Here is a 54,897-nt window from a genome sequence, read left to right as displayed (position 1 = left end):
TGTGGACGTGATGGTTAAGCCCGTCAGGGGTTCCCGGGGAGTGGATGCTGGCTTGGAGAGCGAACTTGTAACGGTCGACCAGGGCCTCGGCAATCGCGAAGGCGAGCTGGGCGCGTTGCTCGTCAGAGAGCTCGTGAGGCAGGGACAGCTCAATCTCACGGGCGACGGTGGCGTCCTTGCGCCGCTCCGCCGCCTCGGCGACGGCCCATAGCTCGCCAGGCAACAGGGCCCAGTCAGGCGCGTCCGGAGGAGCGAGGCAGAAGGTTTCGACAACGCCGCTGCGGCGGCGATAGTCGTGTTGCTGCCCGGTGAGGAAGTCAGCGAGCAGCAGGCCGCCTCGGTATGCGGCGGCGGCCACGGCGGATTGCCCTTTGCCTCGGCTGAAGGTTTTGATTGAGGTGTGGAAGATGGCCATGAAGATTCCTGTGAAGACAGGTTCTTTATGGACCAGCTTTTGCCGTTGGCAAGCCTCGCAGAGGCTTGGGGTTCCAGGGGCGAAGCCCTTGGCGCACGCAATGTGAAACATTGCCTAAGTGCGCTGTTGCTTCGATCGCTTTCCAATCAAGGCTCGAGGAAAGGGAAGTTGCCGCAAGGTTCGCGCCCGCCCAACCACGCCTATGCATCACCCTCGTTCTTCAGGCTCTTGGCTTGCTCCCACATTTCAACCACACGCTCACGGAAGGGCCAAAGCACCAACCTCAGCATTGTCCACCAGAGCGCGACTGTCCCCACGTTTGCCAACTGGTCGTCCGAAATGAGGCCGTGGCCGTAGCGATTCCGGAGGTTGTGCCCAGCCTTGTGCGTCAGCAGCGCCTTAAGTTCCAAAATCAAATCAGGCGAGAGAACGCTACCCACATCGGGGTGGGCCAAGAGCTCGTTGAGGGATTTTTCCTCCTCAGCGCCGTCCGTCACATTGCTTTTGGACAGAGTGTGGATGCCGGCCCGTTTGAATGCCGCGCGCACAAATGGCTCGGCCTGGGGAATGAGAAACACCGCAGCCTCCTCCCAGTCCAGCTCAAGGCCCGCTAAGATTCCCCGTGCCAACGACCATTCATGGCCGCGCGGCGTAACCGGCGAGCCATGCAGTATTCCAACGATGTCGGCCAGGGTAGGCTCAAACTTACCCTGGAGAACATCGAGAGCAGCGGGTATAGCCACCTGCGCCAGGATGGGATGATCGTGCTGCGATACATGATTCACCATGCGCCGCTCCATCTCCGCTTCATCAGAGGCGTCAAATGGTGCGGTTGAGTCCACGGGAACCCCGTTGGCGTCATAGGTAACCTGACGAAACATCCCGGTAAAAACGAACCGCCGAGCGTTGTCTGTTACCTCTTTGCGAACCTGCTCAGCGTCGACCCAGTTGGAAAACGCAAAAGCCACTTGCAAGAGCGCGTCTGCCAGCGCCGGAGCTATGACGCGCTCTCTTATTTGCTTAACGACTGAGGACACGTCGATCTGGTGAGAAAAGGTGCTCATTTCTCCGAGAATGCAAGACCTGATGTCAGCCAGCTCTGCCTGCAGCTCCTTGATGCGGGTCCTGTCGCCTTTGTGACGCCGCAGCACTGCGATTCCCTCATTCATCCAATCGGCCCGGAGCATGGCTTGCCCTGGCGCTTGAGCCAAACCGATCAATGCATCCGCGGTCTTGTGATGGGCTACCTGTTCCTGCGAAGAATTCTTTGCCGCCAGCCACAGCGCAGCAGCCTGACGGAAAAGATCCACTGCCTCTGGGGAGGGACCGTTGGCCATTAACGTGTCGCCCTGATGCTCAAAAGCTGCTGCGGCCTCCGCAGCCATGGAACGATTTCGCTTCCGGATCTCTTCAGCGATCGGGATGCTCACACCCGGCCAAGACTTTTCTAGGCCTTGATGCATAAGCGTCTTTGCGGAAGTCCACAGTGCATCCGAAAACTCGGCATCGTGCCGAAGGTATCGCCATCCCAGCTCCATTGCCCTCTGTAGAGCCTCTCTTCGAGATACCGCATGGTCATTCGAGCGCATCGAATACTCAAGGTGTGCGCGAGCTGCCATTGCCCCCAGTTGCCAACCAGATCTTTCGTAGGCTGGAGCCACCTGTAAGGCCACGTCTGAGAGCCGCGCACGAACCCACGCATCTGAGGCCATTTCAGCCATCATCTCAAGGGCATCCAGATCGTAGATGCCCAGATCTTCCGGCGCAGCAGAACGGCCGTTACTCATCTGAAGCGCCGCCGAGTAGGGCTGTGGGGTCCCCACAACCATGTGCATTGAGATAACCGCTGAGAGCAGATGCAAAATCGCGGCATCCTGGGGGTGCTCCTCCTTCATTTCATCACTGCGTTTACGTAGCTCAGCTACGCTGGTCCAGCGGTTAACCGGGCCAGACAGACTTTCGAGCTCTCGCTGCCAGTCGAACGTGCCCAGATCATCCTTGGACACCGGTTCACTTAAAATACCTACTTTGACGATCTCCTCATGGGGGGTGTCGGCCTGAGCATCTGAAGCTGTCATTTCTTCCTCCTTAAATCCGTTTGGACGCTTATCCAATTCGCCAGAGGCCAGCGCCAGTCCCCATAGGCTCAACGCACAACGCGTCCCATCTAGGGATAGCCAGCACGATGGGGCCTGCCTCCTATGCCGCGCTGATTCATGCCTTTATGGTGGAGCTTGGCTCAGAGCGGAGCCACCGCCACGTTGAAGTTATTGCCGATTCGAACGTCAGGCAACAAGGCGCAGCGATCCTCGCCGCCTTTGCGCTCCTCGGTTCGCTTTTCTACCATTTCAGCTCTGATTATCACGGCCAGGGAAGCTAAGCAGGACCTAAAACGTCGCTATCCGCAATCCACGACATCCATCCCGATTCCGAGTAACCGGCTGTGGCGCTGAGGCCCATGCCCCCCGGGCGGACCGTCAGCGACGACAGTTCATCTCGGGATTGGAGAAAGAAGGGACCATCGACCCCCATCACGTAGTGGTCGCCTTGGAGCGCGTCACAGTGGGAACAATGGTTAGCCCAATATTTGACGCCAGCCGTCTGCGACTGGCCGACACGCAGGAGCGGCGCAGTTCGGAGGATGACCGCCTCAGCGGCAGGATCAAGAACTTCGGCGTATTGAAGGACAGCAGCATCAGCAACCTCCAGTTCGCCCTCCTCATCGAACTCTGTGAGGCGAGGCACCCAGATCGCAGTGACCACGGTCCCAGAGCCACACTTCCAACACGCCATGGGAGCCTGGAGCAAAGCAAAGCTAGGCGCTTGGAGATTGAAGTCAGTCACGGCCAGAATCCACATAGTCCCCACGGTCCCAAGATCGGTAGCGCCAAGGGAGGACCTCCTCCAAGGCTGTTATCCGCGGATCTGGCATCAGTGATAGCGCAGCTGTGCTCAAATGCAAGCGCTCCAAGCGATCGTTAGGCACGAACAGCCACGGCTTAACCGTCCAATCGGCTGGGATGCCGCAATCCCTAGCCAGGGCTGTCCGCAGACGTTCCCAGTGCTCGTCCCAGCTCTTCAACCGCTTCAGCAGAGTCGGTAGGCGGGCCGCATAGGAGATTTCGCACAGGTAGGCAGCCCGGTCCCGGACGTTTACAGCGACTGCATCGCAATACCAGTGGGGTCCGCTGGTGTCCGGATTGCTGCCCGGATTCAACTGGATGCAGCACTGGGGATTGACGAAAAGCCTGCGGTCTGCCCGCAGGAAGTCTAGAACCACCCCTTCGAAATGATCCACCCTTCCCTCACGGTTCGAAGAAAATCGACCCCGTAGGCCGTAAAGCGCTGCCCTGGCCGTCGCTGTCAACGTCGCCTATCGGACTCGTCCGTGGCTACGTCAATCTCAAAATCCGCAACCAGCCACCCATAGGTGTCCGCCAGAGCGTCAGCAATGTCCGCGACGGTCTTGCACTCCACCACTGCTTCAGTTGGCAGAGCGGCTCCCCCCGACCACTCAATGTTACGAACACGAAACACGCCCATGGATGTCCTTTCGGTGGACTAGAACGGTAGCAAAAAAGGTTCTGACGTTTCCCTAGCCCCGGAAGTCACCTACCTCCGCTGCACAACGAAGACAAGCCCAGCTTGCTTCAGACGTCGGGCCAATTCCTCCACCTCAGTCAGCGTAGGCTTGGCAGTAAATTCAAACCGAATGTCGGCGTCTTCGAGACCAGGAATAGTCAAATACTCCTCGAAGGCGATGTAGGGAGTGCTTCCTAACTCGGGGGCCCCATCGCACACCTTGAGGTGGGGAACGGCCTTATGCACTGAAACGGTCACTGCAACCTCCGTTCTTACAATCGTGAGAGTTCCTTTATACCCTGCCGGCGCCTACCAGGGTATGTCGTCATCGGACGGCACTGAGGATGTCGCCTCGACTTCCGAGTCCGCTGCGGGCGCCATCATCTCTAGCAATCGCTCACCCTGGGACAGAAGGTGGTCGTAGGTCATGACCGTGATTCCGTGCATCCGACGATTGAGCCCATGAAGTGCCCGCTGCTTTTCTTCGGTCCAGTCATGCGAGCGTCCTATGACGATTGTCGCGCGTGGGTGATAGGCCACGACCTCCTTATGATCAAGCAATCCTTTGTCCGCGAAATCGTGAAGCATGTCCAAGTATCGGTGGCATTGACCCACCGCCTTGGAAACGTCCGCAGAGAAATAGAAGTTCTTGTGAGCTTTGTCATAAAGCAGCACATCCATGTCAGGCCGCTTCAGCTCGACAATGTCTCTGTAGCCAGCAATGACGTTCGGCAGCATCAGATCTATGCTGTCCCCGGTGGTGATTGCCCGCACCTCGTCCCGAACGACATAGGCGTTACCAAAGGCCCAGCAATGCTTCTCACACCACGATTGGTAGGTGTGTTCGGCTGTGTCGCCCCCTCCTAGACGCGAGCGCAGCTCAGCAACGGCCGATCGCATCTCGTTAAGACGAATGGAACCCCGTAAAGCGGCAGTGAGCTCATGGGTCAGTTCAGTGCTAGCAAGATGTTCGACTAGATCCGAATGCGACAGAACTTTAGTCAGGGCCGCTACCAGAGAATGAGGGTCGTGCCCAGTGAGGTCGACCGAACCATTCGACACCTTGATTAGGATGAACTCGCCCGCCTCGCCTTGGTTGGCCAGAGGTAGGTGACTCTGAAGGTATTTGAATAGCTTGAGCGTCGAGACCTCAGTCAGGTTAATCGTTTTTTCCTTGTCTTCGACCCAAGACGAACCCTTCGTCTTCGTGAAGCCCTCGAGCTTCACTTTGAATTCGGTGCGGTCGCTATGTGGGATCAAGAATCCCAAAATATGCAGCTTGGTCCGCGTGGTCTCATTGAGAACCACGACCGGAACGTAATCCAATTTGCCACTGCTCGCTGTCTTGCGGACCAGCTTCGCTACCTCAGGCGACTCGCTCATGCTTCCGTTCCTGATCCTTGGCGGTCACCGCCGTTCTTGGGCCTGGTCGATTAGATGATGCAGCGCGAGGGCCCTGTCCTGCCACGTGTCCACGTTCCAGGAAGGATGATAGACCCAGGTCATGAGGGCTGAGCCTCCAGCGTAGTCCAGCGACCAGATGTCCCGTCTTTCAATATAGCGCCGACGCCCATTGAGCCGGTTCACTTCCCGCGCCAGGAATGGGGGCAGGCCCTCTTCACGCCTGCCGTGACGGAGGAGTCTCCACGTGGTCCGGCCTAGAGCCAAGACAACGGTGGGTTTGAGGATTGAAAGTATCTCTTCCACCAACACGTCGCCGCCTGCCAGAAGCTCTTTGTTCCGGGGGCGCTGGTTCGCTTGCGACCCAGCGAAGGCCTGAGAGAGGTTCGCGAAGGCCACCCTCCTCCAGGCGTCGGCTGCCTCCTGAGCGTCCGGCTTCCCGTCCGCAGTGAGCACTGAATCCAGAGCCTTGAAGAAGGGTCCATCCTCAGGGTGCCGGATGGGCTCCGCCATCCCACGGAAAACATCCCGGGTGAACGGCCTGGTTACTTCCAGTGAGTCGCTCATCCCCTCTTTTCGGTAGTGCGATTCGCCCAGCAGCAGGATCCGCTGCCCGTCCATCCCATCCCAGTAACGGTCTCCCCAGTAAGGAAGAAAGCGAACGGTGTCAGGCCACTGGTGCTCGTCAAGATTCAAATCTGGACCGCCGACCGATCGTGGCCGACCCGGTGCAACCTTACTCATGTGATTCCCTGGCTCTCACGCCCCAAAAGAGACCGGCACCGACCGATGCCGGTCCGTGGAACTATTTCTTGCCTTTCTTCCCCTTGTCGGGGGCTTGGCTTAGCGCTGAGGCTGCTGCGGCCTTGGACTTGTCGCCGGTTCGACCGTCGCGCAAAACATCACTTGCGGCCTTGGCTGCTTTCGGCCCCGTCTGTTCGTTCTTCGCCATCGCGTCTCTCCTCACCACCACTTGGTGACTATCGAAGGATATGAAATTCGCCCTGAATCCTTGTTAGGATACATTCGTGGTTTATCTGGCGTTCATATTCAAATAGTCAGTTGGTTAGCTTATATCCGTTAAACAGTACACTAATGACTCCGAAAAAGTATGTCCCGCGCCAAGTCAACCCCTTGATTTTCCTGTCGAAATATCCAACTCGGCGTCGGAATAATCTTGAGCATGATTGTCCAAAAGGGGGCGCTTTGGGCAACGCCTAAGGCCAGAAAGAAAACGACCATTTTTGATTGACGATTTTTAAGCCTGTCGTATCCCTACTTCCATCCTTCAGATGGAAGCAACGCAGTGAACTCACCCGCTCAACAACACCTCAACTCTTTCTTGGCCGACCCCATTGGCGCGCTCAAACTCACCAACGTTCGTATCGGACGTGTCCGCATCGGCGAGATGATTGTCAGCGGCCGCGAGGCCGCCATCCACGCGCAGGAAATCATCAACGATGCGTGCGAGCGTGCCCGGCGTGCGCGCCTTGGCAAGCACGGCACCCGCTATCCAGAGCCATTGCCCGTTGCGGCTCCCGCGCGGCTTCTTTCGGTGGAGATCAGCGACTACTTGGCTGACCGCGAGCGCATGGGGCTGGCCCGCAACACCATCGAGGCCACCGCCAGGACCCTCAAGCTGCTTCAAATGGCCTGTGGCGAGATCCCGGTCTCACGCATTGACCACGCGCACATCTATCGCCTTTGGGATCTCATGCGCTGGGCTCCGCCTCTTTTGCTCTCTGATCCTGTCTATCGCAACTGGACGTTCGATGAAGTGGTTGCGCAAGGGAAAAAACTTGGTGTCAGCCCACCAGCGCCGGCGACACTTGAAAAGCACCGTCGCTTCTTGTGCACGTTCTTCACTCGCCTCGAAAACGCAAAGGCAATCGCGGCGTCGCCCATGAGGGTCTTTGCAGAGGTCAAGAAGGACTTGGTGGTCGATCCTAACAAAGCGGAGAGGTTGTTCGATGAGGCGGACCTGCAGCGGATTTTCGCGCCCCAGACCTTCATCCCCTGGGCAATCAAAACACCTCACCGCTGGTGGGTGCCGATGATCGGGCTTTATACGGGGGCTCGCATCAATGAAGTCGCTCAGCTGAAGCTTGCGGACATTGTTCAGGAGAGCGGGGTTTGGTGCATCCGCATCCAAAAGACCGTTGATAGCGACCTTAGCCACAAAGACCGGAATCGAAGCCGTCAAAGCCTAAAAGGCAAAGCCGCGGTCCGCACCCTGCCCATCCCCCAACCATTGCTCGACGCAGGATTCCTGCTCTTCGTGGAAGACATCCGTGCATGCGGGCATCCAAGGCTATTCCCGCACCTCTCTGCCGGCGTGCGACGCGACACTGGGGAAGCAAATACGCGCTACAGCGCAGGCATCCTCAACCAGTTCAGTCGCTACATGAAGGATCTCGGCTTCGCTTCTGGCGTCGGCTTTCACGCGTTTCGCCACACCATCGCAACCGAGCTCCATCACCTAGGCGTCTCGGACGAAGACATTGCCTTGATCACAGGCCACTCCGTCAGCAAGCGGGTGCCGGTGCTGCATGAGGCGTATTTCCACAAGAAGCCAGCGCAGGCACGACTCAAGCAAATCAGGATGTTTGAACAGTATCGGCCTGACGTGAAGCTGCCGGTCTACCAGGCTGGACAGTTCAAAGCGCAGCTGGCTGACCCGAGGAAGTTCTATCCATGAGGAAGGAGCAGTGAGGTGAGTGCGGGTGGCAAGGGCGCTCCTCAGCGCCCGGCATCGAAGACCGAGACTCTCACCTGCCAATCCTCGCCCAGGCGGATCCTGCCGATCACATGCGCGCCTTGGGAAGACGACGACGTGCAAGAAAAGCCTGATGGTAACGCCGGCGTTATGCCTTTAACCGGCACTACGGTCGCCGGCGGAGCTTCTGGGTAACGGAGTGCGGCGACGGAGTATCTCTACAGCCACCCACGCCTGCGGCCGATCAAGATTGAAGCCAAACCGAGTCCAACCATGAAGGCAACAGCAATCCAGAACCCCTCGGTTTTAAGGCTGAAGAAGTTGGCCTCGAAGTTCATGCCGAGCGCGCCGGCGATGACGGCCAGCAGACCCGTCACAACCGTGACAAAGGTCAGCAGCTTCATGCGCTCGTTGGTCTGAAGCTCGGTCTGGGTGCTGAACAGCTGGAAGCTTCCAACCACGAGCTCACGGGCGTTTTCAACCACGTCCAAGGCCCGCTCGTAGCGGTCATCCAAGTCGCGCAAATGGCGGGCCACGTCCTCTGCCCCGTCGGGAACAAAGTCCGGCCGCGACAGCCCGTCGAACACGACCCGGTGGGGCGCAAGCATTCGACGGAGCCGTGAGGCCGCTCCCCTAAGGGCGCAGAGTTGAGGCAACGCCGATCGGCCCGGCGGCTGGTCGGACAGGATGCGGCTCTCCAGGCGCTCGATCTCGACCTCAAACAGGCCCACTGCGGAGAAATACGTGGACAAGTGCCAGCCGAGCAACGCGGCAACAAAGCTCGCCTCGCCCAAGCAACCGATATCACAGACCGTCTCAGGCTCCCGGGCCCGCATCTCCGCCAAGAACTCGATGTCCTCAGCGTGGTGGGTCAGGACGAAGTTGGGTCCGGCCACGATGGTGAGGACGGCGCCTCGAAAGTCGAGGTTCGCCCCGGGCAGAACAGCAACGACGCGCGCCATGAAGTGGTTGGCGAACTTCTCCAGACGGGGATTGGTGGCGATCGGCCTGGTCGGTAACGATCCCTCTCCCAAGTCCAATGCACCCCAAACCCGCGCTACCTCCGCCTCACTCGCGCCGCATAGGTCAACCCAGAGCAACTCGTCGTCCCCGGGCACGTTGTTACGTAGTTCCAATACATCTAACGAGCAGCTGTGTTGCTCTCGATAGAGGGTGATGGTGACACCAGTGGAGGGGGCGACAGACGTGTCCATGGCCAAATTTTGCGCAGGCCAGGCTAGACCCAGCGTGAAGATTGGAAAGGAGGGTCAACGCAGTGGCAATCGGTTACGCAATGAGGCTTGTAACCGGCTCGGTAGGCGCTCTCCGCGAGTCGTCTTGTGCCCGTCGGACGTAACCAGGGTTGCGAGGCATCCGAACAGCGGCTCCTGTGAGCCACTGCTCACACAGCGAGGCATAGCATCAAAGCCCCGCCCCAAGCGCCCTCCCATGAACTCCACCCAAGCTTACCCCGCCGTGCACGGTGATATTCTTCTGCTGGAGGACGACGCCGCGTTTGCTCCATTGCTTCGCGAGGTGCTGTCCATGGCTGGATACGACGTTCGCCTCGCCAGGTCAGCGCCTGAGGCCTTGGCGCACATCGAGGTCGGGTCGCTTGCGGCGGCCGTGCTGGATTGGCGGCTATTGGGTGACAGCGCCGAGGAGGTCGCCGACCGGCTCCAGTCTGCGCGCGTCCCGTATGTCTTTGCCTCCGGGGCCAGCGCGACCGCGGTGCCGGAACGCCATAGATGGGCTCCCTTCTTCGCTAAACCGTTTCGCATTACTGCATTGATCAATGCCCTTGAAGAAGCCCGCGCCGCCGGTGTTCCCGCCAGGGCCTGACATTCCAACTTACTCCAAAGTGGGGCTTCTGTGGCCAGGATTTACGGCGCTGTTGGTCACCTCCACAGCACCGTCACGTCTTGCGGCCAAGGCGACGGCGGCGGGTTCTCGCCAAGTTATGGGGGTGCTTAGAACAGCTCATGCTGGGCTGCGGGATAGATTAGGTCCTGGCCCACCCCACGTGCCATGGGATTCAGCGGATGGGGTTTGGGCTCTGCGCTAGACACGATGTGCAGCACCTCATGGCCCCGGTGGGTCAGCAAGTCTGAAATAAGGCGTCGATGGCAGCGCCACCACGGTGCCTCTGCGCACATAAGCGCTGTCCGGTGCGCGCCCGCAAGGGAGATGACCTTCTCTAGGCCACTGGCGAACTCGGCAGAAGCCATGTGGTCCGCATAGCCCTGGAAAGCGGCGTTATCCCAAGCGTCGTTCGGAGAGTCCGGCTGCACCCTGCGCCGACCACCGAGCTCCGGCACCCACACATACACCACGCCAACAGTCGGCAGTGCGTGGGCCATTTGCTCGGAGGCGAACCAAGGGTGGCGACGAGAGCCTGGGAAGCGGCGCACATCCGCAATGGCCGCGATATCATGCGCGGACAGAAGCCGCAGGAACTCGTCCCAGGGCCGAGTGGAGTGGCCAATGGTCCAGACAGTTGATGGGTTTGTGGTGCCGTATTGCACGGTGTGCAGCCCATGGGAGCGGGTGGGGATTACCTGCCTGGGTGCCGCTGCAGTGCTGCAGCTGTCGGCCCTACCGCTTTGCCGACTTCGCGGAGTTCATCCGCAGAGACTCCCTAAGGCCGTCGTCCAACAGAGACGCTCGTAGTCTACATTCACCTTAGTGCGGCCGCGATCACGGTCGCGGGTATTGCTCTTGTCGCCTGACATCGCTGGGTTCTCAGACGGCGGCCTCAAGTGAGGCACCTTATCAGGCCTCACACCTTCACCGAAGCGTCAAGGTTCTCTGGCTGGGCGTCTTGTTGCACCTGCGCCCCGCACTGGGCCCAAAGGTTCTCTTTTAGCTCGGCCATGGCGATCTTCGTTGGTGGGTGACCGCAACCTACCCATGGATACATGTGCCCAGGGCGAGGTCCCTGTGAAGGGAAAGCGCGTCGCCGCTGAGAGAGCGACGTTTAAAGACTCGAGTTCAGCCTTTCCCATGGCGGGAACCAAAGCCCCGACGCCGATGCGTGGAAAGCGCGGGGCGCACTGACCGTTGTAGGCGCAGGGCCGGCCCATCGCCCGGCGGATACGATCCGCTGTCCATGGCGTGGCAGTCTCTATGCCGCCGCCCCGCCGATGTGAGGCTCCACGTCGCTGTGGAGGTGTTCCATCGCCGTGACTGGATCAATCAGACGTGCGGGGGAGCGAAAAACTCCGGCCCGGTCGTCTTTCACCGTCGTCCGCAATTGGCTGGGGCCGGCCGGCAGCCACCGCATGCTCCAATAGGGGCCAGGCTTCGTCCCACGTCCGGGTTCCATGACATTGGGGTGCAGCGACGAGCGCTGGGTCCTCTGGTATGCGACCGACACGCCATCCTCGGGGTCCTCAAAATGCCCTTCCCGCCCCCCACCCTGAGCTCTTGACTGAATATTTCAGCTTCGGCATATGTCGAAAGCCATCTACCGCTGAGGCGCCCAGTTGCTAGACTCTTGGTAAGCGTTTCCACAGGGGAAGTGGGTGTATATCGAAATCCACCAGAGGCGTGGCATCTGGGCGCACGTCACGGGAGCAGCGGGCTGGCGCTGGCGGCTTAAGACGCGCGACGGCATCGTGCTAATCGACGCGCGGGAAACCTTTGAGGATCGGGATACATGTCTGCGCATGGTCTCATTATTGATTGCTGGCGTGAGGGCGCCTGTGGTGGATGCAGAGACGCTTCGGGTGCTTAGATCATCGGCAGGCCACTGGGTAGTGGGAAAGGACTTTGTGCCTTAGACTTCGCGGCAAACCCAGCGATGTCTTGTCTTTCGCACCTTGGCGATCCCCCTGCGCATTTGTGCAGATGCTCCTACACACTCCTTCCCTGCGCGCCGAATCCCTGCGCTAGGCTAGGGTGCAGCCCCCAGAGAACCCGCATTACGTGGAACGCGGTGCGCGCTCGGGTGCCCGGCAAAGGGCGCTTAAGTTGTTCGTAAGTCGGCAGCTTGGGGTCAGGACGAATCAAATTCGCCGCTCACGCTACATGTTAGGTTACAGGTCATCCGCTTCGAAGGAATGCCACTTGAATGCTTAAGTAGAAATACCGAATATTACCCTCCTTATCTACGGGTGTCTTAGCCCCGGCCGCCCTGTAGGGTGGGTCAACATCCAGCAGTTTTCAGCGACACTTTGATTGATGGACAGCTGCAACCACAATAGACAATGTTGACGGAGGGCAGTAGTGTTGAACCAGCCGCGACCAGAGAGTTGTCAGAAAATCCGAAGGCTGTTGATAGCGGACGACCATTTGATTGTCGCCGAAGGGCTGGCAAGAATCTGTTCCAACTTGGCGGACACGATCGAACTGGTTGTCTCCGGTGAGCAGCTGCTCAGAAGCGTGCGGAGATCGCCTCCAGATCTAGTAATCGCGGAGACGGCGCTGCCGCTCATCTCTGGGCTCGATGCAATGAGGGTTGCAAAATCGGAGGGTTTCGCCTTTCCGTTCTTGTTCCTGACGAGGCATCGCGACGCGGCGGAGGCGGCGTTTGCCATGCGTCGGGGCGCTGGGGGCTATCTCTCAAAGGCTTCGGACGAAGCCGAATTGCTCCAGGCGTTGGCGGTGGTATGGGCGGGCGGCAGGTATGTATCCCCATGGGTCGTGGCTTCGGGAGGGTGCTTGGATCCGGCCCTATCACACGGCCTGAGCGGCACGCAGGTGGGCATCCTTAAGCAACTCGGTCAAGGGCTGAGAGCAAAAGAAATCGGATACGCCAGGGGACTCTCGACCCGAACCATCGAACACCACAAGTTCGTAATGTCTCGGAAGCTCGGCGTCCACGGAACCGTAGAGCTCGTAAGAAAAGCAAGAGAGATAGGAGTCATTTAGGAACACGAGACTCAGGGGCCATAAAAGCAAGTCACTGACGAGGGAAACGCGAAACCTGGGCGTGGTTTGACCGGCTTGCCGTATTCCTACAAGATCATCGCGCAAACCCTCTGCTGCTTACCTTCGGACTCTAACGCCAGCAGTCCAGCCCCCGTCTACCCCGTCTAGCTGCCGCCTTCGGTGGGCGCCACGGCCGGGAGGGCATTTGGCGCCTCGTTCGGCTGGTTGGAGAGTCGCCAAATCAAAAACCCTCCCTGTTCGATAGTGGGTATCAATCGATTACCGTCGCGCGCTTGGGTCTCAAGTTCGTCGAGGAGCGCCGTGCTGGCCGCAAATGCCGTCACGGCGGAGTCCACACGCTTTGCGGCATCGGCGAGCTGTGAGGGGTCGAGGGAGGTTCCCTGGCATACGAGAGAGATCAGGGTGGCCTTTCCCAAAGTAGTCAGTCCATGTTTCGGAGGCTTCGCGATCAAGACCCAGATCAACCCATCCGCGATCAGCTCATCCGCTCGGCGGCGAGAAGGGTGAAAGCCCTGCGCCACCATGCACAGGTCCGCCAACAAGCGGAGCTGCTGATCTTCGGAGCTTGGCTGAAGCAGCTTACTCATGGGGCCAATTTGCCAGCAGCCCCTCCGAAGTTCAAGGCCATTCGACGCTGCGACGCCATCTATTCATTGTAGGAGAGGCCATCGGCGTCGCCCTTCTTATTCGCTCCCAGGCGTTTCACTGGAACATATGACGATCCGGTTCACCGGCCGGGAAGTCACCTTTAGCGACGGCCTGGCTGCGGTCAGTTCGAGCTTCCCTGACGGGCTGCTCCAGGGGCGTTTCATTGCTGCTGCGCACCGGGGATCGGCGAGTCCTCCCGATCTCGTTCCATGGCAAGCTCCTAGGCGTTGGGACGAGCGCCCGGCCCACGGGGTTCATTGGTCGGGGCGGTCAGGGTAGCAGCGCTTGACGCCGCGAGCAGGGTCAATTTCTTGTCGGCTGTTGCAGCACGCCAACGATGCTATGCCATGACGGACCGTTGTAGGTCGGCCGGTATCAACGGCAGCTTCATCGCCCCCCGGTCTCCTTCGAAGCGCTTTCCCGCGACTCTTAACCTTCGAGCGCGATGAGCTCCTTTGCGACGGCTTCAGCGCGCAGAAGCGCTTCCAGCAAGGTGGGAAAGGATGGGGTCGGTTCAGCATGGCTGGCACCCCCGTGCAAGCGCACCTCTAACAGGCGCCAATCCTGGGGCGACTCTTGCCATACCTCCGCGGTGTAGTTCCTTCCCGCAATGGCTAGCGTAACGCTGCTTTGACGACCATCAGCTTCTTTACTGCCCATGAAGAGCTACCTACCCTCAGATCGGCGGGGCGGACAAAGACGGCACTCCTGCCGCGCCCTGTTCGGCTGTCGATCAAAAAATAACATGTCGTTTCCCCAGACCAATGTGTTTCAGTAGTCAGGACCTGACCATTGTGCACGGAAACCCGCGTCCCAACGACAAGCAGCAAGCTTATCCATCTGGCACGGCCTTTTCGCACCACTTGCCCTCGGCGTCTCTCCACCGCACCCCAGACGGGATACCAGTGCGGGCCTGTTCTCGCCGAGCCATCTCAAACGCGCACTTGAACGCATCCCCGAAGTGCTGATAGAAGATCGGGGACTCCTCGGGAATCGCTGGAAGCCACCCTGGCGTCACTGACCATCCCTTGTTGACTGGGGTAACAAGCCAATGTCGCATTGAGTGATCGACCATTTGCTGCCCCCTGGTGGGTATGTCCGCCTTTCAGGCATTGCACTCCAGCTTGCCAGTGCAACTAGCCAGTTCGATAATGGAGGGGCGACCAGATGCTCCGAACGCTCGCTCCCCGGCTACATCATGCTGGCAGCCGGTGCAGATGATGCAGTAGGGAGAGCGGCACCCATCGCAAGCTCTGCCAATGTGTCCAACACACACGCGTGCTCCCCTATGCCGGGACATGCGGGTTGAGGTAGGACAGCAGGTGCTCCATTGCCGACCTCGGCCTCTCCCTGCGTCTCTCGGATCGGATAAAGCCCATCCAGTCGGCGTGGGCGACGTTGCGAACTTGGCCGGGGTCGGCCAGGAGCCAATGCATGCGCCAATAGGGGACCAAGCGGCGGGCCAACGGGCCCTGGCTCAGCACAATCAAATCCGAATGGGAGGTCGAGATGCAAACCCGGTGATAGGCCGCATCTACTCCTTCCTCGGGGCCTTCCAAGTATTGAAGGAAGCGGTGCCCATCAAAGAGAAGGACGCCCGTTACATCGGCTTCCGAATTGAAATCCGCGGCTTTAGCTATCAACCCATCCAGGCTCATCCGATCCCACGGGCCCACGACGTGGCTGACATATGCGAGTGCTCGCAACGACATGCTGTCCTCCTATACGGTCTCCCGCCCCTCTCTTCCCGACCGCCAGTATCAGACGAAGCCCCCAGTCGCAGACGACGTCAAAGCCGCCCCCCTATGCTTTCAGCATGGCCAGATAGCGGCTTAGGCGCCGGGGGATAGGGATTGGAGCGTGCTTCTGAGCTCTTTCAATCGGAACGGCTTTTCCATCAGAGGAGTCCCCTTGAATCGCTCAGGGAGATGGGCTGATCCGAATCCCGTGGTAAAGACGAAGGGAATGCCTAACCGTAACAGCGCATCGGCGACGGGGAAGGAGTCCTCGCCGCGAAGGCTCACGTCGAGCATGGCCATATCAAAATCGCCTCCTTCAACGCAGCCAAGCGCCTCAGGCAGCCCCCCCGCCTTTTGGCTCACGTCGTATCCCAGCGTCCTAACGGACTCCTCAAGGACAGACATCAACGCCGGCTCATCCTCGACCAAGAAGACGTTCAGCCTTTTTTTGTCGGCACTCATTGCCATATCCTTCGGGCTGCGTTGACAGCCTCTTCACACCACGTTTTCATCCTAGTGTGATCCTTATGGCGAAGGCCTGTGTAAACACCGCGTCAAATACTTGATTCACCGCACATTTTAGCGAGCCTTTCGGCCCGTCTGAGCCCAAAAAGGAACCGCAGTGCTCCCAACGCAGAACCCGCAAGACGTTTTGAACGATGAGTCTCGTCAGTTTGCGTTGTTGGTCAATTCCGTCACCGACTACGCTATCTACATGCTCGACAAGAACGGCACCATCCAGACTTGGAACCCTGGCGGCCAGCGCATCAAAGGATACGACGCGGCCGAGGTCATCGGCACCAACTTTTCCCGGTTCTATCTACCCAACGAGGTCGCGGAGGGCATGCCGGCGCGAAACCTGCGCACGGCGGCTGAGGAAGGTCGTTATGTTGCCGAGGGCTGGCGGCTGAGAAAGGACGGCTCGCGCTTTCACGCCAGTGTTGTCATTGACCCCATCTGGGTCGACGGACAGCTGTTAGGGTTCGCGAAGATCACGCGGGACATCACCGAGCGGTTTGAGGCCAACGAAAAACTGCTAAAAACCCAGCAAAGCCTGTTTCAAGCCCAGAAGATGGAGGCGATCGGGAAGCTCACTTTGGGCTTGGCCCACGACTTCAACAACCTGCTGGCCATCATTGTGAACTGCTTGGACCTGGTCGCCGTCCGGGTCAAGGACCCCGTCGTGTCCCGGCTGGTCGACACAGCATTGCGCGCAGCGGAGCGCGGGGCGCTGCTGACCCGCCAGCTTCTGACCTTCGGTCGGGGTCAGCCCTTGGCCCACGAGGCGCTCGACCTGGGCACGGTCTTGGCGGAGATGAAAAGCTTGCTTCAGCGGTCCGCCGGCGAGAGCATCGAAGTGGCGATGGAGGCGGAGCCAGGACTTCCTACCCTCTACCTAGACAAGAGCCAGTTGGAATCGGCAATCCTTAATCTGGTGTGCAACAGCCGGGACGCCATGCCGACAGGCGGGCATGTGCGGATCACGGCGGCTATGCAGCGAATCAGCGACCCTTCGGTGTCAGAGGCTGGCCCGCGAACCTGTGCTTGCTTGCGGGTCACGGACGATGGAGAAGGCATTCCGACGGATCAGCAGGCGCGGGTCTTCGAGCCGTTCTTCACTACCAAGCCCGTCGGACGGGGCAGCGGACTGGGGCTGAGCCAGGTGTTCGGGTTCACCACCCAGTCGGGCGGATTCCCTCTGCTGACCAGTGAGCCAGGGAAGGGCACCGCCATCACCCTTTGCTTCCCCGTTTCAGAGCCCTGATATGCCGATCAACGTCCTATTTGTAGAAGACGAGGCCGACCTTCGCTCGGTTGTGGTTGAAGCCCTCTCCCAACAGGGCTTTTCCGTTACCCCCGCTGCGAACGGCGTCGAAGCCATCACGTTGCTGCGCGGAGCAACTCAATACGCCATCGTCGTGACAGACGTGAACATGCCTGAGGGCGTGTCCGGCTTGGATGTGGCACAAGAGGCCGCCGAGACCCAACCGTCCGCCCGGGTGCTGGTGGTCTCTGGTTTGCAGCGGGCACAGCTGCCCCCCATCCCTGCTCACGCTCGGTTCCTTCCAAAGCCCTATCGCTTCAAACAGCTGATCACTGCGATCCACGACCATCTGGGCTAGCAGGCCCAGCGCACCCTGCCCCTACGGACGCCTATGGCCACACTAACGGTCAGCGTTCCTTCCCTGTCGACCCAGTCGTAGATCTGCCCCGCAGGATTTGGTTCGTGAAACGGGGCGTGGACCGCGCCGACCCGCCCTGGGGTCTATGGACTGGTTTCGAAAGCGGTTAGTGGCTTCTACTGAGGCTTTGAGTAACGGCTCCTTAGAAACTGCTCATCGCTTCCAGGAAGTGGCATCCCTGTCCGCTCCAGTGCGTATTCACGCACGTTCGGGTCCGCCGCCGCGCAAACAAGGTCAAGAGCTGCAGCAAGCAACCGGAGACCTGCTCTTCATACTTTTCTGACCAACCAGGAAGCTGCTTTTGTAGATCGCACAGCAAGCTGTCGATTTCAACTCGGGGGCGCATGGCTGGGCAGCTTTCCAAGGGTTTCTTCCACACTCCGACCTCGCCTTCTATGGGAACGAGGCCCTTCTGGGCATGGCACCAACGCGAGGACGCGGCGCCCCGGGTGGGGCTTGTATCGCTACTCTTGGCCTTGGTCGCCTATCCCTCCATCACCCCTCGACGTCGCCTCCCTCGTTACCGACGCAATGTTGGAGCCGGGGCGGACTGCGAGCGTTTTCGCCTCGCGTGGCAGTCGCTTCGGCGTGCCTGAGAGGCCCTCAACGGACTCCTTTCGTTGCTAAGCCCTTGGCTATCATCACCTGGTAAGTGCTCTGTGAGAAGGACGGCCCATCGCGGCACTAACCGCCGTCAACTACACGGCGGCCGGAGAATCACGAAAGTTTCAACCGCCCTTCACATAACGTCCGCTGGATCCGGTCCAAGGTTGAACTTCTCCCATCCTCAATCCAGGAATTTTACGCATGGCGATTAAGACCGCAGAAGAGCTGTTCGTGCACGAGCTGTCTGACATCTACAGCGCTGAGAAGCAGTTGACGAAATCCCTGCCCCGCTTGGCCCGCGCGGCGGAGAACCCCGAACTAGCGGCGGCCTTCGAGACCCACTTGGAGGAGACCGTTGGTCAGATCGAGCGAATCGACCAGGTCGTGGAAGTCTTGGGAATCCGCCTCAAGCGCATCAAGTGCGCCGCCATGGAAGGGCTGGTGGAAGAAAGCAAGGAAGTGATCGAGTCGATTGAGAAGGGGCCTGTGCGTGACGCCGCGCTGATCGGTGGCGCCCAGAAGGTCGAGCACTACGAGATCGCCTCCTACGGGACCATCGCAGCGCTTGCCAAGCAGCTGGGATACAAAGATGCCCTGCCCTATCTTCTGGAGACCCTTGAGGAAGAAAAGTCCACCGACGAGAAGCTCACCCTGCTCGCCGAACAAGGGGGCAATCAGAAGGCCGCGGCAAGCAAATAACGAAATGACCGGCGGGCCTCGGGCCCGCCCTTGATCTGGATAGAAACCATGTGGCGTCGAAACGGGTTGTCGATTGTCCTCGCCGTGCTTACGGTGCTGTTCTTGATCGCCCAGGCCGTGACAGGTTGGAACGTTCACAACGAGGAGCTGGCGCAACACGGGCAAGCTGCCGTGGGCTTCGGCACCTACTTGACCACGGGGCACTTCAGCAGCGCGACCTTCGAGAACTGGGAGAGCGAGTTCTTGCAAATGGGGATGTATGTCCTACTCACAGTTCGGTTGCGCCAGCGTGGCTCCGCAGAATCGCGCCCTATCGACCCCAGTGAGGAGGAACCAAAAGTTGCCGACGGGCCGGCGCCTTGGCCCGTCCGTCGCGGGGGTCTTTGGAAACAAGTCTACGGCCATTCCTTGGCGATAGCTTTCTTGAGCTTGTTCGCGATTTCCTTTGCGCTCCATGCCTTAGGCAGTTGGCGAGCACGGTCCGACGAAGCACGCTTGCATCACTTGCCTGTTCCCAGCTTCCTTGAGCACCTGTTTAGCAGCGACTTTTGGTTTGAGTCCATGCAGAACTGGCAGAGCGAGTTTCTGGCCGTGTTCGCCTTGGTCGTGCTCACCATTTTCCTCCGCCAGAAGGATTCACCTCAGTCCAAGGCAGTGGAGGCCCCCCACTCGCAGACGGGGGACTGACATGCGCCGCCCCGCCCTGATTATCATCGATCTCTTCTCCCGTTTCGATTTCCCAGACGGCCAAAGACTTGCGCCCCTGGCCCTCAAGGCCGCCAAGAAGGTGCGCCAACTCCGAAACATCTTCGACGAAAAACAATGGCCGGTGATTTACGCCAATGACAACTTCGGTGACTGGAAGTGCGGCTTCCACCAGCTCGCCGAAGTCTGTCGGCACGAGGAAGGACCCGCGGGGGACATCGCCAAGTTACTTTTCCCGGGGCCGGACCACTACACGCTGCTCAAGCCGAAGCACTCGGCCTTCCTCGCCACGCCGCTGACGGTGCTTCTCGCCAAGCTGGGCGTCGACCAGTTGGTGCTTGTCGGCATGGCATTGGACTCTTGCGTGCTCGCCACCGCGATCGAAGCAAACTCTCGCGAATTTTCGACGGTGGTGGTATCAGACGCCACGGCCTGCATTGCGGAACGCAGACAGGCCGCGCTGAAGCTGCTGCGCTCGACAGGGGGCGTCGAGGTTTGCACGTCGGCGGTGCTTATGGGCCTACATGGCGATCATGGATAGTCTGCAGCCCCTCCCACGCCGGTGGATCGCTGAGGCCTCGTATACGACGCGGTTCACGAAAAGCTGGCGGGAATGTGCTTACCCTTTTAGCCATCTCTGCCTGAACCCAAAGGGGGACGCCAGTGATTGAGCAAGACCGCCTGTCTGCTTTGCGCTCATTGAACATTCTGGACTCAGATCCAGAGCCCTTTTTTGATTCGCTCACCCGGGCTGCACGATTCGCGGCAGAGATGCCCATCGCGTTGATCTCGCTGGTAGACGGGGGACGCCAATGGTTCAAATCCCAAACAGGCCTAGAGGGCACGCGTGAGACGCCACGCGACATCTCTTTCTGCACGTGGGCAATTCTTTCTGACGATGTCTTCGAGGTGGAAGACGCGTCAATTGACCCCAAATTTTGCAAGAACCCGTTGGTGCTCGGCCCCCCTATGTCCGACACTACGTGGGAGCACCAATTCAGGTGGCTGGGGGCCATCGCGTGGGCACCTTGTGTCTGCTAAGCCAGACGCCTGGCAGAGTAACAACGTCCCAGAGGGCGGCCCTTCAATCCTCGGCTGAGGCCGCCGCAGTCGGAATGGAAAAACGAGCACAGCTTCTCGACCGTATAGCCGATGCCACTGAGCTTCACCGAGACCTGCAAAGAAGCCAGACGCTGCTCGAGCAGACCAACGCCTTGGCCAAGGTGGGCGGCTGGGAACTCGACGTTGATACCAATGAGCTGGAGTGGACCCAAGAGACGCGCCTTATTCATGGGGCCCCTCATGCGTCCCCCTCCTTGGAAGCCGCTTTATCCTTCTACCCTGAGGCAGCGCAAGAGCCCGTTCAGACCGCCCTCGCCAACTGCACCGAGCACGGCACCCCGATTGATCTAACGGTGCCTTCAACCAGAGCCGACGGAGAGCGAATCTGGGTTCATGTCGTCGGCCAGCGCGTCCAAGATAGTCGGGGCACACGGCTGATCGGGGCGGTCCAGGACGTGTCGCTTGAGAGGGCTGCTAGAGACGCTTTGACGCGCAGCGAATCGAAATACCGCCGCCTATTCCAGCACAGCATGGGGCTGATCTGCACCCACACCCTAGAGGGGATCATCACCTCCATAAACCCGGCCGCCTCATTGTCCCTGGGGCGGGAAGAGCACGAACTCCTCGGCTGCCCGCTGTCATCGGTCCTGCCGCCAGACAGGCATATGTATTTCCAAGCTTATCTGGCCAAGATCAAAGAGGATCTGAGCGACTCAGGGCTGATGGAACTCATCGCCTCGGATGGATCTCGGCGCTTCTGGGCCTACCACAATGTGGTCGATACTGAAGCAGACCCGCCTTATGTGCTGGGGCACGCCCAAGACGTCACCACGCAACACCTGCAGGAACAACAACTCCAGGAGCTGGCGATCCGGGATCCGTTGACCCGATGCTTCAATCGGCGCTATCTCACCGAGCTCGCTCAACGTCAGTTCGACGTTTGGGGATGCCTGGTCTTCGACTTGGATCACTTCAAGGAAATCAACGACACCCAAGGGCACGCAGAAGGGGACGCGGTGCTGGTCAAGTTTGCTGCGTTTCTAGCGTCCAAGCTGCTAGACAACGAGGCCGTCATCCGCCTTGGGGGCGATGAATTCCTCGTCTTCGTTCCGGGCGCAACGCCCGAGCGCATGGAACAGTTGGAAACCTGTTACCGGGCTCACGCGATGAAGCGCAAATTCGGTTTTCGGGGGGCTGCGCCGTCAGCCGACCTCATGCGTCGGTCGGCGACACCATCAATCGCGCAGACCTGAAGCTCTACGTTCGTCGGAAACAAGAGCGTTCGTGAGCCTTTAGCGATCTGTCAGGGAAGCAACCCAGCAAGGAACGGTGAGCAGCCACGCCTGCCAATGCCCCTTCACCCACCGCCAAGGCAATGTTCCCAGCGAACCGGGCCGCATCCCCGCACGCAAACACCCCCGCTACGGTGGTCTGCTTGGCCGAATTGGTGGTGATGCATCCTGCATCCTCTGTCTCGCAGCCCATGCGCGTAGCCAAGTCCGACGCCAAACAGGTCTCAGGGTGAACGAACAAGGCTTCCACGTCACGCACGCTTCCGTCCGCGAGGTTCAAGGTCGCTTTGCCGGTCACACCCGCTAAGGGACTTTCTTCTAACGTCACGTCGATGCCCTTCAGCTCCGCTGAAAGCTCTTCCATCTCGGCCGCTGAGAGCGTTGCGGCGTGGAAGGCCGTGACGGCGCCCCATTGTGAGAGCGCCTTGACCTGGTCCATTGCCTCCGCTTTGGACGCAATAAGCACGCCGATGTTTGTTCCGCAGATTTCATAGCCATGGCAGTAAGGGCAATGGAGGACCGTTTCGCCCCAACGCTCTGCGAGCCCTGGAATGTCGGGCAACCGATCCACCACCCCATGGGCGAGGATTACCCGCCTTGCGTGGTAGTGGTCACCGGACTCGCAGTGGACAGCGAAGGCCGTCTGGATACAGCCGGTGGCCTCAATGACCTGATCGTTCGCCCATTGCACTCGGTCGTAGGCGAGGAGCTGCCGACGTCCCACCTCAAGGATTTGGCCAGGAGGCACCCCGTCCCAGCCCAAGCATCCATGGGCCCTTGCAGCACGCTCGTTGCGCGGCCGACCGTGATCTATGACCAGCACCGTGCGGCACGCCCTGGCCAGCTGCAAAGCAGCAGACATGCCTGCATAGCTTCCGCCGACCACGACTGCGTCGAAGGGAGGCAGGTGTTCGGAAGATTCGATGCTGGGATGGATCATCGTCGGCCGCTCCCTCGTGGGCCGCTGGAGCGATTGGGTGGGGCCCTGTTACGTCTCTGTCTAGTGCGGTCATGAAAGCGCGCGATAGTGGCTTTCTCCACTGTGAAGCCCGCCTAACGGCGGGCTACAGTTGAAACTGGTCACGGCTCACGGGGATTGACGTCCACGGCCCCGGCACCGGGGCCAGCGCCCAGTTCTGCGCCCGTCGCCGGGCGCGCGTCGGGATCAGAGAGAGTTCTCGCAGCCATGGCTTCCACGGCGACTTGCTCCCTTTCGCTGAGGTCCACGTCGCAGCTTCCGTCCCCACCGTCCAAGGCCGCTTGAGCGTCACGGTCGGTGACACGCTCCCAAAGCTCGCCGCTGTTCCAGCTGCCCTCTACGTCGCCGTCGCCTTGCGACATGTCCATGTAGAGGTCGGTGAATGCAGGGTCCCCTGGCAGCTTGCCCGGAGGGAAGTTGGGCTGGATGCTGTAAAGCGCCTTTTCAAACGATTTTTGGTGTGCGATTTCACGGGTCATGAGGAACCGGAGGGCGTCTTTGATGCCCGGGTCATCGGTCACGTTTATGAGCCGTTCGTAGACAATCTTCGCGCGTGCTTCTGCCGCGATGTTCGATCGCAAATCCGCAGTGGGCTCGCCAATGCTGTCGATGTATGCAGCCGTCCAAGGCACACCGCTTGAGTTGACCAACGCGGGACCACCGCCATACAGAATCTGCTCGGTGTGGCTGGTGCTGTTTTGGCTCATCAAACGCATGTCTTCGGCTTCCATCATGCCCTCAGACTGAATCGCCTTGGGGCCGCGGTTGAGCATCGCGATAATCGTGCCGATGATCTCAAGATGGCTGATTTCTTCAGTGGCGATGTCCATTAGGAGGTCCTTGCGGCCCGGATCGGCCTCGCCGAGACCCTGCGTGAAATACCGCATCGCTGCGGCCAGTTCGCCTTGCGGACCTCCGAACTGCTCGAGCATCAAGGCCGCCAAGGCGGGATTGGATTCTTTGACCCGAACCGTATACATCAACTTTTTGTGGTGAAGAAACATTTGCGCGTCTCCTTGGGGCTGGCTATGGCTTGCCTTAATGGAAGAGTCGTCATCTCCTCTGCGGCATGGGTATGTTGCCTGCCCGGGCATTGACGCCCCGTAGAAAACCGTGATGAAAAACCCTTCCTCTCGCACACGCGCTCCTGACCACCGCCTAACGTTTATGCAACTACGAGCTTCCTTCAGAAGGCCGCCGCCCGAACCGTCTGGGCGGCATTGCCTAGGGCTGCGCACTTGACCGGTTGCGGTGTAGCCATCGATCACCTATACGCCGACCTGGTCAGCGGCGGAGCGGGTTTACTTCAGAGGAGGATCGGTCTGCTGATAGGTCCCCACGAGCTGGCCCTTGCCAATCACATGGCCTTTGGCTGCCTTGAGCACTTCATCGCGGGTCGCCCCAGGCCTAACGTCCAATGAAGCGTCCAATGCCAAGATCTGGAAATGGTAGTGATGCGGTGGATCCCCCACTGGCGGCTTCGGCCCGTAGTAGCCGATCGAGCCGCGGCTCGTTGCCCCTTGAAGCACGCCCTCGGGATCGGTCAGCCGCGGCTGAGTTTGGAGACCCTCCGGGAGACCAGTCAGAGATCCCGGGATGTTCCAGGCGACCCAGTGGACGAAGGGCTTGATGGGTGAGGCATCGGGATCCTCGGCGATCACCACGTAGGTCACCGCCTTTGCCACGGGGTTCCACGTCAGCTGGGGCGATACGCCTTCGTGATACGCACTGAACCGCTTGGGCATGGGTTGACCATCCTGGAAAGCCGGGGACTGCACCGCAAGGGACGCTGTTTCGGGAGTGCGCTCCAAGACCAACGGAACGCCCGTCCCGGCGGTGACCTGCCGCTCAAGGGACTGCGAAGGAATCGCGGTGGGCTGCGCTGCAGCAGGGATGCCGCCACTGTAGCTCACCCGATAGAGCGTCCCATTGGCATCATCGCCCACCAACAGGGCCCCGCCGCGTGTGATGGCCAGCCCCACCGGCCGTGCCACATGCTTCTGGCCCCCATCGACTAGGAACCCGGTCAAGAACGGCTCAAAGGCCGTTTGCTGCCCGTTGCGGAAGCGAACCCGAACCACCTCGTAACCAGAAGCGGGCTTTCGGTTCCATGAGCCACGCATGGTGACGAACGCATCGCCCCGGTAGTCCGCCGGGAACTGGCTGCCCGTGTAGAACACCATTTGCATGGGGGCGGCATGGGCGGTATAGCCCAGCGTCATGGGCTCGCTCATCTGAGCCCACTGCGCCTTCGTGATCTCCCCCGGCGGGGTGCTCTGCGGGTTTTGTCCGTCCTTCCCCCAAATGTGCGGCCAGCCATACTGCTTGCCTTTGACGATGTGGTTCAGTTCCTCCGGCTGGACGTCATCGCCTAGGAAGTCGATGCCGTGATCCATGCCCCACAACTCGCCGGATTTCGGGTCCCACGCGAAGCCGATCGTGTTTCGCAGCCCACTGGCAAAGATCGTCCTGCTTTTGCCATCCGGCGTTGACCGCAACAAGGCGGCATGCTCCGGGTTGGTCTCGTTGCATGCGTTACAGGACGAGCCCACGCTGATGTAGAGCATGCCGTCTGGGCCGAACGCCATCGTCCGGTTGGGATGCTGTCCGCCGTCCGGCAAATCGTTGATGATTCGCTCCACGGCATCCAGGGAACCGTCTGCATTGATGGGCGCTCGAAAGACCTCGGTTGGGGTAGCCATGTAAAGCTGTCCGCCTCCGATTGCCAACCCATGAATGTTCGGTCGGTGGGTCACTGCCTTAGGCGCCTCATCAAGGACACCGTCTTCGTTCGCGTCCTTCAAGAGCAACACGTCGCCTTGCTCCCGACGGGAGACGTAAATGTCGCCGTTGGGAGCAACGGCGATGATCCGAATGTTCTTCAGGTCCTTGGCGAAGGCCTTGACCTCGAATCCCTGCGGCACCTTCAGCGCGGCAATGCGCTGGTCAGTAGCGGGGACTTTGTCGGGTTTGAAGGTGTTGACCCGGGCGGGAACGTCCGTCCCATCGCCCTGCTGGGCAAGCACGGGTCCAGTTAAGACGCACAGCAGAGCGGCGTATACGAGGGTCTGTTTCATGGGCGCAGGTCCGGGTGAACTGAGACCTGAATCATCAATCCGGCACCATCAACTTGGTGCGAGGGCCATGCGAGTGGAGCGTGAGACGTGGCTACCGCTTGCTCGGCCCGTTCGATTTCGCGTTCTCATCGGGGCTGGACCGCTTCTGCACGCTGCTTTCCGTGTCATGGGCATGCGCCCCGCTGGGGTCTTCGATCTGGACTACGGTGCCCTCCTGCCAAGCGTCTGCGCCAGGGTCGATCGTCGGCAGCGCTATATCTGCGCGGCGCTTTCGCTTGTCTTCGCTGCTGACGCCAAGCCTGGCGTCACGAGCGGCCACCATCGCAGGGTCGGCTTGCCCATCGGCCGTGAAGCCCATCATCAACTGGGGCATGCCTCTTGGCAGGTCCTTATCCAAGTCGGTGTGCCAGGTGTGCCACGTTTTCCCATACGTGCGAATCAGCTTTTCCATCAGCTCGTGCTCAGCCACCTCCGGGATGCCCGGCGCAACCAGCTGGCCAGATTTCACCTCTTGGACGTGGCTATGCCAAAGGGCTTTTTCCTGTTCGGGGAGCCCAGAGAACAGCTTCTCGCTGACGATATATTCCACGCCCATCAGCTTGGCGTCTTTTACGTTGCCATCGTAGATCGTGCACTGAATAACGTCCTCGTTGAGGATCGAACAGTAGTGGTGCGCTTCCATCTGCACGTCTATCTTGCCGTTGTAGAAGTGGAAGCCGTCCAGGTAGGCGTTGATGGCCTCGATGGGCGGCCGGTCCTGCAGCACCGCCGCGCCGGTCTCCAGCGCCTTGGTCTTAGCCGTCTCCTCGCCCCCGGGGGCTTGCACGCTGGATTCGGTGTTCCCGCCACCGCAGGCGGTCAAGGCAAGCGCGGCTGTGGCGGATAGGATGGATCGACGCATCGTGCTTTGCTCCCAAATCGGTTTCGAGGCAGGGGGGCCTAAATCAGTCGTCTTGCGCCCAACGGGCCAGATTTTGCTGGATCGTATTGATGTCAGCCCAAGGATCTTTGCGGCGCCGCTTCAGCTTTTCGGGCACCTCCTTCATGGTGAAAGCATCCGCACGGGTCAGCATGGAGAGCTCGCCCCAGGCAATGGGCATGGCCACGGGCGCGCCGGGCCGACCACGCAATGAATAGGACGCCACAGCCGTGGCTCCGCGGCCGTTTCGCAGGTAGTCGACAAAGATGCGCTTGTTGCGAAGGCTTTTGGTCGAGGTTGCCAGGAAGCGGGTCGGCTCCGACTGAGACAATGCCTCGGCGAAGCCCTTGGCAAACCGCTTGGTCAGGTCCCAATCGCACCCGGGGTTCAAGGGCACAACCACGTGCAAGCCTTTCCCTCCCGACACCCGCAAGAACGACTCCAGTTCCAGTTGCTCAAGCAGCTTTCGGATATCCACGGCGGCCTTTTTGACCTCGGAGAAAGGAACATCAGGGCCCGGGTCCAAGTCGAAGACCACGCGATCAGCCCTGTCCGGGTTCTCCGCGTGGCTACCCCAAGGGTGAAACTCCAGGGAGTTGAACTGCACCAGCTCCAGCAGGCTGGCCGCGTCGCGAACCACCAAGTAGTGCGCGTTGACGCCGCTGTCCTCCTTGAGGCGAACCGAGTCCACCAACTCCAAGCCGGCCGTGTGGTGCTTTTGGAAGAAGCAGGGTTTGGCTGTCCCGCTGGGACAGCGAATGATCGACAACGGACGGCCGATGATCTCGGGCAGCAAATGGTCCATCACGGCGGTGTAGTAATCCCACACGTCCTGTTTGGTGGCCTTGATGTCCGGAAAGATGACCTTGGTGGGACTGGACAGTTTGGGCGGCGTGCGCGCTTCACCTGCCGACTTGGCCGAGCTCCCCGCTGAAGGTTTTTTGGTCGCCTTCCAGGACGGCTTTAACGGGACAGCATCCGTGACCTTGTCCGCTGGAGGCGTCCTGTCTGAGTCGGCCAGGTCCGCCACGTCTTTGTCTCGCCGAACCGCTTTGAGCGAGGGTTGACGCAGCAGTTGTTGCCCACCAATGCCCCGGTAGAACACTTCCACGACAAAGCGCGGCTCAAACCAAGTCGCTGACCGCAGGTCGGTGTCCTTGGTGGGCACGTGGGCCGTGGGCGTCTTTCCACCCGCCCGGCCAATCAACTGGCTCAACTCCTTGATGAGCGTGTCGGAGAAGCCCGAGCCCACTCGCCCCACGTAAAGCCACCCGTGTTTGGGATCCGGCTTGGCCAACAACAGCGAGCCAAAGCCGGCGCGGCTTCCCTTGGGGTCGGTGTAGCCCACCACCGCAAACTCATCGCTGGCCAACTGCTTGGTCTTCTTCCAGTCCTCGCTCCGGCCACCGTGATAGGCCCGATCAGCCCGCTTGGAGATAATCCCTTCGAAGTGGCGGTCGCCGGCGAGCTGGTAGGCCGATTCCCCGTCCCCCTCGATGTGCGAGCTGTAGGCCAAGTGCCCTGGACTCCCTTCCAAGAGTTCTTGCAGGAGCTCCTTGCGCTCCAGCAGGGGCGCATCGGCGATGTCGATTCCGTCGATGTGGAGCAAATCGAACACCGCGTAAGCCAACGTGCCTTGGCGCTCGCCGGACAACGTGGCCTGGAGGAGGTTGAAGTCCTCCTTGGTGCCACTGCCGGCGATGAGTTCGCCGTCCAATGCGCCTGATTTCAGCCCCAAGGTGGCCACAGCGTCCCGGATTTCGGGGATCTTCGACGTCCACTCCAGTGCATTGCGGGACCAAAGCCGCACTTGGCCTTCGGCGATCGTGGCCAGAATGCGGTAACCGTCCCACTTGATCTCATGAACCCACTGGTCTCCCTTGGGGGGGACGTCTCCCAGCTTGGCCAGCTGCGGCTCGAACGGGCCTTCGGGCGTTTTGGCTTTCTTGGCCTTGGTCAGCGCCGAGGCTTTCTTGGCCCAGGCCTTGCGCCGTCCTTTCTTGGGCAACGCCACGGCGGTGAGCTTCTTCTTCTCGGCCTTCCCCGCGCCCGCGCGCTTCAGATCTTCGGCGGGCGGCGCGGTGACATCGCCAAGCAAATCGTCGGCTTCCACGTCGCTTGCGAAGGCATCTTCGTCTTTGAAAAGCAGCCACTGGGGCTGCTTAGCGGACTTTCCCGATCGGACCAGGTGCCATCCACCCTTCAGCTTGGTGCCGAACAACTCGAACCGAAGATGCCCCTTGGCGAGCTGGGCTTCCGGGTCGCCCGTCGTCGCCCACACGCCGTGGTCAAACTGGGCGACGTGCCCGCCGCCATATTGCCCTTTGGGGATGTCGCCTTCAAACCCAGCATAGTCCACGGGATGGTCTTCCACCTCTACGGCCATCCGTTTGACCTTCGGATCGTAGCTGGGCCCATTGGGAACAGCCCAGCTCTTCAACGCGTCCCCGACTTGGAGCCTGAAGTCGTAGTGTCGGCGGCTGGCATGGTGTAGCTGGACTACGAAAATCGCCCGTTGCCCCTGCGGCAATGCCTTGCCAGGCTCCGGTTCCTTCGTTTTGTCAAAGCTCCGCTTGCGGCGGTATTCCGTAAGCGACATGCCGTTCTCCGGTCACCTGCCCAAGTGCTTTCGCACCGCGACCGCCGTGGGACCTACGGCCTTCACCGCCGCCCGCAGTTCCTCGGCGCTGACGCCCAGCGCCTTGGTCCAATACTGGAGCTCGTAATCTTCGTTGACGTTGATGCGGTCGCGGTCCGGGCTGCCAGCATTCTTTTTGTCGTCGGTCACGGTGATCTCCTCCGTTCGTCCTAAATGGTTTTGGCCCAAGCAACTACCGGCTCTAGGTCACTGCATAGCGGGAGATGGAGTCGCGCTGAACGCTGTTGGCCGAACAGCGACAGGTCCGTAGGCCATCTCGCCTGCAGCAGCAATCACTTCCAATAGGCGAGCTGCAACGGGGCCTCGCGTTTTTCGCACGCCGATGAAGTGGACCCATGAACCATCCACTTCTACGCGTGTCCCGGCAAGCTCTGGGGACCGGCTCACCAACCCTTGCAGGTTCTGAATCCACGTATCGCAGGGGGCCGCGTCCAGCTGGACCACGGTGGTGGCATCGCCCGCATAGAGATCCGCCATTTCCATTCGGGTCACTCGCGGTGTTGCAGCCAGAAACTGTGGATAAGCGCTCATACGATTCTCCTAACAAGGTTGGAGACGAATATCCGCTTCAGAGAGAGCACGGCGTGTCACCAAGGCGTCAAGGGGACGTCAAACCGCCTGGCAGCTATAGTCAAGTCGCCATTCATACACGAATGCTCGCACGCGCGACGAAAGCACACGCCGTCGTAAGCGGTAGTGCTCTAATATTTTCGGTAGAGCTAAGCTTGCACCCATTACGTGGGAGTCACGGTGAAGTGATTGCAACCGATCCCGGAGCGACAATGTTCAACTCAGCGATGGACGTGACGATTTGGCACCTCCTGTATCTCCTCTGGTTGACTGCAGGGGCGTTGGACTTTCGGCTTCACAGGGCCAGCAGTATCGAAACCACGTCGGGGCTAAAAGAATCCACGCTGCACTTGGTGCAGATCGCGATCTTGGGGGCAGCGACGCTGCTATGGCTCTCCCTTCGAGCGTCTCAACCGCTTTTCTTGATCCTTCTGGCGCTGGTGTGCCTGCATGCCATCACAGGCTATTGGGACACACGCGTGGCCTATCCCACGCGAGCCATTCGTCCCCTGGAGCAGCACGTTCATAGCATCCTGGACTTGGCCCCTTGGATCGCAATCGGCGCCGTTTACCGGTCTATGCCTGATACGCACGTCGTTACTGCCCTAGCATTTGACCTGGCTCCCATCGCCTTGTGGTTTTTTGCCATCGTGCCGGCGCTCCTCCTTACGGTGCTTCCCGCCCTCAGTGAGTTCCGACGCTGTATTGTCTACCGCGCCCCTTAAGACGCATGGCAAGTCGAGGCCCCGTCGGAGCGTCGTAGCGCATCCGACAGGGCACTGATGACGATCTAGCCCTTACTTCTTGGCTTCGACGCCTGGGGTCGCGTCGCGCACCAAGAACTCCTCGGTCACTTCAGGCAGATGGGCTGCGAGCCAATCGGCCATTGCCACCTCCTGAGAAAGGATCTCCTCGCAAACCCTAGCGGTCTCGGGGTCGCCTGCCGTCTTGGCAGCGGCGATCAGGGCCGTGTAGGACGCGATTTCCATGTGTTCGAACACATAGCCGGCCATGGCGCCCTTTACGATCTCATCGGACGCCGTCATGCCGCCGACGGCTTGGCCGAACGCCGCCATTTTGCCCATGACATCCTTCAAGACGGACGGGGAGCCGCCAAGGCGCTTGATACACCCTTCCAGCAATTCGCGCTGACCGATGGTCTCTTGAATATGCTCCTCGATGCGGGCCTTCAGCACCGGGTAATGCTCGATTCGGGATGCCTGCCCCTTCAGCATGGTTTCCGCCTGCTGCTCCATCGCGTGAGCGTCACGGAGCCAGTCCAGCAAGTTTTCCTTGATATCAGCCATTGGGTTCTCCCGATAGGTATATGAGGGTCTAACGTAACGGGAGGGGCATACACATGAGGCGAGGACGCTGTGAAGTCCTAGAGAAACCGGTGGATCCTTAAACAGATGCCCTCCGGGACAACCGCCTCCTTGCCCCAAAATGCCCTGAGCTTGCTGGCTATTGAATGCCTCGCCGGGTTCAGATGCCTATGTGGGCTGCGAATGGATCCCCGGACGCTTTAGACAAGAACCACGATCGCCGATGCCCGCCCCCTCACGCTTGCAGTGATTCCGTCAAGCCGTCCTCGATGTCCGCGATGCGGACAAGCGTCTCAGTCATCGCGTGGCTGAAGCTCACCTCGCACCGCAGAGCGTTTAAGAGCGCTCCGACAAGGTAACGATGGACATCGACCCGACCAACGCTCACTTCAGGCTCGTCCTCTCGATTGATGTGCTTCACAGCGTTGCGCAGACCAACCAAGTCTTCGCTGATTGCGCCGTAAGCCAGGTCTGGGCGGGCCGTCAGCTGCCTCGCATACTGGAGCATGTGATCGCCGACCGCAGGGGTATCGTTCAGGGCCGGGAGGTTGCGAAACATATCTTCCGCCGTCCCTGCCAGGAGCACGACGGTCGCATGGCGGGAATCGCAGAGATAGAGCTCGCAGGCGATCTCCAGGTGTCCGGCGGCTACTTGAAGTTTGGTCAGGAGCATACAGGCCAGCAATGGGGGGGACATGGCGCAACGCCCGCAGCCTCAGTGCCTCAGCGTCAGGCCCAGGAATAGCCCGGTCAGCTTACCCCACCGGACAGGGCGTCAACGCACGCTTTTAGTCCTCAAAAAGCGCGGATAGCACCAAGGCCGCGCCCGTGCAGAAGGCACCGAGGGCAGCCCAGTAGTTCATATCAGCCGACAAGACCGACATCGTCTTTGAAAACTGCTCGGGGGCACCGGGAGCATCCATCAGCTCGCGCTGAATCCTAGCGGACATGAACCAAAAGAAGCCTGAAAGCAGTGAACCGCATGAGGCAAAGAAGATCATCAGCTTCCAGATCAGCTTCTTCAACGTCCGGTCTCCGGCTTCCCAACCATGTCCTTGAGCCGCTGAAGGGCTTCCTTCTGCTTGGCAACGGGTAGCTTCGAGACCAACAAAATGACTTCGGCCAGGGTGTCGGAGGTGGCGTGGAAATACGCCACGGGCAAGCCCAACGCCTTCGCCAGCGCCTGAGACGTCGCGGGATCGGGGTCGTGTTGCCCCGTCTCATATCGACTCACCCTCGTGGCTCCGGAGACCGAGTCCACCATGCCAATGCGCTCCGCCAGCTGTGCTTGCGTCCAGCCCTTAGCCGTCCGCGCACTGCGCAGGCGCTTGCCATAGACCGTCGAGGGCGTCTTGGGCTGCATCGGGTTTCTTGCACCACAGCTGAACTCCCTCCAAGTTTGACGGTTGGAACCCGATTGCACATCTGCGATTATCGTAAATGCCGCCGGGTTGGCGGTCTATAGGGGCTGCGAATGAAGAACCAGACAAGGATGGCCGCCGGCTTGGCTGCCGCACTGCTTTTGACGGTCCCGGTGGCAGGGGCTCAAGAGAATCCCGAGGAAGCACCCAATAGGCCCGGGTTCTTTCGGCAGTTGGGCAAGAGCCTGAAAGACGCTGGTGGACAGATGGTCGGGGTCACCCCTCGGGCTGGGAGCTCCAACGCGGCAGCAACGGGAGCCATTTACAGCCCGCTCTCCGGCCCCGGAAAGCTTGCCGGGCTGTTCAAAGCGGACAACCACCAACTGGCCCAGCAAGGCAAGCTCGACTGGCCCCGCGTAGGACTCACGTTTACCGAGTGGGGCGCGTCCCTGCCCTGCTGGACGGTGGAGGCCCGCATCTGGTCCAACGCCTCGACCTCAACCACCGAGACCTTCCGCACCTGCGCCAACGCTGCCGTGACGGAAGCCGATGACCTGGGCGACACGGCCGAGCTCAACACCTCCGCGCTCTGGAAAGGGCGCGACACCCTCATGGGCGTGCGGGTGCCGGCGGGCAAGTCCAACACGGGCTCTACCCGGTCGACCGGCCCCACCCCGCCCGCGCAGCCGTTTGTCGTGAATGTGTCTCGCCCGGGTGTGTCCGACCGCGCCGTTGACGTGGCTCTCCGAGTCGCCTGGGTCAGCGGGTTCATCCAAACGAGTGACCTCCACCCGGGGGCATCTGGGTTGCTGACCCCCTTCAAGGATTCCCGTATGTGGATTGCCGGGTTCAAGCCCGACGGCAACCGCGACAAGTAGCCCAGGACCCTCTCTTCACCGTGCGACAGACTCCAGTCGCTCTGCTCAACCACTCAAGGAACGACCCATGAAAGCAAGGTTTCCCCTGGCCGGCTTGGCCTTTGTTCTCACCCTGTCCGGCTGCGGCGGCCCGCCTTCCAACAGCGATGCCGAGAAGGCGTTGGCAACCCTGTTGACCCAGAGCGGCGCAGGCGAGATCTCCGGCATTCAGGACTTCGAGTTCGCCGGGTGCGTCGAGGCCCAGGACATGGCGGGCTATCGCTGCGACACCACCGGGAAGGTCACCATCGACATCGGAGGCCAGCAGGTGCCTGTCCCGGTTAGCAAAAACCTTCGGTATGTGCGGGAGTCGGGGACTTGGAAGGCCTACGCGAAATGAGTGCCCTGCCCCCTCCCATGTCTACCGATCCGCATCCGGCCCGCCGCAAGCTGATGACGCCTCGAGATCGATTTTTCTGGTGGTATTCGCTCAGCTTGCTCTTCACCGGACCTTGCGGATTCGTCGTCGGGCCGGTCATGGCCCGACGCGCAAGCCGGAAGGCGGCTTTGCGCTATCCCGTCGAGGCGCATGCCGCACAGGCGCGAGACACCGGCTTTTCCTGGTGGCAGTGGTGGCTCATGACGCCATTGACCTTGCTCGGCGCTTTCTGGGTGTTTGGCCTGCTGAGTGGACTGCCGATGTTCTTGCTTGTGCTATATGCCCAGTTGACGCAATAGCGTAAGCACCTCCGTCTAATCCCCGAGGGCCGCAACAAGCGGCCCTTTTTCATTGTCCTCCCGAGGGCTTCACGCGTGAGGGATAAGGAAACCAGGCCCCTAAGGATTGACAAGTCCGATGCGCGAGCTATTTTCACTATTATTTCGAGAAGGAATCTAGTGAATAGGATTCAGGCTAGCGCCAGAATCGCGAAGTTCGGCCTATCCATAGAACGTCAGAACGATAGGCGCGAATGGATAGTGCGAGATAGCGTCAATCACCAAAGTATCGGACCCTCCCACAAGACTCTGCGAGAAGCTGTAACTCACAGCGTTGTCGAGGCCGAAACCATTGTCGAATTGAACATCTATTTAGGGCGACTGGCACTGGAATGCACTCGCTTGGGAGACCGGAGTGCGCGACAAGTTCGTGACTGGCTCCTGGGCCTGTCCGAAAGGACTCCTTCCGCCGTATCGGTTCTTGACGGAAAAGCGCCCCCATCCGAGAATGACTTGGAGCGAAGCCTTGACAATCTGATTGAAAGACACGGACTGCCGATCACCGCCAAAATCTTGTCTGCAATGAAAGTTCACCATGCTGCTAGTATTGACCGGTCGCTGGTAAAAGACGCAGGCAACCGCATTGAAACGCACGCGCAGCATCAAGCAGGTGATAGACGCAAAGCACCCCAAGGAGGGAAATCCGTTTGAGAAGACCGCACTCTCCTCCACTCTTCATGTTGGACTACAGGAGTTCATCTTGGATGGAAACTTCATCGTCGAGGATGAAGAGTCGACGACTAGCGGCTTGCTTGCAACCATAGGGTCGACGGCTCCATGGTGCAGTGAAGCATATGGAATCGCCCCAGACTTCACTTGGGTAAAATACAAGAAAAACGGGAATGAAGATCATGCGGAGCCAGCAACAGGAGCTGACTTTGCCCTAATCCTCAGAGTCGACAGCGACATAACCCGCGCCGCAGTGTTTCAAGCGAAGCGAATGCTGCAGGGAACTGCGACGTTCAACGTTCACCGGATCTCCCCCGCTCGCAGCTCACCGGATCGAATAGCAGAGCCGCAGTTTCTTCGCCTGCTTGACCATGGAAAGTCCATTCTGACCAATGCCAACAAAAGTGCCGAACTAAAGCACTTGGATTGGATACACTACTTGATTTACCAGCGCGACGTATTCTCGTGCGTCCCCATGTCGGACCTCGCAGGCCTACATGCCGCATACACCTCGGCACGGGAAGATAAGAAAAACAGGTATTTAACACGCCTAAAGAAGATTGAGAGCACATCAAAGACGGGAAAAATCAAGTCGAGCAGGAAGACTCGCTTGGCGGAGACCCTATGGAAGAGCGCACAAATACCCAAGGCCTCTTTCACTGATAATACGAAGAATTTGGCGACACTCTTTGCTTATGGGCCTTCCCAACAGCGCCAAATACCCCCGGGTTGGCTCACCCTAACCACGGAATCTGTCGCCGCCTTCGCAAACGCCCTCCGGAAGGAAATGGACGTATATGAGCTGAAGTTCGACCCTTCACTCGAGCCTTGTCTTGCCCAGGTTGTGGACAGCTTGCGAAAGGAAAGGAAAGACCGAGCCATCAAACTGTCCAAGAAGCTGATTCAAGGAATACAGGATGACGTAGCGAAGATGGTGAAGCAGTCCCAGCTTTCTCCCCAAGTTACGGCAACTACTTCGCCAAACAGGCGGAAAGGATAACTGTCCCGTGGGAAATATCTTCCAGCTGTCTTATCATTGCAGGACACAACACAGGACACATGTCTGGTTTGCGATCTGCTGCAGGGTCAAGAGGTTAGGTTAGGGTCGATCCGATCCCCCTCTCTCCGCCAGACAAACGCAAAAGGCCGCCCCCAGGGGCGGCCTTTTGCGTTTGCCCGGCGGAGATCGGGGAATGAAAGGTTCAGCGGTAATGCACTGGCGCGTGGCGACGCGTTCATCCAACGGGCGCCTCAGTCCTATCTCGGCGCGGAGCGAGTCCGGACAGCCGAATGGCTGGCCCTTCCGCGCAAAGCGCGGAAGGGCTGGCCCATGGATGGGCCCAGCAATCCCCGGCAATGAACCGTGCCAGATTCGACCAACCCGCCGGACAAGCAACGTCGCCCGAAGGGCGACCTTCCCGGTAGAGCCACGCCCTGCGTGGCTGCCCTCCATTCAGCACCGCGAAGCCACGCAGGGCGTGGCTCTAAAATTTCATGCATTGCCATGGCACCGGACACGAGATAGCATCCCATTGCAGTCAGTGCCGCCGGCCGTTCTTGTTATCCGGGGACTGATTGCCCATACACCTGCCGCCGGCGGTTTCTGTTATCCGGGGAGGTGTGTACAAGACAAAGCCCCGATCAGGGGCTTTGTTGCTTTTTGGGCCGGATGAGATCTCCCTTCGGAACCACAGAAAAGACCTCGGCTCTCGGCTTGCGCGCCTGAAGTTCAAGAATCGCCCTGTCGCGGACCTTGTTTCCATGACCATCATTCCGGTCGTTCGTGCTGACCACTGCCGTCATGTGCCGGTGCGTCTCTATCACCGAACTGCATGCGAGTGCGGCCTGCAGCTTACACACCAGATCGCAGGGCAGATAACCATCCTTGCGCACCCGACTTTCATAGCGGTGCCTGCCTAGGTAGACGAGCATCCTGCTGGCGGGCGGCTCATGCCCCAGCTCTCTCTTTTGCCGAACCAGTTCATCGAACTGACTGACCGTGAGCTCGCCGATTTCCACGATGCCGACCCGCTCACCGCCCGCGATTCTGCGCAGTTGATCCAGAATGAGGGGCGGCGCGTTGTCATAGAGGGGCATCGCCCTTCCCTGGGTCGTAAATCCATGATTCAAGCTGCGTCTATCGCGAACTCAGGTAGAGCCACGCCCTGCGTGGCTGCCCTTCGTTCAGCACCGCGAAGCCACGCAGGGCGTGGCTCTACAATGGGGCACCCCATCAGATCACGTACCCCCATGTCCGAATGCTGCGGCTGCGGAAAAATCGTCGACGTCGCCGCCCTCCAGGCAAAGCAGCGCCGCGTGCTGCGCATCGTGCTGGCGATCAACCTCGCCACCTTCGTGATGATGGCGGCGGCCGCCTGGTGGAGCCATTCGTCCTCCCTGCTCTCCGGCAGCCTGGACAACCTCGGCGATGCACTGACCTATGCGATCAGTCTGGCCGTAGTCGGCGCATCGATGCGCGCCAAGGCGCGGGTGGCACTGTTGAAGGGACTGCTGATTCTCGGTGCAGCCATTGCGGTGGCGGTGCAGATCGGCTGGCGACTGACACACCCGGCCGTACCGCTGTTTGAAGGCATGGGCATCGCCGGTGCGCTGAACCTCGCCGCCAATGGCGTATGCCTGTGGCTGCTGAATCCGTTCCGCAACGGCGACGTCAACATGGCCTCAGCGTGGGAATGCTCGCGCAATGACATTTTCGAAGGCGTGGCGGTGCTGCTGGCCGCGCTCGCGGTGTGGGCGTTAGGCGCCGGCTGGCCCGATCTGCTGATCGCAGCGGCCTTGCTGGTTATGTTCCTGCGCTCCGCACTGCGCGTACTGCGCTCTGCGTGGCGGGAAATTCGGGTTCAGGAAAGCAGTTCTTCGGCGTAGGTCATGCGTCCAAGTGCTGATCAGCAGGATCGGCAGTTGTTTGGGAACCAACCCTAACAGCGGCGTCCCCAGTGGTCGTGGCGACGTGATGGGTGGACGGTGGTCAACGCCCCGGTAGGGCATGACCACCGAACGAAGCAGGCTTTCGCGCTTACGCGCTCGACACCTTCATCAGCACCAGCCCGCTCACGATCAGCACCGCCGCGGCAATCCGCATCGCGCTGACCTGCTCGCCGAGGAACACGATGCCGATCACGAACGCACCGACCGCACCGATGCCGGTCCAGATCGTGTAAGCGGTGCCCAGCGGCAGCGTGCGCATGGCCGACGCCAGCAGCCAGAAGCTGGCGATCATGCCGGCAATGGTGATGATGGAGGGGGTGAGCTTGCTGAAACCGTCGGACTGCTTCATCGCAAACGCCCAGACGATTTCCAGTACACCGGCTGCCAGTAGATAGATCCAGGCCATGAGGCCTCCTTTGATGGGGCCAGGCCGTCCTGGTCGTTTGATGCCCGATGCGGGGGAGGCCGTTCCTCCAGATGTGCGGGCATTTTAGCCGCTGGGGGTCGGGGCGGCGTGAGTTGGACGTTGGGGGCTACATGGGATTCAGCTATCCGTCGGACACGCATGGCGTGTCGCTACGCGTGGGCGGGCATCGGGTGGCTGGCGTTGCTGGCGGCGGTTGGGATAGAATGCGTGGCTGCACTGCGGGACCTTGTCCTGCCTGCACACGTCTCTATGGCGGCCCCGTCGGCCCCTCGCGACGCTAGGTCGAAAATCCCGCCAGGGCCGGAAGGCAGCAACGGTATCGATCGACGCGGGCGCCGAGGTCAGCCGGCGGGGCCGTCACCCGTTTGGGCGGCCCATTCCCTGTCTGGATATCAGGCCGCAGGCCTGGGGGCCGTTGGCTCGGCCAGCGCCACGCATTCGCCCGGCACCGCCACGCGATGCCCACGCTGGCGCAGCGCTGCACCGTCGGCGTCGCTCGCGTAGTGATAGAGCACCATCCGCGCCTGCAGTTCCGCGCTGTACTCGCGTTCGAGATCGTCCACGCCGGTATGCGATGGGTTGCCATGCAGGCCGCAGTCGTGCGCGATCAGTTCGTCGTCGGCCGCGTAGCGCGCCAGCATTTCCGGAATCGGGCGGGTGTCGCCGCTCCACACCAGCGCGCCCTGCAGGCGCAGGCCGTAGGCGGTTTCGGGCCAGTGATGGCGCACCGGGAATACTTCCAGGCGCACGCCGTCATGCCAGAACGCCTCGCCCACCACGATCAGCTGGAAGGCATCCCAGAAGTTGGCGCCACCTTCGGCCAGAACGTTGGGGTAATCGGCCACGCGCCGGTGCAGCAGCGGCACCACCGTGGCGGGTACATACAGCCGGATGCGGCCGCGCCGCTGCGGCGAGAAGTAGGCGTCCACGAACAGACGCTCGAAGCCGGCCACGTGATCCAGGTGCACATGGGTCACGAACAGCGCATCGGGCATGCGCCCGTACTGGGCCAGGAAGGCGGTGAGGCCCTCGCCACCGCAGTCGATGGTCAGCCACGGCTGGCCGCCGCGCTCGATCACCGCCATCGGCGAACCCAGCTGCACGGCCGACGCGTTGCCGACCCCCATGAAGCGCAGTGCCCAGTCCATCAGTAGCCCCGGTTCCAGGCCAGGTCGTAGGCCCGGCGCAGCCGTGCGAAGTCCTTCTCGACCTCGTCGTGGCTGCGCTCGCCGCGCAGCTTCACCAGCGACCGGTGCAGCCGCTTGAGGTTGCGCTCGCGCCAGGCGGTGGCCGGGATGCGCTGCACGCCGCGGTCGAAATCGATCAACCAGCCGTGGCCGTTGGCATCGAACAGGATGTTGTGGGCGTTGAGATCGGCATGATCCAGCCCGGCGCGGTGGAAGCGCGCGATCAGCCGGCCGGTTTCCTCCCAGGGCGCGCCCCGCCCCGCCACCAGGGCGCGGTCGGCCAGCGAACGCACGCCTTCCAGGCGCTCCATCAGGATGGCAGCACGGTAGCGCATGCCCTCACGCATGTAGAACGCGGCGATCGGGCGCGGCACCGGCAGCTTCAGCGCGCGCAGCGCGCGCATCAAGCGGAACTCGGCGAAGCTGCGGGTGCGGTTGGCGCCCCGCCACAGGTACTGGTCATGGCTGAGCTTGGCTGCCATGCCGCCGCGCAGGTACTGGCGCAGCACGCAATGGCCAAACGGCGCATCCACGAACCAGGCCCCGCCGCGGCCACCATCGCCGACCGGGCGCGCCCGGTCGCCCCAGTGCGCCGGTGAGAACAGGCTGATCTCGGCTTGCCGCAGCCGTTCGCGGTCGAACAGAATGGCACCCATGCCGCGTCCATCGCGGCAGGGCGTCAGCGCTTCAGTGGCGTCGAATGCGACCATTCCTTCGAGTCTAACAACACCATGGCATCAGCGTCCTCTTCCTTGTGTCTTTTGCGTTTGTCCGCGCTGGGCGACGTCACCCATGTGGTGCCGCTGGTGCGCACCCTGCAGCAGGCACGGCCGGGGACCGAACTGCATTGGATCATCGACAAGGCCGGGCACAAGCTGCTGGACGGCCTGCCGGGCGTGGTGTTCCATGCCTACGACAAGAAGACCGGGCTGGCCGGCATGCGCGCCCTGCGCGCGTCGCTGCCGCCGGGGCGCTTCGAGGCGCTGCTGCAGATGCAGGTGGCCTTCCGCGCCAACGTGCTGTCGGCATTCGTCCCGGCGGTGCGCCGGATCGGCTATGACAAGGCGCGCTCCAAGGACCTGCACGGCCTTTTCATCAACGAACGCATCCCCGACCGCCCCGGCATCCACGTGCTCGATGCGATCGGCAGCTTCTGCGAACCACTGGGCATCCGCCAGACCGGGGTCAGCTGGGACCTGGCGATACCGCCGGCGGCAGTGGAATGGGCGCAGGCGCAATGGCAGGACGATGGCCGGCCGGTGCTGATGATCTCGCCCTGTTCCAGCCACGTGCGTCGCAACTGGTATGCCGATCGCTACGCTGCGGTGGCCAACCATGCGGTGGCGCGCGGCTGGCGGGTGGTGCTGTGCGGCGGCCGCAGCGAACTGGAACGTGGCATGGCCGACGCCATCCAGGCCCAGCTGAGTGCCCCGGCGCTGGACCTGGTGGGGAAAGACACGCTCAAGCAGCTGCCGCCCCTGTTGGCCCGCGCTGCATTGGTGATGACCCCGGATTCGGGCCCGATGCACATTGCCAACGCGATGGGCACCAAGGTGCTGGGCCTGCATGCGGCCAGCAACCCGCACCGCAGCGGCCCCTATTCCGATCGCCGCTACTGCGTGGACCGCTATGACGACGCGGCGCGGAAGTTCCTGGGCAAACCGGCCAGCGAACTCAAGTGGGGCACCAAGGTCGAGTTCGACGATGTGATGCAGCTGATCACGGTCGAAGACGGCATTGCCGCCTTCGAACGCTACGTGGCCGATCAGCCGCGCCCGCTGTAATCCTTGTAGGACTTCTCTTCGACGTAGACCGAGCCGAGCGCCAGGTTGATGTCCTTCTTGATCCGGGCGCGGGTGTCGTTCTTCTGGTACACGCTGCGCGCCAGGGCGACGAACGCATCATCGAACTCGGCGGCCTGATCCTTGAGGCGGATGTTGTCCTCGATATCCCAGAGCTGCTCGTTGATGTCCTTGAGCTCCACGCGCAGCTTGGCGATGTCCGTGCCGCCGGCCGGATGCGCCATCCACGTCTTCTCCAGCGCACTCAGCTCGGCCCGGATGTTGGCCAGCTTGGCCGGATCACTGATCCGCTCGGACTTGATCTGCAGGATCGAGATCTTGTCCAGCAACTCACCAAAGGACACAGGAACAGAAATTTCAGCGGTCATGGGAGATGTTCCGTTTTGAATGGCCCCAGTTTAACGAACACAGCGCGAGCGCAGCGTCCGCGCAGCCACCGTTCGCACGCCCCAACGCCGTAACAAGCCCCTCTGTTGAGGGGCTGCCCCGACAGGGGCGGGGAGAGGAAGCAATGCGGGGGCAACGGCGCTACGCGCCGTTGCAATCCCCCCTCTCCGTCAGGCACGCAAAAAAGGCCACCCAATGGGTGGCCTTTTTCGCGTGTCTGGCGGAGAGGGGGGGATTCGAACCCCCGAGGCGCTATAAACGCCTGCCTGATTTCGAGTCAGGTACATTCAACCGCTCTGCCACCTCTCCAGATGGTCCCCGGCGAACCGGGGAGCGAATAATACGGTCAGGAGCCGCCGACGGCAAGCCATTCCGGCGCTCCCGATGAATTTCTTCTGTATCGATGCCTTGCCGGATGTCCGCAGGGCCGCGATCATGCCGTTATCCCTCGGCAATACACTCCTGGCCTGCGCACCTCCATGATCGAATTCGGACACCTGACCCACCCTGGCCTGCGCCGTGACCTCAATGAGGACACCTACTACGGGGACGGAGAGCTGGCATTGTGGCTGGTGGCCGATGGCATGGGCGGGCACGCCTGTGGCGAGGCGGCCAGCGCGCTGGCGCGTGAAACCATCGTGCGCGAGATCCGCCAGGGCGCCACGCTGGCGCACGCGATCCGGGTGGCCGATGAGGAAATCATTCGCACGTCGCGCCGCCGCAATGACAGCCTGCCGATGGGCACCACCGTGGTGGCCGCACGGGTCCATGGCAACCGCTATGAAGTGGCCTGGGTCGGCGACAGCCGTGCCTATCTGTGGCGCGACGGCAAACTGGCACAGCTCAGCCAGGACCACAGCGTGGTGCAGGAAATGGTGGCGCAGGGCAACCTCACGGCCGAAGAAGCGCGCGCGCACCCGCACCGCAACGTGGTGACCCAGGCGCTGGGAGTGACCGATCCCGCGCACCTGAATGTGGCCACCACCGCCGGCGAGCTGCGCCCGGGCATGCAGCTGCTGCTGTGCAGCGACGGGCTGACCGAGGAAGTGGAAGACACCGGCATCGCCCGCACCCTGGCCTACGACGACGCCAGCGCGCAGGAATGCGTGGATACGCTGGTGGCGGCCGCGCTGGATGGTGGTGGGTCGGACAACATCACGGTGATTCTGGTGCGCTGCCATTGATTCAACCGGGTCACGACCAACGGTCGTGACCTACCGCGGTGGCTATGCCACCGCCTCTTCGACCTTCGGGCCATCCCAGATGGCATGCCCGGCCTTCTTGCGCAGCTTGGCCAGGCGCGCTTCGTGCGCCTCCCGTTCCGATGCCGTTGCCACCACGCGCGGGCGAGGCAGCAGACGGCTGGTGTCGAAAGCCTGCGCATGGGCGGTGCCCGGGCGGGCGTCATCGGCCGAACCAAAGCCGATCTCTTCCTGCCCGGAGGTCAGGGCGATGTACACATCGCCCAGGATCTGCGCATCGAGCAGGCCACCGTGCAGCTGGCGGTGCGCGTTGTCCACGCCCAGCCGCTTGCACAGCGCGTCCAGTGAGTTGCGCTGGCCCGGATAGCGCTCGCGCGCCATCTTCAGCGTATCGATCACCGTGCAGCGGTCGGTGATCTTTCCGTACTGGTCGCCCAGCAACGACAGTTCGTAATCCAGGAAGCCCAGGTCGAACGCGGCGTTGTGGATGATCAGCTCGGCGCCGTCGATGTAGGCGAGGAATTCTTCGGCCACCTGCGCGAATACGGGCTTGTCCGCCAGGAACTCCAGGGTCAGTCCAGTAACCTCCTGGGCGCCCTGTTCAAACTCGCAGTCCGGCTTGAGGTACTGGTGGAAGTTGTTGCCGCTCGGGCGCCGCTCAAGCAGCTCCACGCAGCCGATTTCGACGATGCGGTTGCCCTTGCGCCATTCCAGGCCGGTGGTTTCGGTATCGAGGATGATCTGACGCATGGGCTTAGTGTACCGGGCCGGCAGCACGGATCCGGATCGCGGCGTCGCGCGCCAGCGTATCCACCCGCTCGTTGTCCGGGTCGCCGGAATGGCCCTTCACCCAGCGCCAGTCGATGCTGTGCTTCTGGGTGGCCGCATGCAGCCGCTCCCACAGGTCGCGGTTCTTGACCGGGTCGCCGCCGGCGGTTTTCCAGTTCTTGCGGATCCAGCCCGGCAGCCACTGGGTCAGGCCTTGGCGCACGTATTGCGAATCGGTGAACAGCACGATCTCGCACGGTTCAGTCAGTGCTTCCAGGCCGGAGATGGCCGCCATCAGCTCCATCCGGTTGTTGGTGGTGTGCGCTTCGCCGCCGCTCAGCTCACGCTCGTGGCCCTTGTAGCGCATCAGCGCGGCCCAGCCACCGGGACCGGGATTGCCGAGGCAGGAACCGTCGGTGTGGATTTCAATCGTTTTCAATACAACTCCAAATCAAGTCGCCACGGTGCCGTGCCAACGGCGTACCGGCAGTGGCGTAGGTCCTGGCAGGGCCAGGGTGCGTTTTTCGGCAGTGAACAGGCAGGCCGCGCGCAGCGCGGCGATGCTGCCGCGCTCGGGGGCGCGGTCGCGCCACATCGGGCCCAGCCAGGCCAGGTCGTCACACGCAAGCCCCGCCCGCTCCAGGCTGTGGCGCAGCCGCTGCGGGGTGCGCACTACCAGCCCGTGCCGGCGCCACTGGCTGCGGAACGGGCTGAACGGATTGAGGGTGGACAGCCACAGGCGCCCACCCGGCATCAGCACGCGCTCGCATTCGACGATGAGATGTTCGGCGTCGCGCGCGGTCACGTGCTGCAGCACGATGGCATTGAAGCTCTCACTCTGGAACGGCAGCGGCAGCGCGCAGGTGACATCGCCGGTGTAGCCGCCTTCGCTGCGGTACAGGCGCACACCCTGCCCCGGCAGCGCGGCCGCCTCCAGCCAGGCCGGGGTCGGCGCGATCCACAACCAGGGGTTCAGTGGGTACGACGCCAGCACCGGTTCAAGTGCCTTCCGCTCCAGCTCACGCAACGCCTGCGCCGGTTCAGTATCAAACCAGGATGCGACGGAAGCTTGACGGGGGCTCGGCGCGGCGGGCATGGTCCAATTCTATGCGACTGACTGCCCTACCCGCATTCGCGGACAACTGCATCTGGGCGCTGGTCGCCGACGACGGCCGCGCGATCGTGGTCGACCCCGGCCAGTCTGCCCCCGTACTGGCCGCCGCAGCGCAGCACGGCTGGCACCCGCACACGGTACTGCTCACCCACCACCACGAAGACCATATCGGCGGCGTGGCAGAGCTGCAGGCCCGGTTTCCGGGCCTTGAGGTGATCGCCCCGGACGATCAGCGCATTCCCGGCGCCACGCGCCGGGTGGGCGAAGGTGAATGCATTCAGGCACTGGGGCTGGAGATGCACGTAGTATCCGTGCCCGGACACACCCGGTCGCATATCGCATTTCACAGCGCTGAACATCTTTTCAGTGGCGATGCGTTGTTCAGCCTGGGCTGTGGCCGGATGTTCGAAGGTACGCCACCCCAGCTTCTGGCTTCCCTGCTCAAGCTGGCGTCCCTGCCGCCGCACCTGTTGTTGTGCTGCGGCCATGAGTACACCGTGTCAAATGCCGTCTTCGCGCGGCATGTCGACCCCGCCAACGCCGCGCTAGCGCGACGCCAAGAGGAGGCACTGGCCATGCGCCGCGATGAACGCCCAACGCTGCCCGTAACATTGGCAAGCGAGCTGGAATGCAACCCGTTCCTGCGAACCGATACACCCGCCGTCCGCGCTGCTGTCAGCCAGCATCTCGGTCGCCCCGTCACCGATGAAGTCGATGTCCTGGCGGGTCTGCGGGGCTGGAAAGACGGATTCCGAACATGAGTCGGCGATGGTTGCCGCTCGCGGCAGGCCTGGCGATCGCCCTGGCCGGCACCGCGGGCGCCCAGTCGTTGAGTGCGGGAATGTCGCAGAACGTGGCCGGACTTTCGCAGCTGCCACTGGACCCCGCTGCCCTTCCAGCGCCCTCGGTCCGCAATGGCCAGGAGATCTTCGCCAGTTTCCGCGAGGGTCTGGCCGAACCGACCTGCAATGCCGAGGCCACCAGCCCGCGCTGGCAGAAGCAGTTTGCCCATGCGCCGTCACGCCTGGCCAATCAGGATGACGACGCCCTCGTGCTGTTCGGCTATGTGGTCGAGGAGCTGCGTAAGGCAGACCTGCCTACCGAGTTCGCCCTGATCCCGTTCGTGGAAAGCGGCTATCGGCCAAATGCACGCAATGGCGCCGGACCGGCGGGCCTGTGGCAGTTCATCGCCACCACCGCGAAAAACCATCGCGTTCAGATGACCAGCGGCTATGACGGGCGCCTGTCCGCCGTCGATTCCACCCAGGCCGCAGTGCGCTACCTCAAAACCCTGCATGGGATGTTCGGCGGCGACTGGCGCCTGGCGACCATGGCCTACAACGCCGGCGAGTACCGGGTGCTCCAATCGCTGCGGAAAGCGGGCATGAACGCCCAGAACGCGCGGCCCGCCGCATTGCCGGGGCTCTCGCCGGTAACCTATTCCTACGTTGAAAAGCTGCACGCGCTGGCCTGCGTGCTGGAAGATGCCGAAACCACGCCGGCCGTGATGGCCTCGCTGGACCGCACCGTGCCCGTGCTGAAGGGACATACCCTGCCGGCCGGCACCAGCGTGCAGCAGTGGGCCGCGCAGCGGGCGCTGGACCCGGCGCGCATCGCCCGGCTCAACCCGGCCCTGGCCACCGGCAAAGGCCGTCCCAGCGGCCAGGTGACTGTGCTGGCCCCGGCCACCCACGCACCTGTCGATCCCTCGGTGATGCTGGCCAAGGCCGACGCGCCGGTCTCGGACACGGTCAGCCCGCGTACCGAGACCCAGTTGGCCGGCCGCAGCGTGGCCAGCGCCGATCGCCCGAAGGCACGCCGGCACACCGTGCGCAACGGCGAATCGGCATGGACGATCGCCAAGCGCTACGGGATGCCGCTGAAAGCGCTGCTTTCGCTGAACAACCTCAGCGGCAGCAGTGTGCTCAAGCCCGGCGCGGTGCTGCGCGTCGAGGATTGAGGCGGACAAGGCGTGACAAAAAAAGGCCCGGCATTGCCGGGCCTTTTTTCGTATGCGCTCAGCGAACCCTTAGAGGTTCGCTTCTTCGATCTGCACTTTGTAGTGCTTGCGCATGGCCTGGATGAAGGCCTTGGCCGAGGCCATGCCGTCGACCTGGTCCAGCTGGTCCTTGAACTGCTGCTTCTGCTCGGCCGGCACTTCAGCCAGATTCGGGGGGGTCACCTTGTTGACCGCAAACACCACGTAACGGTCCTGCACGGCGACCTTGCCGTAGCTCGGCTTGCCTTCGGTCGGAGCCGGGGCAGCAAACACGGCGCGGTTGATCTCCGGAGTCGGCACCGGCTGGGTGCGCGGCAGGCCGGGCAGCGGGCTGAGCTGCAGCTTTTCTTCGGCGGCCACGGCCTGCAGGCTCTGCCCGGCCTTGAGCTTGGCCAGCAGCGCGTCGGCGGCCTTGGCCGAGACCTGGCGGTTGCGGTCGGCACGGATCGCGGCAATCACGCCGTCGCGGGCCTTGTCCAGCGGCAACGCCTGTTCCGGGCTGTGGTCGGTCACGCGGATCATCACGCTGTGGTCGGGCGTGATCGCGATCGGGTCGCTCACGGTGCCGTCCTGCACCAGCACATCGGAGAACGCCGCACGCAGCACCGCGGGGTTGGCGGCAATGCCGCTGGCGGTGTCGCGGGTGAACGGGCCAATGGTCTGCACCTTCAGCTTCAGCGCATCGGCCGCGCCCTGCAGCGAGGTCGGGTTCTTGTACACCTGGTCGACCAGGCGGCCACTCAGTTCGGAGAACGCGCCTTCGTTGTCGGCCTTGAGCTGCTCGGCGGCAAGCTGGTCACGGACTTCCTCGAACGGACGCTGCTGGCCACCACGGACCTCGCGCAGCTGCAGCACGTGGTAACCGAACTCGGTCTTGACCGGTGCACTCACCTCGCCTGCCTTCATGCCGAACAGCGCATCTTCGAACGGCTTGACCATCGAATCGCGTTCCACCCAGCCCAGGTCACCCCCGGTGGCCTTGGAGCCGGTGTCGTCCGAATTGGCCTTGGCCAGCGCGGCGAAATCCGCACCCGGCGCCTTGGCCTGCGCAGCCAACGCGGCTGCCTTGGCTTCAGCAGCCTTGAGCTTGGCCGGATCGCTGCCGTCGGCGGCAATCAGGATATGTGACGCAAGGCGGGCCTCGGGCGTGGAGAACCGCGCCTTTTCATCGGCATAGCGCTTGCGCAGCGTGGCCTCGTCGGCGGCAGCCGCCGGCGGCAGGGTGGCCGCGTTGATTTCCACGAACTCCAGCGACACGGTTTCCGGCTGGCGGAAATCCTTCGGATGGCTGTCGTACCACTGCTTGATCTGCGCGTCGGTCACTTCGGCGGTATCGGCCGGCAGTTCGGGCAGCGCGGCGATTTCAACGTCGCGGGTCTCACCCAGCAGCTTCATCAGCCGCTCGGCCTCGGCGCTGGTGACAAAGCCCGATTCCTGCAGCGCCTGCGGAATGATCGACTGCTGCAGGCTTTCGCGCACCAGCGTTTCGAACTGCGCCGGGGTGCGCGGCGGATTGCCGGTGCTCAGTGCCAGGCGGTACTGATCCTGGTTGAACTTGCCATCGGCACCGATGAACGCCGGGATGGAGGCGATGGTGTCGCGCACGGCGGCGTCGCTGATGACGATGCCCGACTGTTCACCTGCCAGGCGCACGACCTGCTCGTCGACCATCTGGTCGAGCACGGCACGCTTGTTTTCGGCGCTTTCGAACTCGCGCGGGTCGAAGTTCTCGCCCTGCTGTTGGCGGGCCTGCTGGCGGGCCTGCTCGAATCGGGTACGGAATTCTTCCGCACTGATTTCATGGTGCTGCCACAGCAGCGACATCGGCCACCACGACGGCGCCGAGCGCCACCAGGTCGGCGGCGCTGCCACCTTGGCAACGTTCTGCGCACCGACACCGCCCAGATAGCTGGAGTCGATCACGAACAGGAACGGAATCATCAGCAGCCCCAGGATCACGGTAACGATCCAGCCCGAGGTCTTGTCGCGAAGTTTCTGCAGCATGGGAAAAATCAAGGCCCGATTGGCGAATCCGGCAGTGTACCCCGCTTCGCGCCACTCCCCAACAGGGGCGCCCGGCAGACGGGCATCGCGCAAAAAAGAAAAGCCCCTGGTCTGCACCAGGGGCCTTCAAGAATTGGCGGAGCGGACGGGACTCGAACCCGCGACCTCCGGCGTGACAGGCCAGCATTCTAACCAGCTGAACTACCGCTCCGCGCTTGAAACTTTGCAGGCGCTCATTATATCCGAAGATATTCAGAAAACCCACCCCGAAGTAATGCTTTTCGAGGATTTTTTGTAACTGGCGGAGCGGACGGGACTCGAACCCGCGACCTCCGGCGTGACAGGCCAGCATTCTAACCAGCTGAACTACCGCTCCGCACTAAAACCTTGTTGCTGCCTTCCACGACGATCTGGATCGTTGCAGAAAACAAGGCCCCCGATCGCTCAGGGGCCTCGTTGAAACTGGCGGAGCGGACGGGACTCGAACCCGCGACCTCCGGCGTGACAGGCCAGCATTCTAACCAGCTGAACTACCGCTCCACATTTCAAACTTTTTTACTGGCGGCGCATGGTGGGTGCTGAGGGTTTCGAACCCCCGACCCTCTCCGTGTAAAGGAGACGCTCTACCGCTGAGCTAAGCACCCCAGCAAGCCGCTTAGTTTACGGCATCCTTCAGGGCTTTGCCAGCCTTGAACGACGGATTCTTCGATGCAGCGATCTTGATGGTGTCGCCGGTCTTCGGGTTGCGGCCGGTACGGGCAGCGCGGTCGCGCACCTGGAACGTACCGAAGCCCACCAGGGTCACCGCATCACCGCCCTTCAGGGCCTTGGTGACGGACGCGATGACGGCATCGACAGCGCGGCTCGACTCGGCCTTGGTCAGGTCCGCGGCTTCGGCAACGGCGTCGATCAATTCGGTCTTGTTCATTCTGTACAGCTCCTTTGGCGGGGATTCCGCATGTTCGACAGTGAAGCATCCGACCCACAACGTGGCCGGACGCCAGTGAAGTTCTCGATTCGCACCCGCCAGCGTCTGCTGGCTTGCGAGTGGTGCTTTTATACCAGCGCACCCCTACCCGCGCAAGCTGAAAAGCCAATAACGACGCGGGTTTCGGGCACTTCCTGCCCGCGCGTCAGTGCTTGACGCGCGTGGTGGAAGCTGTCTTGCCCTTGCCTCGCACTGTGACGCGTTGCCCATCCTTCTTGGGCTTCGGCGCGGTCAGCGGCGTTTCCAGCGCCAGGTCCAGCACTTCCTCAATCCACTTCACCGGAATGATCTTCAGGTCGCGGGTAACGTTGGCCGGGATGTCGGCCAGGTCCTTGCGGTTCTCTTCGGGGATGATCACGGTGGTGATGCCACCGCGCAGCGCCGCCAGCAGTTTTTCCTTCAGGCCACCGATGGCGGTGACCCGCCCACGCAGGGTGATCTCGCCGGTCATGGCTACTTCGGCGCGGATCGGCACCCGGGTCAGCATCGACACCAGCGAGGTCACCATCGCGATGCCGGCGCTGGGGCCATCCTTCGGGGTGGCACCATCGGGTACGTGCACGTGCACATCGTGCTTCTGCAGGAACTCGGCATCGATGCCCAGCCGCTCGGCACGCGAACGCACCACCGACAGCGCGGCCGAGGCCGATTCCTTCATGACGTTGCCCAGCTGCCCGGTCAGGATCAGCGCACCCTTGCCCGGGACCAGGGTGGATTCGATCTGCAGCAGGTCGCCGCCCACTTCGGTCCAGGCCAGGCCGGTGACCAGGCCCACTTCGTTCTGCTCCTCGGCACGGCCGAAGTCGAAGCGGCGCACGCCCAGGTACTTTTCCAGGTTCCTGCCGTTGACCACCACCAGCGCCTTCTTCTTCGCCGCGGCCTTCTTGCCGGCCTTGGCCGGCTTGGCCAGCACGTCCGGACCGCCCAGCGCGATTTCCTTCACCACCTTGCGGCAGATCTTGGCCACTTCGCGCTCGAGGTTGCGCACGCCCGATTCACGGGTGTAGTAGCGCACCACGTCCTGGATGGCGTCGGCCTCGATTTCCAGTTCCTCCGGCTTCAGGCCATTGGCCTTGAGCTGCTTGGGCACCAGGTAGCGCATGGCGATGTTGAGCTTTTCATCCTCGGTGTAGCCGGGGATGCGGATCACTTCCATGCGGTCCAGCAGCGGGCCGGGGATGTTGAGCGAGTTGGAGGTCGCCACGAACATCACTTCGGACAGGTCCAGATCCACTTCCAGGTAGTGATCGTTGAAGGCGTTGTTCTGTTCCGGGTCGAGCACTTCCAGCAGCGCCGAGGACGGATCGCCACGGAAGTCCATCGACATTTTGTCGATCTCATCGAGCACGAACAGCGCGTTCCTGCTTCCCACCTTGTTGAGGTTCTGCACGATCCGGCCCGGCATGGAGCCGACATAGGTGCGACGGTGACCACGGATCTCGGCCTCATCGCGCACGCCGCCCAGGCTCATGCGCACGAACTTGCGGTTGGTGGCCTTGGCGATGGACTGCCCCAGCGAGGTCTTGCCCACGCCGGGCGGGCCGACCAGGCACAGGATCGGGCCCTTCATCTGCTTCACGCGCGACTGTACCGCCAGGTATTCCAGGATGCGGTCCTTGACCTTGTCCAGGCCGAAGTGATCGGCATCCAGCGTGTCCTGGGCCACCTTGAGGTCTTTGCGCACCTTGGTGCGCTTCTTCCACGGCACGCCCAGCAGCCACTCCAGGTAGTTGCGCACCACGGCCGCCTCGGCCGACATCGGCGACATCTGCTTGAGCTTGTTGAGCTCGGCCTTGGCCTTGGCTTCCACCGGCTTGGGCATGCCTGCTTCGGCGACCTTGCGCGCCAGCTCTTCCAGCTCGCCGGGCGCATCGTCGAGATCGCCCAGTTCCTTCTGGATGGCCTTCATCTGCTCGTTGAGGTAGTACTCGCGCTGGCTCTTCTCCATCTGCGACTTGACCCGGCCGCGGATGCGCTTCTCCATCTGCTGCACGTCGATTTCGCCGTCGACGAGGCCGACCAGCATTTCCAGGCGATCGCCTACCTGCAGGGTTTCCAGCAGGCGCTGTTTGTCGGCCAGGCGCACGCTGATGTGCGCGGCGATGGTGTCGGCCAGGCGTGCCGGCTCATCGATGCCGGCCAGGGTCTGCAGCAGCTCCGGCGGCAGCTTGCGGTTGGTCTTGACGTACTGCTCGAACAGCGACATCAGCGAGCGCGCGATGGCCTCGACCTCGCGCGGTTCGCGCGCGTCGTCCGATTCGATTTCCTCGGCCACGCCGTGCAGCGAGCCATCGCGCTCGGTGACCTGGGTGACGTTGACGCGGGACAGGCCCTCGACCAGCACCTTGATGGTGCCGTCGGGAAGCTTCAGCAACTGCAGCACCTGGGCCAGGGTGCCGACCTGGTAAAGATCGGCGGCGGTGGGATCGTCGGTCTCGGCCGACTTCTGCGCCAACAGCAGGATGCGCTTGTCCGCTTCCATCGCCTGCTCCAGCGCATGCATGGATTTGTCACGGCCGACAAACAGCGGAATGACCATGTGCGGGAACACCACCACGTCGCGCAGCGGCAGTACCGGCAGGTCGAGAGTCTCAGTTGGGGAACGGGCCATGTGGGCTCCAGTTGAGCAGTGGGGATGGCCTCCGGGCAGCGTTGCCCGGATACAAAAAAGCCGATGGCCCCGTTATGGGGCCATCGGCGTCCAGATGCAAGATGCTCTGAAAAACGTCCATCAATTCAATTGCTTGAACCGATTATTCCGCGCCTGCCGCCTTCTGTTCAGGGGCCGGCGGGGTCTGGTAGATCAGGTACGGCTCGGACTTGTGCTCGATCACCGATTCGTCCACCACCACCTTGCTGACGTTTTCCGCCGAGGGCAGGTCGTACATGGTATCCAGCAGCACCGATTCGACGATGGTACGCAGGCCACGGGCACCGGTCTTGCGCTTGAGCGCCTTGCGGGCAATGGCCGACAGCGCGTCCGGGCGGAACTCGAGCTCGACGTGCTCCATCTCGAACAGCTTCTTGAACTGTTTGGTGATGGCATTCTTCGGCTCGGTCAGGATCCTCACCAGGGCTGCTTCATCCAGCTCTTCCAGGGTCGCCACCACCGGCAGGCGGCCGACGAATTCCGGGATGAGGCCGAACTTGATCAGGTCTTCCGGCTCGACTTCGGCCAGCACCTTGCCCACTTCCTGCTTGCGCTCGGAGCTCTTCACCTTGGCACCGAATCCGATGCCGCCGGCGTCGTTGGAACGCGCCTGGATCACCTTGTCCAGACCGGCGAACGCGCCACCGCAGATGAACAGGATGTTCTTGGTGTCCACCTGCAGGAATTCCTGCTGCGGGTGCTTGCGCCCCCCCTGCGGTGGCACGCTGGCGACGGTGCCTTCGATCAGCTTCAGAAGCGCCTGCTGCACGCCTTCACCGGACACGTCGCGGGTGATCGACGGGTTCTCGCTCTTGCGCGAGATCTTGTCGATCTCATCGATGTAGACGATGCCCTGCTGCGCCTTTTCGACGTCGTAATCGCACTTCTGCAGCAGTTTCTGGATGATGTTTTCCACGTCCTCGCCCACGTAACCGGCTTCGGTCAGCGTGGTGGCGTCAGCCATGGTGAACGGCACGTTGAGCAGGCGGGCCAGCGTTTCGGCCAGCAGCGTCTTGCCCGAACCGGTCGGGCCGACCAGCAGGATGTTGGACTTGGCCAGTTCGACTTCGTCGTTCTTCTGGCGGCTCTCGATGCGCTTGTAATGGTTGTACACGGCCACGGCCAGCGTGCGCTTGGCCCGGTTCTGGCCAATCACGTACTGATCCAGGACTTCGAGGATCTCGCGCGGCTTGGGCAGCGAACTGCGCGCCGACTGCGCCTTTTCCTCGAGCTCTTCACGGATGATGTCGTTGCACAGCTCCACGCATTCATCACAGATGAACACGCTCGGCCCAGCAATCAGCTTGCGCACCTCATGCTGGCTCTTCCCGCAGAAGGAGCAGTAGAGGATCTTGCCGGTTTCCGTGGAACGACCTTGGCGGTCTTCGCTCATGCTTCGCTTACCCAGTTACCCCACCCGCTGAACGGGGGTTCGATTCGAGAATAGCACAGGGTCGGGAGGACGCCAGTCCAGCCCGACCCTGCGGAAACAGACCGGTTTCCCGGTCTGGCGGCACATCATGCCGGGGTGATCGACTCTTCCGGACGGCGCTCGAGCACCTGGTCGACCAGGCCATAAGCCACCGCATCGGCCGCGCTCTTGAAGTTGTCGCGCTCGGTATCGCGCGCGATGGTCTCCAGCGACTGCCCGGTGTGCTTGGCCAGCACTTCGTTCAGGCGCGAACGCAGGGTCAGGATCTCACGGGCGTGAATGTCGATATCCGTGGCCTGGCCCTGGAAGCCGCCCAGCGGCTGGTGGATCATCACGCGCGAATTGGGCAGGGCGTAACGCTTGCCGGCCGCACCGGACGCAAGCAGCAGCGCGCCCATCGAGGCGGCCTGACCGACGCAGATGGTGCTCACGTCCGGCTTGATGTACTGCATGGTGTCGTAGATCGCCATGCCGGCGGTGACCACGCCACCGGGCGAGTTGATGTAGATGCTGATGTCCTTTTCCGGGTTGTCCGCTTCCAGGAACAGCAGCTGCGCCACCACCACGTTGGCCATGTGATCGTCGATCGGGCCCACGAGGAAGATCAGGCGCTCCTTCAACAGGCGCGAATAGATGTCATAGGCGCGCTCGCCGCGGCTGGTCTGTTCGACCACCATCGGAACCATGTTCAGGGCTGTGGTTCGGTTGTCCATTGTGAGGCACCTATTTGGGGGGGAGCGACCCCGCGCCGGAGGCGCGGGGCGTGAAACGCGAACCGTTTACTGGCGGATCGCGTCCTGGAACGACAGCTGCTGCTCGGTGTGCTGGGCGCGCTCGGCGATCCAGTCGATCAC

At 61.6% G+C, this 54,897-nt stretch carries 54 protein-coding genes, 5 tRNA genes, 1 other RNA gene and 2 pseudogenes (2 of these 62 running past the window's edge); 21 read left to right on the top strand and 41 right to left on the bottom strand.

The window, feature by feature from the left end:
• Both ACGFZ3_RS00940 and ACGFZ3_RS00935 read right to left on the bottom strand, forming a co-directional pair.
• Window positions 1–415: the beginning of a MobA/MobL family protein gene (locus ACGFZ3_RS00940; RefSeq protein WP_392915168.1), read on the bottom strand. Its footprint begins 1,118 nt before the window's first position; only the first 415 of its 1,533 coding nucleotides appear in the window; the start codon lies at window positions 413–415; its stop codon lies beyond the left edge, outside the window.
• Window positions 416–615: 200 nt separating this feature from the next.
• Complete coding sequence (locus ACGFZ3_RS00935) at window positions 616–2,493, bottom strand: DUF4209 domain-containing protein (RefSeq protein ID WP_392915165.1); 1,878 nt, start codon at window positions 2,491–2,493, stop codon at window positions 616–618.
• A 107-nt stretch (window positions 2,494–2,600) separates the two neighbouring features.
• Between ACGFZ3_RS00935 and ACGFZ3_RS00930 the strand changes: the two genes are divergently transcribed.
• Window positions 2,601–2,795 carry a hypothetical protein gene (locus ACGFZ3_RS00930; protein ID WP_392915162.1) on the top strand — a complete coding sequence of 65 codons (195 nt, stop codon included), beginning with the start codon at window positions 2,601–2,603 and terminating at the stop codon, window positions 2,793–2,795.
• Between the two features lie 1,511 nt (window positions 2,796–4,306).
• Here the strand turns inward: ACGFZ3_RS00930 and ACGFZ3_RS00925 are convergent.
• The 3 genes from ACGFZ3_RS00925 to ACGFZ3_RS00915 form a co-directional block, all read right to left on the bottom strand.
• Window positions 4,307–5,380, bottom strand: coding sequence for a Shedu anti-phage system protein SduA domain-containing protein (locus ACGFZ3_RS00925; protein ID WP_392915160.1), 1,074 nt, complete (start codon window positions 5,378–5,380; stop codon window positions 4,307–4,309).
• A gap of 24 nt (window positions 5,381–5,404) precedes the next feature.
• Window positions 5,405–5,965, bottom strand: coding sequence for a hypothetical protein (locus ACGFZ3_RS00920; RefSeq protein WP_392915157.1), 561 nt, complete (start codon window positions 5,963–5,965; stop codon window positions 5,405–5,407).
• A gap of 238 nt (window positions 5,966–6,203) precedes the next feature.
• Entirely contained in the window at window positions 6,204–6,350 is a 147-nt protein-coding gene (locus ACGFZ3_RS00915; RefSeq protein WP_392915154.1) for a hypothetical protein, read from the bottom strand.
• Between the two features lie 354 nt (window positions 6,351–6,704).
• Here ACGFZ3_RS00915 and ACGFZ3_RS00910 point away from each other — a divergent pair, with 354 nt between their 5' ends.
• Window positions 6,705–8,096 carry a site-specific integrase gene (locus ACGFZ3_RS00910; RefSeq protein ID WP_392915152.1) on the top strand — a complete coding sequence of 464 codons (1,392 nt, stop codon included), beginning with the start codon at window positions 6,705–6,707 and terminating at the stop codon, window positions 8,094–8,096.
• Between the two features lie 236 nt (window positions 8,097–8,332).
• On the opposite strand, the gene ACGFZ3_RS00905 is transcribed toward ACGFZ3_RS00910, so the two are convergent.
• A complete protein-coding gene (locus tag ACGFZ3_RS00905) occupies window positions 8,333–9,328 on the bottom strand; it encodes a magnesium transporter CorA family protein (RefSeq protein WP_392915149.1) in 996 nt (331 codons plus the stop codon).
• Between the two features lie 235 nt (window positions 9,329–9,563).
• Between ACGFZ3_RS00905 and ACGFZ3_RS00900 the strand changes: the two genes are divergently transcribed.
• Window positions 9,564–9,956 (top strand): response regulator, encoded by a 393-nt coding sequence (locus tag ACGFZ3_RS00900; RefSeq protein ID WP_392915146.1) that lies wholly within the window; start codon window positions 9,564–9,566, stop codon window positions 9,954–9,956.
• A 128-nt stretch (window positions 9,957–10,084) separates the two neighbouring features.
• On the opposite strand, the gene ACGFZ3_RS00895 is transcribed toward ACGFZ3_RS00900, so the two are convergent.
• A complete protein-coding gene (locus tag ACGFZ3_RS00895; RefSeq protein WP_392917508.1) occupies window positions 10,085–10,669 on the bottom strand; it encodes a DUF488 family protein in 585 nt (194 codons plus the stop codon).
• A 1,672-nt stretch (window positions 10,670–12,341) separates the two neighbouring features.
• Here ACGFZ3_RS00895 and ACGFZ3_RS00890 point away from each other — a divergent pair.
• Window positions 12,342–12,986: a response regulator gene (locus tag ACGFZ3_RS00890; RefSeq protein WP_392915144.1), complete on the top strand. Its 645-nt coding sequence runs from the start codon at window positions 12,342–12,344 to the stop codon at window positions 12,984–12,986.
• A gap of 164 nt (window positions 12,987–13,150) precedes the next feature.
• Here the strand turns inward: ACGFZ3_RS00890 and ACGFZ3_RS00885 are convergent, their stop codons facing one another.
• The 3 genes from ACGFZ3_RS00885 to ACGFZ3_RS00875 form a co-directional block, all read right to left on the bottom strand.
• Window positions 13,151–13,594 carry a hypothetical protein gene (locus ACGFZ3_RS00885; protein ID WP_392915141.1) on the bottom strand — a complete coding sequence of 148 codons (444 nt, stop codon included), beginning with the start codon at window positions 13,592–13,594 and terminating at the stop codon, window positions 13,151–13,153.
• A gap of 1,347 nt (window positions 13,595–14,941) precedes the next feature.
• A complete protein-coding gene (locus ACGFZ3_RS00880) occupies window positions 14,942–15,367 on the bottom strand; it encodes a BLUF domain-containing protein (protein WP_392915138.1) in 426 nt (141 codons plus the stop codon).
• Window positions 15,368–15,487: 120 nt separating this feature from the next.
• Complete coding sequence (locus ACGFZ3_RS00875) at window positions 15,488–15,856, bottom strand: response regulator (protein WP_392915136.1); 369 nt, start codon at window positions 15,854–15,856, stop codon at window positions 15,488–15,490.
• A gap of 160 nt (window positions 15,857–16,016) precedes the next feature.
• Between ACGFZ3_RS00875 and ACGFZ3_RS00870 the strand changes: the two genes are divergently transcribed.
• From ACGFZ3_RS00870 to ACGFZ3_RS00845, 6 genes are all read left to right on the top strand, one after another.
• A complete protein-coding gene (locus ACGFZ3_RS00870) occupies window positions 16,017–17,159 on the top strand; it encodes a PAS domain S-box protein (RefSeq protein ID WP_392915133.1) in 1,143 nt (380 codons plus the stop codon).
• 1 nt (window position 17,160) lies between these two features.
• On the top strand, window positions 17,161–17,517 hold the full coding sequence (locus ACGFZ3_RS00865) for a response regulator (protein ID WP_392915130.1): 357 nt from the start codon (window positions 17,161–17,163) through the stop codon (window positions 17,515–17,517).
• Window positions 17,518–18,384: 867 nt separating this feature from the next.
• Complete coding sequence (locus tag ACGFZ3_RS00860; RefSeq protein ID WP_392915128.1) at window positions 18,385–18,882, top strand: ferritin-like domain-containing protein; 498 nt, start codon at window positions 18,385–18,387, stop codon at window positions 18,880–18,882.
• Between the two features lie 48 nt (window positions 18,883–18,930).
• The gene (locus ACGFZ3_RS00855) at window positions 18,931–19,569 is read left to right on the top strand and encodes a DUF6766 family protein (RefSeq protein ID WP_392915125.1); all 639 of its coding nucleotides are present in this window, start codon (window positions 18,931–18,933) and stop codon (window positions 19,567–19,569) included.
• A gap of 1 nt (window position 19,570) precedes the next feature.
• Complete coding sequence (locus ACGFZ3_RS00850; protein WP_392915122.1) at window positions 19,571–20,128, top strand: isochorismatase family cysteine hydrolase; 558 nt, start codon at window positions 19,571–19,573, stop codon at window positions 20,126–20,128.
• Window positions 20,129–20,702: 574 nt separating this feature from the next.
• Window positions 20,703–21,902: a sensor domain-containing diguanylate cyclase gene (locus ACGFZ3_RS00845; protein WP_392915120.1), complete on the top strand. Its 1,200-nt coding sequence runs from the start codon at window positions 20,703–20,705 to the stop codon at window positions 21,900–21,902.
• Window positions 21,903–21,906: 4 nt separating this feature from the next.
• On the opposite strand, the gene ACGFZ3_RS00840 is transcribed toward ACGFZ3_RS00845, so the two are convergent.
• From ACGFZ3_RS00840 to ACGFZ3_RS00805, 8 genes and pseudogenes are all read right to left on the bottom strand, one after another.
• Window positions 21,907–22,881 (bottom strand): NAD(P)/FAD-dependent oxidoreductase, encoded by a 975-nt coding sequence (locus tag ACGFZ3_RS00840; protein WP_392915118.1) that lies wholly within the window; start codon window positions 22,879–22,881, stop codon window positions 21,907–21,909.
• Between the two features lie 140 nt (window positions 22,882–23,021).
• Complete coding sequence (locus ACGFZ3_RS00835; RefSeq protein ID WP_392915114.1) at window positions 23,022–23,924, bottom strand: manganese catalase family protein; 903 nt, start codon at window positions 23,922–23,924, stop codon at window positions 23,022–23,024.
• 297 nt (window positions 23,925–24,221) lie between these two features.
• A complete protein-coding gene (locus tag ACGFZ3_RS00830; protein ID WP_392915111.1) occupies window positions 24,222–25,997 on the bottom strand; it encodes a YbhB/YbcL family Raf kinase inhibitor-like protein in 1,776 nt (591 codons plus the stop codon).
• 91 nt (window positions 25,998–26,088) lie between these two features.
• Window positions 26,089–26,898 carry an OBAP family protein gene (locus ACGFZ3_RS00825; RefSeq protein WP_392915109.1) on the bottom strand — a complete coding sequence of 270 codons (810 nt, stop codon included), beginning with the start codon at window positions 26,896–26,898 and terminating at the stop codon, window positions 26,089–26,091.
• Between the two features lie 43 nt (window positions 26,899–26,941).
• Window positions 26,942–28,837 (bottom strand): annotated as a pseudogene (gene ligD / locus ACGFZ3_RS00820) (DNA ligase D); the annotation flags it as partial.
• Window positions 28,838–29,104: 267 nt separating this feature from the next.
• A pseudogene (locus tag ACGFZ3_RS00815) lies at window positions 29,105–29,515 on the bottom strand (DNA polymerase ligase N-terminal domain-containing protein); the annotation flags it as partial.
• Window positions 29,516–29,527: 12 nt separating this feature from the next.
• Window positions 29,528–29,704 (bottom strand): DUF3606 domain-containing protein, encoded by a 177-nt coding sequence (locus ACGFZ3_RS00810; protein WP_392915106.1) that lies wholly within the window; start codon window positions 29,702–29,704, stop codon window positions 29,528–29,530.
• Window positions 29,705–29,761: 57 nt separating this feature from the next.
• On the bottom strand, window positions 29,762–30,106 hold the full coding sequence (locus tag ACGFZ3_RS00805) for a hypothetical protein (RefSeq protein WP_392915103.1): 345 nt from the start codon (window positions 30,104–30,106) through the stop codon (window positions 29,762–29,764).
• 251 nt (window positions 30,107–30,357) lie between these two features.
• On the opposite strand from ACGFZ3_RS00805, the gene ACGFZ3_RS00800 reads away from it, so the two are divergent.
• Entirely contained in the window at window positions 30,358–30,870 is a 513-nt protein-coding gene (locus tag ACGFZ3_RS00800) for a hypothetical protein (protein ID WP_392915100.1), read from the top strand.
• A 72-nt stretch (window positions 30,871–30,942) separates the two neighbouring features.
• Here ACGFZ3_RS00800 and ACGFZ3_RS00795 read toward each other — a convergent pair whose 3' ends face one another.
• The 4 genes from ACGFZ3_RS00795 to ACGFZ3_RS00780 all read right to left on the bottom strand — a co-directional run bounded on the left by ACGFZ3_RS00795 (window position 30,943) and on the right by ACGFZ3_RS00780 (window position 32,833).
• The gene (locus ACGFZ3_RS00795; RefSeq protein WP_392915098.1) at window positions 30,943–31,452 is read right to left on the bottom strand and encodes a ferritin-like domain-containing protein; all 510 of its coding nucleotides are present in this window, start codon (window positions 31,450–31,452) and stop codon (window positions 30,943–30,945) included.
• A 253-nt stretch (window positions 31,453–31,705) separates the two neighbouring features.
• Window positions 31,706–32,143 carry a hypothetical protein gene (locus ACGFZ3_RS00790; RefSeq protein ID WP_392915095.1) on the bottom strand — a complete coding sequence of 146 codons (438 nt, stop codon included), beginning with the start codon at window positions 32,141–32,143 and terminating at the stop codon, window positions 31,706–31,708.
• Between the two features lie 115 nt (window positions 32,144–32,258).
• Window positions 32,259–32,495: a hypothetical protein gene (locus tag ACGFZ3_RS00785; protein ID WP_392915092.1), complete on the bottom strand. Its 237-nt coding sequence runs from the start codon at window positions 32,493–32,495 to the stop codon at window positions 32,259–32,261.
• On the bottom strand, window positions 32,492–32,833 hold the full coding sequence (locus ACGFZ3_RS00780) for a helix-turn-helix domain-containing protein (RefSeq protein WP_392915090.1): 342 nt from the start codon (window positions 32,831–32,833) through the stop codon (window positions 32,492–32,494). Before ACGFZ3_RS00780 ends, ACGFZ3_RS00785 begins: the two co-directional genes overlap by 4 nt.
• A 111-nt stretch (window positions 32,834–32,944) precedes the next feature.
• Between ACGFZ3_RS00780 and ACGFZ3_RS00775 the strand changes: the two genes are divergently transcribed.
• The 4 genes from ACGFZ3_RS00775 to ACGFZ3_RS00760 all read left to right on the top strand — a co-directional run bounded on the left by ACGFZ3_RS00775 (window position 32,945) and on the right by ACGFZ3_RS00760 (window position 36,134).
• Window positions 32,945–33,709: a hypothetical protein gene (locus ACGFZ3_RS00775; RefSeq protein ID WP_392915087.1), complete on the top strand. Its 765-nt coding sequence runs from the start codon at window positions 32,945–32,947 to the stop codon at window positions 33,707–33,709.
• Window positions 33,710–33,776: 67 nt separating this feature from the next.
• Window positions 33,777–34,088 (top strand): hypothetical protein, encoded by a 312-nt coding sequence (locus tag ACGFZ3_RS00770; RefSeq protein ID WP_392915085.1) that lies wholly within the window; start codon window positions 33,777–33,779, stop codon window positions 34,086–34,088.
• Between the two features lie 17 nt (window positions 34,089–34,105).
• Complete coding sequence (locus tag ACGFZ3_RS00765; RefSeq protein ID WP_392915082.1) at window positions 34,106–34,426, top strand: hypothetical protein; 321 nt, start codon at window positions 34,106–34,108, stop codon at window positions 34,424–34,426.
• Between the two features lie 622 nt (window positions 34,427–35,048).
• Window positions 35,049–36,134, top strand: a complete 1,086-nt coding sequence (locus ACGFZ3_RS00760) for a hypothetical protein (RefSeq protein WP_392915080.1) — start codon at window positions 35,049–35,051, stop codon at window positions 36,132–36,134.
• 641 nt (window positions 36,135–36,775) lie between these two features.
• Here ACGFZ3_RS00760 and ACGFZ3_RS00755 read toward each other — a convergent pair.
• Window positions 36,776–37,231 (bottom strand): hypothetical protein, encoded by a 456-nt coding sequence (locus tag ACGFZ3_RS00755; RefSeq protein ID WP_392915077.1) that lies wholly within the window; start codon window positions 37,229–37,231, stop codon window positions 36,776–36,778.
• A gap of 153 nt (window positions 37,232–37,384) precedes the next feature.
• On the opposite strand from ACGFZ3_RS00755, the gene ACGFZ3_RS00750 reads away from it, so the two are divergent.
• Window positions 37,385–38,020: a cation transporter gene (locus tag ACGFZ3_RS00750; protein WP_392915074.1), complete on the top strand. Its 636-nt coding sequence runs from the start codon at window positions 37,385–37,387 to the stop codon at window positions 38,018–38,020.
• Window positions 38,021–38,171: 151 nt separating this feature from the next.
• On the opposite strand, the gene ACGFZ3_RS00745 is transcribed toward ACGFZ3_RS00750, so the two are convergent.
• Complete coding sequence (locus tag ACGFZ3_RS00745; RefSeq protein WP_392915071.1) at window positions 38,172–38,489, bottom strand: DMT family transporter; 318 nt, start codon at window positions 38,487–38,489, stop codon at window positions 38,172–38,174.
• A 279-nt stretch (window positions 38,490–38,768) separates the two neighbouring features.
• On the opposite strand from ACGFZ3_RS00745, the gene ffs reads away from it, so the two are divergent.
• An RNA gene (ffs, locus tag ACGFZ3_RS00740) (signal recognition particle sRNA small type) lies at window positions 38,769–38,865 on the top strand.
• A gap of 37 nt (window positions 38,866–38,902) precedes the next feature.
• Here the strand turns inward: ffs and ACGFZ3_RS00735 are convergent.
• Entirely contained in the window at window positions 38,903–39,658 is a 756-nt protein-coding gene (locus ACGFZ3_RS00735; RefSeq protein WP_392915068.1) for an MBL fold metallo-hydrolase, read from the bottom strand.
• Window positions 39,658–40,407, bottom strand: a complete 750-nt coding sequence (locus ACGFZ3_RS00730) for a 3-deoxy-D-manno-octulosonic acid kinase (RefSeq protein WP_392915065.1) — start codon at window positions 40,405–40,407, stop codon at window positions 39,658–39,660. Before ACGFZ3_RS00730 ends, ACGFZ3_RS00735 begins: the two co-directional genes overlap by 1 nt.
• A gap of 21 nt (window positions 40,408–40,428) precedes the next feature.
• Between ACGFZ3_RS00730 and ACGFZ3_RS00725 the strand changes: the two genes are divergently transcribed.
• Window positions 40,429–41,481, top strand: a complete 1,053-nt coding sequence (locus ACGFZ3_RS00725; protein WP_392915062.1) for a glycosyltransferase family 9 protein — start codon at window positions 40,429–40,431, stop codon at window positions 41,479–41,481.
• Here the strand turns inward: ACGFZ3_RS00725 and ACGFZ3_RS00720 are convergent.
• Both ACGFZ3_RS00720 and ACGFZ3_RS00715 read right to left on the bottom strand, forming a co-directional pair.
• A complete protein-coding gene (locus tag ACGFZ3_RS00720; RefSeq protein ID WP_392915060.1) occupies window positions 41,463–41,867 on the bottom strand; it encodes a DUF6165 family protein in 405 nt (134 codons plus the stop codon). The two genes, ACGFZ3_RS00725 and ACGFZ3_RS00720, sit on opposite strands and share 19 nt — an antisense overlap.
• A gap of 237 nt (window positions 41,868–42,104) precedes the next feature.
• A tRNA-Ser gene (locus ACGFZ3_RS00715) sits at window positions 42,105–42,195 on the bottom strand.
• A gap of 170 nt (window positions 42,196–42,365) precedes the next feature.
• On the opposite strand from ACGFZ3_RS00715, the gene ACGFZ3_RS00710 reads away from it, so the two are divergent.
• On the top strand, window positions 42,366–43,070 hold the full coding sequence (locus tag ACGFZ3_RS00710; protein ID WP_392915057.1) for a PP2C family protein-serine/threonine phosphatase: 705 nt from the start codon (window positions 42,366–42,368) through the stop codon (window positions 43,068–43,070).
• Between the two features lie 42 nt (window positions 43,071–43,112).
• On the opposite strand, the gene dnaQ is transcribed toward ACGFZ3_RS00710, so the two are convergent.
• The 3 genes from dnaQ to ACGFZ3_RS00695 are packed head-to-tail and all read right to left on the bottom strand — an operon-like array spanning window position 43,113 to window position 44,952.
• Window positions 43,113–43,838, bottom strand: coding sequence for a DNA polymerase III subunit epsilon (dnaQ, locus tag ACGFZ3_RS00705; RefSeq protein ID WP_282247398.1), 726 nt, complete (start codon window positions 43,836–43,838; stop codon window positions 43,113–43,115).
• Window positions 43,839–43,842: 4 nt separating this feature from the next.
• Complete coding sequence (gene rnhA / locus ACGFZ3_RS00700) at window positions 43,843–44,295, bottom strand: ribonuclease HI (RefSeq protein WP_068849587.1); 453 nt, start codon at window positions 44,293–44,295, stop codon at window positions 43,843–43,845.
• A 12-nt stretch (window positions 44,296–44,307) separates the two neighbouring features.
• Window positions 44,308–44,952 carry a methyltransferase domain-containing protein gene (locus ACGFZ3_RS00695; protein WP_392915052.1) on the bottom strand — a complete coding sequence of 215 codons (645 nt, stop codon included), beginning with the start codon at window positions 44,950–44,952 and terminating at the stop codon, window positions 44,308–44,310.
• Between the two features lie 11 nt (window positions 44,953–44,963).
• Here ACGFZ3_RS00695 and gloB point away from each other — a divergent pair, with 11 nt between their 5' ends.
• Both gloB and ACGFZ3_RS00685 read left to right on the top strand, forming a co-directional pair.
• Window positions 44,964–45,731: a hydroxyacylglutathione hydrolase gene (gene gloB, locus ACGFZ3_RS00690; protein WP_392915048.1), complete on the top strand. Its 768-nt coding sequence runs from the start codon at window positions 44,964–44,966 to the stop codon at window positions 45,729–45,731.
• Complete coding sequence (locus tag ACGFZ3_RS00685) at window positions 45,728–46,930, top strand: transglycosylase SLT domain-containing protein (protein WP_392915045.1); 1,203 nt, start codon at window positions 45,728–45,730, stop codon at window positions 46,928–46,930. The genes gloB and ACGFZ3_RS00685 overlap by 4 nt, the downstream gene beginning before the upstream one ends.
• Window positions 46,931–46,999: 69 nt before the next feature.
• On the opposite strand, the gene ACGFZ3_RS00680 is transcribed toward ACGFZ3_RS00685, so the two are convergent.
• The 10 genes from ACGFZ3_RS00680 to tig form a co-directional block, all read right to left on the bottom strand.
• The gene (locus ACGFZ3_RS00680) at window positions 47,000–48,973 is read right to left on the bottom strand and encodes a peptidyl-prolyl cis-trans isomerase (protein WP_392915042.1); all 1,974 of its coding nucleotides are present in this window, start codon (window positions 48,971–48,973) and stop codon (window positions 47,000–47,002) included.
• 134 nt (window positions 48,974–49,107) lie between these two features.
• Window positions 49,108–49,184 (bottom strand) — tRNA-Asp (locus ACGFZ3_RS00675).
• Window positions 49,185–49,272: 88 nt separating this feature from the next.
• Window positions 49,273–49,349, bottom strand: a tRNA-Asp gene (locus ACGFZ3_RS00670).
• Window positions 49,350–49,436: 87 nt separating this feature from the next.
• Window positions 49,437–49,513 (bottom strand) — tRNA-Asp (locus ACGFZ3_RS00665).
• A gap of 29 nt (window positions 49,514–49,542) precedes the next feature.
• Window positions 49,543–49,617, bottom strand: a tRNA-Val gene (locus ACGFZ3_RS00660).
• A gap of 11 nt (window positions 49,618–49,628) precedes the next feature.
• The gene (locus ACGFZ3_RS00655) at window positions 49,629–49,901 is read right to left on the bottom strand and encodes an HU family DNA-binding protein (protein ID WP_019185801.1); all 273 of its coding nucleotides are present in this window, start codon (window positions 49,899–49,901) and stop codon (window positions 49,629–49,631) included.
• 205 nt (window positions 49,902–50,106) lie between these two features.
• On the bottom strand, window positions 50,107–52,572 hold the full coding sequence (gene lon / locus ACGFZ3_RS00650) for an endopeptidase La (RefSeq protein ID WP_392915037.1): 2,466 nt from the start codon (window positions 52,570–52,572) through the stop codon (window positions 50,107–50,109).
• Between the two features lie 142 nt (window positions 52,573–52,714).
• On the bottom strand, window positions 52,715–54,004 hold the full coding sequence (clpX, locus tag ACGFZ3_RS00645; protein WP_392915034.1) for an ATP-dependent Clp protease ATP-binding subunit ClpX: 1,290 nt from the start codon (window positions 54,002–54,004) through the stop codon (window positions 52,715–52,717).
• Window positions 54,005–54,129: 125 nt separating this feature from the next.
• Complete coding sequence (gene clpP / locus ACGFZ3_RS00640) at window positions 54,130–54,756, bottom strand: ATP-dependent Clp endopeptidase proteolytic subunit ClpP (protein WP_038690153.1); 627 nt, start codon at window positions 54,754–54,756, stop codon at window positions 54,130–54,132.
• Window positions 54,757–54,822: 66 nt separating this feature from the next.
• A protein-coding gene (gene tig, locus ACGFZ3_RS00635; RefSeq protein ID WP_392915030.1) for a trigger factor crosses the window boundary here: on the bottom strand, window positions 54,823–54,897 show its 3' portion. Its footprint extends 1,221 nt past the window's final position; only the last 75 of its 1,296 coding nucleotides appear in the window; the start codon falls outside the window, past its right edge; it ends in the stop codon at window positions 54,823–54,825.

Origin of the sequence: Stenotrophomonas sp. NPDC047960, assembly GCF_043204395.1 — a bacterium.
Classification (GTDB): domain Bacteria; phylum Pseudomonadota; class Gammaproteobacteria; order Xanthomonadales; family Xanthomonadaceae; genus Stenotrophomonas.
This window is presented reverse-complemented; position numbering and strand designations above follow the sequence as displayed.

Bases quoted from the DNA above. Each gene is read 5' to 3' on its own strand.
- ACGFZ3_RS00935 (WP_392915165.1), bottom strand. From the start codon at position 2,493: ATGACAGCTTCAGATGCTCAGGCCGACACCCCCCATGAGGAGATCGTC.
- ACGFZ3_RS00930 (WP_392915162.1), top strand. From the start codon at position 2,601: ATGGGGCCTGCCTCCTATGCCGCGCTGATTCATGCCTTTATGGTGGAG.
- ACGFZ3_RS00925 (WP_392915160.1), bottom strand. From the start codon at position 5,380: ATGAGCGAGTCGCCTGAGGTAGCGAAGCTGGTCCGCAAGACAGCGAGC.
- ACGFZ3_RS00920 (WP_392915157.1), bottom strand. From the start codon at position 5,965: ATGAGCGACTCACTGGAAGTAACCAGGCCGTTCACCCGGGATGTTTTC.
- ACGFZ3_RS00915 (WP_392915154.1), bottom strand. From the start codon at position 6,350: ATGGCGAAGAACGAACAGACGGGGCCGAAAGCAGCCAAGGCCGCAAGT.
- ACGFZ3_RS00905 (WP_392915149.1), bottom strand. From the start codon at position 9,328: ATGGACACGTCTGTCGCCCCCTCCACTGGTGTCACCATCACCCTCTAT.
- ACGFZ3_RS00900 (WP_392915146.1), top strand. From the start codon at position 9,564: ATGAACTCCACCCAAGCTTACCCCGCCGTGCACGGTGATATTCTTCTG.
- ACGFZ3_RS00885 (WP_392915141.1), bottom strand. From the start codon at position 13,594: ATGAGTAAGCTGCTTCAGCCAAGCTCCGAAGATCAGCAGCTCCGCTTG.
- ACGFZ3_RS00880 (WP_392915138.1), bottom strand. From the start codon at position 15,367: ATGTCGTTGCGAGCACTCGCATATGTCAGCCACGTCGTGGGCCCGTGG.
- ACGFZ3_RS00875 (WP_392915136.1), bottom strand. From the start codon at position 15,856: ATGAGTGCCGACAAAAAAAGGCTGAACGTCTTCTTGGTCGAGGATGAG.
- ACGFZ3_RS00865 (WP_392915130.1), top strand. From the start codon at position 17,161: ATGCCGATCAACGTCCTATTTGTAGAAGACGAGGCCGACCTTCGCTCG.
- ACGFZ3_RS00860 (WP_392915128.1), top strand. From the start codon at position 18,385: ATGGCGATTAAGACCGCAGAAGAGCTGTTCGTGCACGAGCTGTCTGAC.
- ACGFZ3_RS00855 (WP_392915125.1), top strand. From the start codon at position 18,931: ATGTGGCGTCGAAACGGGTTGTCGATTGTCCTCGCCGTGCTTACGGTG.
- ACGFZ3_RS00850 (WP_392915122.1), top strand. From the start codon at position 19,571: ATGCGCCGCCCCGCCCTGATTATCATCGATCTCTTCTCCCGTTTCGAT.
- ACGFZ3_RS00845 (WP_392915120.1), top strand. From the start codon at position 20,703: ATGGAAAAACGAGCACAGCTTCTCGACCGTATAGCCGATGCCACTGAG.
- ACGFZ3_RS00840 (WP_392915118.1), bottom strand. From the start codon at position 22,881: ATGATCCATCCCAGCATCGAATCTTCCGAACACCTGCCTCCCTTCGAC.
- ACGFZ3_RS00835 (WP_392915114.1), bottom strand. From the start codon at position 23,924: ATGTTTCTTCACCACAAAAAGTTGATGTATACGGTTCGGGTCAAAGAA.
- ACGFZ3_RS00830 (WP_392915111.1), bottom strand. From the start codon at position 25,997: ATGAAACAGACCCTCGTATACGCCGCTCTGCTGTGCGTCTTAACTGGA.
- ACGFZ3_RS00825 (WP_392915109.1), bottom strand. From the start codon at position 26,898: ATGCGTCGATCCATCCTATCCGCCACAGCCGCGCTTGCCTTGACCGCC.
- ACGFZ3_RS00805 (WP_392915103.1), bottom strand. From the start codon at position 30,106: ATGAGCGCTTATCCACAGTTTCTGGCTGCAACACCGCGAGTGACCCGA.
- ACGFZ3_RS00800 (WP_392915100.1), top strand. From the start codon at position 30,358: ATGTTCAACTCAGCGATGGACGTGACGATTTGGCACCTCCTGTATCTC.
- ACGFZ3_RS00795 (WP_392915098.1), bottom strand. From the start codon at position 31,452: ATGGCTGATATCAAGGAAAACTTGCTGGACTGGCTCCGTGACGCTCAC.
- ACGFZ3_RS00790 (WP_392915095.1), bottom strand. From the start codon at position 32,143: ATGCTCCTGACCAAACTTCAAGTAGCCGCCGGACACCTGGAGATCGCC.
- ACGFZ3_RS00780 (WP_392915090.1), bottom strand. From the start codon at position 32,833: ATGCAGCCCAAGACGCCCTCGACGGTCTATGGCAAGCGCCTGCGCAGT.
- ACGFZ3_RS00775 (WP_392915087.1), top strand. From the start codon at position 32,945: ATGAAGAACCAGACAAGGATGGCCGCCGGCTTGGCTGCCGCACTGCTT.
- ACGFZ3_RS00770 (WP_392915085.1), top strand. From the start codon at position 33,777: ATGAAAGCAAGGTTTCCCCTGGCCGGCTTGGCCTTTGTTCTCACCCTG.
- ACGFZ3_RS00765 (WP_392915082.1), top strand. From the start codon at position 34,106: ATGTCTACCGATCCGCATCCGGCCCGCCGCAAGCTGATGACGCCTCGA.
- ACGFZ3_RS00755 (WP_392915077.1), bottom strand. From the start codon at position 37,231: ATGCCCCTCTATGACAACGCGCCGCCCCTCATTCTGGATCAACTGCGC.
- ACGFZ3_RS00750 (WP_392915074.1), top strand. From the start codon at position 37,385: ATGTCCGAATGCTGCGGCTGCGGAAAAATCGTCGACGTCGCCGCCCTC.
- ACGFZ3_RS00745 (WP_392915071.1), bottom strand. From the start codon at position 38,489: ATGGCCTGGATCTATCTACTGGCAGCCGGTGTACTGGAAATCGTCTGG.
- ACGFZ3_RS00735 (WP_392915068.1), bottom strand. From the start codon at position 39,658: ATGGACTGGGCACTGCGCTTCATGGGGGTCGGCAACGCGTCGGCCGTG.
- ACGFZ3_RS00730 (WP_392915065.1), bottom strand. From the start codon at position 40,407: ATGGTCGCATTCGACGCCACTGAAGCGCTGACGCCCTGCCGCGATGGA.
- ACGFZ3_RS00725 (WP_392915062.1), top strand. From the start codon at position 40,429: ATGGCATCAGCGTCCTCTTCCTTGTGTCTTTTGCGTTTGTCCGCGCTG.
- ACGFZ3_RS00720 (WP_392915060.1), bottom strand. From the start codon at position 41,867: ATGACCGCTGAAATTTCTGTTCCTGTGTCCTTTGGTGAGTTGCTGGAC.
- ACGFZ3_RS00710 (WP_392915057.1), top strand. From the start codon at position 42,366: ATGATCGAATTCGGACACCTGACCCACCCTGGCCTGCGCCGTGACCTC.
- dnaQ (WP_282247398.1), bottom strand. From the start codon at position 43,838: ATGCGTCAGATCATCCTCGATACCGAAACCACCGGCCTGGAATGGCGC.
- ACGFZ3_RS00695 (WP_392915052.1), bottom strand. From the start codon at position 44,952: ATGCCCGCCGCGCCGAGCCCCCGTCAAGCTTCCGTCGCATCCTGGTTT.
- gloB (WP_392915048.1), top strand. From the start codon at position 44,964: ATGCGACTGACTGCCCTACCCGCATTCGCGGACAACTGCATCTGGGCG.
- ACGFZ3_RS00685 (WP_392915045.1), top strand. From the start codon at position 45,728: ATGAGTCGGCGATGGTTGCCGCTCGCGGCAGGCCTGGCGATCGCCCTG.
- ACGFZ3_RS00680 (WP_392915042.1), bottom strand. From the start codon at position 48,973: ATGCTGCAGAAACTTCGCGACAAGACCTCGGGCTGGATCGTTACCGTG.
- ACGFZ3_RS00655 (WP_019185801.1), bottom strand. From the start codon at position 49,901: ATGAACAAGACCGAATTGATCGACGCCGTTGCCGAAGCCGCGGACCTG.
- lon (WP_392915037.1), bottom strand. From the start codon at position 52,572: ATGGCCCGTTCCCCAACTGAGACTCTCGACCTGCCGGTACTGCCGCTG.
- clpX (WP_392915034.1), bottom strand. From the start codon at position 54,004: ATGAGCGAAGACCGCCAAGGTCGTTCCACGGAAACCGGCAAGATCCTC.
- clpP (WP_038690153.1), bottom strand. From the start codon at position 54,756: ATGGACAACCGAACCACAGCCCTGAACATGGTTCCGATGGTGGTCGAA.